General features: G+C 67.0%; 55 protein-coding genes, 2 tRNA genes and 1 riboswitch (2 of these 58 cut by a window edge). Of the genes, 31 read left to right on the forward strand and 26 right to left on the reverse strand.

Annotation, left to right across the window (positions count from 1 at the left end; all coding sequences use genetic code 11):
* From ACN6PJ_RS06315 to ACN6PJ_RS06340, 6 genes are all read left to right on the forward strand, one after another.
* Positions 1-588, forward strand: partial view of an MFS transporter gene (locus ACN6PJ_RS06315; RefSeq protein ID WP_427995031.1) — the end only. It extends 744 nt beyond the left edge of the window; the window shows 588 of its 1,332 coding nt (coding positions 745-1,332); the start codon falls outside the window, past its left edge; the stop codon is at positions 586-588.
* Between the two features lie 174 nt (positions 589-762).
* On the forward strand, positions 763-1,365 hold the full coding sequence (locus tag ACN6PJ_RS06320; RefSeq protein WP_427995032.1) for a ProQ/FinO family protein: 603 nt from the start codon (positions 763-765) through the stop codon (positions 1,363-1,365).
* A gap of 175 nt (positions 1,366-1,540) precedes the next feature.
* Positions 1,541-1,616 (forward strand) — tRNA-Gly (locus ACN6PJ_RS06325).
* Positions 1,617-1,671: 55 nt separating this feature from the next.
* A tRNA-Cys gene (locus tag ACN6PJ_RS06330) sits at positions 1,672-1,745 on the forward strand.
* 57 nt (positions 1,746-1,802) lie between these two features.
* The gene (locus ACN6PJ_RS06335) at positions 1,803-2,159 is read left to right on the forward strand and encodes a hypothetical protein (protein WP_427995033.1); all 357 of its coding nucleotides are present in this window, start codon (positions 1,803-1,805) and stop codon (positions 2,157-2,159) included.
* A gap of 2 nt (positions 2,160-2,161) precedes the next feature.
* Positions 2,162-2,752: a DUF2946 family protein gene (locus tag ACN6PJ_RS06340; protein ID WP_427995034.1), complete on the forward strand. Its 591-nt coding sequence runs from the start codon at positions 2,162-2,164 to the stop codon at positions 2,750-2,752.
* A 30-nt stretch (positions 2,753-2,782) separates the two neighbouring features.
* Here the strand turns inward: ACN6PJ_RS06340 and ACN6PJ_RS06345 are convergent, their stop codons facing one another.
* Positions 2,783-3,247, reverse strand: coding sequence for a nuclear transport factor 2 family protein (locus tag ACN6PJ_RS06345; protein ID WP_427995035.1), 465 nt, complete (start codon positions 3,245-3,247; stop codon positions 2,783-2,785).
* Positions 3,248-3,536: 289 nt separating this feature from the next.
* On the opposite strand from ACN6PJ_RS06345, the gene ACN6PJ_RS06350 reads away from it, so the two are divergent.
* From ACN6PJ_RS06350 to ACN6PJ_RS06370, 5 genes are all read left to right on the forward strand, one after another.
* Entirely contained in the window at positions 3,537-4,469 is a 933-nt protein-coding gene (locus ACN6PJ_RS06350; protein ID WP_427995036.1) for a LysR family transcriptional regulator, read from the forward strand.
* Positions 4,470-4,479: 10 nt separating this feature from the next.
* Positions 4,480-5,061, forward strand: a complete 582-nt coding sequence (locus ACN6PJ_RS06355; RefSeq protein WP_427995037.1) for an NUDIX hydrolase — start codon at positions 4,480-4,482, stop codon at positions 5,059-5,061.
* Positions 5,058-5,831 (forward strand): leucyl/phenylalanyl-tRNA--protein transferase, encoded by a 774-nt coding sequence (gene aat / locus ACN6PJ_RS06360; protein WP_427995038.1) that lies wholly within the window; start codon positions 5,058-5,060, stop codon positions 5,829-5,831. Before ACN6PJ_RS06355 ends, aat begins: the two co-directional genes overlap by 4 nt.
* A gap of 41 nt (positions 5,832-5,872) precedes the next feature.
* Positions 5,873-6,616 carry an arginyltransferase gene (locus ACN6PJ_RS06365; protein WP_427995039.1) on the forward strand — a complete coding sequence of 248 codons (744 nt, stop codon included), beginning with the start codon at positions 5,873-5,875 and terminating at the stop codon, positions 6,614-6,616.
* Positions 6,617-6,677: 61 nt separating this feature from the next.
* Positions 6,678-7,718 carry a quinone-dependent dihydroorotate dehydrogenase gene (locus ACN6PJ_RS06370; RefSeq protein WP_427995040.1) on the forward strand — a complete coding sequence of 347 codons (1,041 nt, stop codon included), beginning with the start codon at positions 6,678-6,680 and terminating at the stop codon, positions 7,716-7,718.
* A gap of 151 nt (positions 7,719-7,869) precedes the next feature.
* Here the strand turns inward: ACN6PJ_RS06370 and ACN6PJ_RS06375 are convergent, their stop codons facing one another.
* Entirely contained in the window at positions 7,870-8,448 is a 579-nt protein-coding gene (locus ACN6PJ_RS06375; RefSeq protein ID WP_427995041.1) for a phasin family protein, read from the reverse strand.
* A gap of 384 nt (positions 8,449-8,832) precedes the next feature.
* On the opposite strand from ACN6PJ_RS06375, the gene ACN6PJ_RS06380 reads away from it, so the two are divergent.
* Positions 8,833-9,810 carry a tripartite tricarboxylate transporter substrate binding protein BugD gene (locus tag ACN6PJ_RS06380; RefSeq protein WP_043543773.1) on the forward strand — a complete coding sequence of 326 codons (978 nt, stop codon included), beginning with the start codon at positions 8,833-8,835 and terminating at the stop codon, positions 9,808-9,810.
* A gap of 69 nt (positions 9,811-9,879) precedes the next feature.
* Here the strand turns inward: ACN6PJ_RS06380 and ACN6PJ_RS06385 are convergent, their stop codons facing one another.
* The 3 genes from ACN6PJ_RS06385 to ACN6PJ_RS06395 form a co-directional block, all read right to left on the reverse strand.
* Positions 9,880-10,743 carry an IclR family transcriptional regulator gene (locus ACN6PJ_RS06385; RefSeq protein ID WP_427995042.1) on the reverse strand — a complete coding sequence of 288 codons (864 nt, stop codon included), beginning with the start codon at positions 10,741-10,743 and terminating at the stop codon, positions 9,880-9,882.
* 171 nt (positions 10,744-10,914) lie between these two features.
* A complete protein-coding gene (locus tag ACN6PJ_RS06390) occupies positions 10,915-11,727 on the reverse strand; it encodes a competence/damage-inducible protein A (RefSeq protein ID WP_427995043.1) in 813 nt (270 codons plus the stop codon).
* A gap of 35 nt (positions 11,728-11,762) precedes the next feature.
* Positions 11,763-12,572, reverse strand: a complete 810-nt coding sequence (locus ACN6PJ_RS06395; RefSeq protein WP_427995254.1) for an EI24 domain-containing protein — start codon at positions 12,570-12,572, stop codon at positions 11,763-11,765.
* Positions 12,573-12,636: 64 nt separating this feature from the next.
* On the opposite strand from ACN6PJ_RS06395, the gene ACN6PJ_RS06400 reads away from it, so the two are divergent.
* Complete coding sequence (locus ACN6PJ_RS06400) at positions 12,637-13,020, forward strand: thioredoxin family protein (protein WP_427995044.1); 384 nt, start codon at positions 12,637-12,639, stop codon at positions 13,018-13,020.
* Positions 13,021-13,099: 79 nt separating this feature from the next.
* On the opposite strand, the gene ACN6PJ_RS06405 is transcribed toward ACN6PJ_RS06400, so the two are convergent.
* From ACN6PJ_RS06405 to ACN6PJ_RS06415, 3 genes are all read right to left on the reverse strand, one after another.
* Positions 13,100-14,560: a DEAD/DEAH box helicase gene (locus tag ACN6PJ_RS06405; RefSeq protein WP_427995045.1), complete on the reverse strand. Its 1,461-nt coding sequence runs from the start codon at positions 14,558-14,560 to the stop codon at positions 13,100-13,102.
* A gap of 319 nt (positions 14,561-14,879) precedes the next feature.
* A complete protein-coding gene (locus ACN6PJ_RS06410) occupies positions 14,880-15,215 on the reverse strand; it encodes an AzlD domain-containing protein (protein WP_427995046.1) in 336 nt (111 codons plus the stop codon).
* Positions 15,212-15,961, reverse strand: a complete 750-nt coding sequence (locus ACN6PJ_RS06415) for an AzlC family ABC transporter permease (RefSeq protein ID WP_427995047.1) — start codon at positions 15,959-15,961, stop codon at positions 15,212-15,214. The genes ACN6PJ_RS06410 and ACN6PJ_RS06415 overlap by 4 nt, the downstream gene beginning before the upstream one ends.
* 244 nt (positions 15,962-16,205) lie before the next feature.
* Between ACN6PJ_RS06415 and ACN6PJ_RS06420 the strand changes: the two genes are divergently transcribed.
* The 4 genes from ACN6PJ_RS06420 (at position 16,206) to ACN6PJ_RS06435 (ending at position 19,000) form a co-directional block, all read left to right on the forward strand.
* Positions 16,206-17,126, forward strand: coding sequence for a branched-chain amino acid transaminase (locus ACN6PJ_RS06420; RefSeq protein ID WP_427995048.1), 921 nt, complete (start codon positions 16,206-16,208; stop codon positions 17,124-17,126).
* A 77-nt stretch (positions 17,127-17,203) separates the two neighbouring features.
* Positions 17,204-17,425 carry a zinc-finger domain-containing protein gene (locus tag ACN6PJ_RS06425; RefSeq protein WP_043543783.1) on the forward strand — a complete coding sequence of 74 codons (222 nt, stop codon included), beginning with the start codon at positions 17,204-17,206 and terminating at the stop codon, positions 17,423-17,425.
* 34 nt (positions 17,426-17,459) lie between these two features.
* Positions 17,460-17,882, forward strand: a complete 423-nt coding sequence (locus tag ACN6PJ_RS06430) for a YybH family protein (protein ID WP_043543784.1) — start codon at positions 17,460-17,462, stop codon at positions 17,880-17,882.
* 17 nt (positions 17,883-17,899) lie between these two features.
* Positions 17,900-19,000 carry a YheT family hydrolase gene (locus ACN6PJ_RS06435; protein WP_427995049.1) on the forward strand — a complete coding sequence of 367 codons (1,101 nt, stop codon included), beginning with the start codon at positions 17,900-17,902 and terminating at the stop codon, positions 18,998-19,000.
* Between the two features lie 24 nt (positions 19,001-19,024).
* Here ACN6PJ_RS06435 and ACN6PJ_RS06440 read toward each other — a convergent pair whose 3' ends face one another.
* Complete coding sequence (locus ACN6PJ_RS06440) at positions 19,025-20,548, reverse strand: M48 family metalloprotease (RefSeq protein ID WP_427995051.1); 1,524 nt, start codon at positions 20,546-20,548, stop codon at positions 19,025-19,027.
* Between the two features lie 58 nt (positions 20,549-20,606).
* Between ACN6PJ_RS06440 and galU the strand changes: the two genes are divergently transcribed.
* Positions 20,607-21,458: a UTP--glucose-1-phosphate uridylyltransferase GalU gene (galU, locus tag ACN6PJ_RS06445; protein ID WP_427995052.1), complete on the forward strand. Its 852-nt coding sequence runs from the start codon at positions 20,607-20,609 to the stop codon at positions 21,456-21,458.
* A gap of 19 nt (positions 21,459-21,477) precedes the next feature.
* On the opposite strand, the gene ACN6PJ_RS06450 is transcribed toward galU, so the two are convergent.
* The 5 genes from ACN6PJ_RS06450 to ACN6PJ_RS06470 all read right to left on the reverse strand — a co-directional run bounded on the left by ACN6PJ_RS06450 (position 21,478) and on the right by ACN6PJ_RS06470 (position 28,592).
* The gene (locus ACN6PJ_RS06450; protein WP_427995053.1) at positions 21,478-22,338 is read right to left on the reverse strand and encodes a cytochrome c oxidase assembly protein; all 861 of its coding nucleotides are present in this window, start codon (positions 22,336-22,338) and stop codon (positions 21,478-21,480) included.
* A gap of 96 nt (positions 22,339-22,434) precedes the next feature.
* Positions 22,435-23,538: a porin gene (locus ACN6PJ_RS06455; RefSeq protein WP_427995054.1), complete on the reverse strand. Its 1,104-nt coding sequence runs from the start codon at positions 23,536-23,538 to the stop codon at positions 22,435-22,437.
* A gap of 57 nt (positions 23,539-23,595) precedes the next feature.
* Positions 23,596-26,394: a magnesium-translocating P-type ATPase gene (gene mgtA, locus ACN6PJ_RS06460; RefSeq protein WP_427995055.1), complete on the reverse strand. Its 2,799-nt coding sequence runs from the start codon at positions 26,392-26,394 to the stop codon at positions 23,596-23,598.
* A 422-nt stretch (positions 26,395-26,816) separates the two neighbouring features.
* A complete protein-coding gene (locus ACN6PJ_RS06465) occupies positions 26,817-27,152 on the reverse strand; it encodes a hypothetical protein (protein ID WP_427995056.1) in 336 nt (111 codons plus the stop codon).
* 435 nt (positions 27,153-27,587) lie between these two features.
* Entirely contained in the window at positions 27,588-28,592 is a 1,005-nt protein-coding gene (locus ACN6PJ_RS06470) for a sodium:calcium antiporter (protein WP_427995057.1), read from the reverse strand.
* 78 nt (positions 28,593-28,670) lie between these two features.
* A riboswitch (yybP-ykoY riboswitch) is annotated at positions 28,671-28,836 on the reverse strand.
* Between the two features lie 122 nt (positions 28,837-28,958).
* On the opposite strand from ACN6PJ_RS06470, the gene ACN6PJ_RS06475 reads away from it, so the two are divergent.
* Positions 28,959-30,302, forward strand: coding sequence for an aminopeptidase P N-terminal domain-containing protein (locus ACN6PJ_RS06475; RefSeq protein ID WP_427995255.1), 1,344 nt, complete (start codon positions 28,959-28,961; stop codon positions 30,300-30,302).
* A gap of 20 nt (positions 30,303-30,322) precedes the next feature.
* Here ACN6PJ_RS06475 and ACN6PJ_RS06480 read toward each other — a convergent pair whose 3' ends face one another.
* Entirely contained in the window at positions 30,323-30,793 is a 471-nt protein-coding gene (locus ACN6PJ_RS06480) for an NINE protein (protein ID WP_427995058.1), read from the reverse strand.
* An 80-nt stretch (positions 30,794-30,873) separates the two neighbouring features.
* On the opposite strand from ACN6PJ_RS06480, the gene ACN6PJ_RS06485 reads away from it, so the two are divergent.
* From ACN6PJ_RS06485 to ruvA, 6 genes are all read left to right on the forward strand, one after another.
* Positions 30,874-32,043, forward strand: a complete 1,170-nt coding sequence (locus ACN6PJ_RS06485) for a UbiH/UbiF/VisC/COQ6 family ubiquinone biosynthesis hydroxylase (protein WP_427995059.1) — start codon at positions 30,874-30,876, stop codon at positions 32,041-32,043.
* A gap of 117 nt (positions 32,044-32,160) precedes the next feature.
* A complete protein-coding gene (dusB, locus tag ACN6PJ_RS06490) occupies positions 32,161-33,186 on the forward strand; it encodes a tRNA dihydrouridine synthase DusB (RefSeq protein ID WP_427995256.1) in 1,026 nt (341 codons plus the stop codon).
* A 36-nt stretch (positions 33,187-33,222) separates the two neighbouring features.
* Positions 33,223-33,462 (forward strand): helix-turn-helix domain-containing protein, encoded by a 240-nt coding sequence (locus ACN6PJ_RS06495; protein WP_006217670.1) that lies wholly within the window; start codon positions 33,223-33,225, stop codon positions 33,460-33,462.
* A 103-nt stretch (positions 33,463-33,565) separates the two neighbouring features.
* Positions 33,566-35,155 carry a bifunctional phosphoribosylaminoimidazolecarboxamide formyltransferase/IMP cyclohydrolase gene (gene purH / locus ACN6PJ_RS06500; RefSeq protein ID WP_427995060.1) on the forward strand — a complete coding sequence of 530 codons (1,590 nt, stop codon included), beginning with the start codon at positions 33,566-33,568 and terminating at the stop codon, positions 35,153-35,155.
* The gene (gene ruvC / locus ACN6PJ_RS06505; protein WP_427995061.1) at positions 35,155-35,703 is read left to right on the forward strand and encodes a crossover junction endodeoxyribonuclease RuvC; all 549 of its coding nucleotides are present in this window, start codon (positions 35,155-35,157) and stop codon (positions 35,701-35,703) included. Before purH ends, ruvC begins: the two co-directional genes overlap by 1 nt.
* A 102-nt stretch (positions 35,704-35,805) precedes the next feature.
* Positions 35,806-36,378, forward strand: coding sequence for a Holliday junction branch migration protein RuvA (gene ruvA, locus ACN6PJ_RS06510; RefSeq protein ID WP_043543799.1), 573 nt, complete (start codon positions 35,806-35,808; stop codon positions 36,376-36,378).
* Here ruvA and ACN6PJ_RS06515 read toward each other — a convergent pair whose 3' ends face one another.
* The 5 genes from ACN6PJ_RS06515 to ACN6PJ_RS06535 form a co-directional block, all read right to left on the reverse strand.
* On the reverse strand, positions 36,379-37,287 hold the full coding sequence (locus ACN6PJ_RS06515; RefSeq protein ID WP_427995062.1) for a complex I NDUFA9 subunit family protein: 909 nt from the start codon (positions 37,285-37,287) through the stop codon (positions 36,379-36,381).
* A gap of 103 nt (positions 37,288-37,390) precedes the next feature.
* A complete protein-coding gene (locus ACN6PJ_RS06520) occupies positions 37,391-38,356 on the reverse strand; it encodes a threo-3-hydroxy-L-aspartate ammonia-lyase (protein WP_427995063.1) in 966 nt (321 codons plus the stop codon).
* A gap of 84 nt (positions 38,357-38,440) precedes the next feature.
* Positions 38,441-39,514 (reverse strand): Holliday junction branch migration DNA helicase RuvB, encoded by a 1,074-nt coding sequence (gene ruvB / locus ACN6PJ_RS06525; RefSeq protein WP_427995064.1) that lies wholly within the window; start codon positions 39,512-39,514, stop codon positions 38,441-38,443.
* An 86-nt stretch (positions 39,515-39,600) separates the two neighbouring features.
* Positions 39,601-41,148: a sensor histidine kinase gene (locus ACN6PJ_RS06530; RefSeq protein ID WP_427995065.1), complete on the reverse strand. Its 1,548-nt coding sequence runs from the start codon at positions 41,146-41,148 to the stop codon at positions 39,601-39,603.
* Positions 41,148-41,849: a response regulator gene (locus ACN6PJ_RS06535; RefSeq protein WP_043543889.1), complete on the reverse strand. Its 702-nt coding sequence runs from the start codon at positions 41,847-41,849 to the stop codon at positions 41,148-41,150. Before ACN6PJ_RS06535 ends, ACN6PJ_RS06530 begins: the two co-directional genes overlap by 1 nt.
* Positions 41,850-42,050: 201 nt before the next feature.
* Here ACN6PJ_RS06535 and ACN6PJ_RS06540 point away from each other — a divergent pair, with 201 nt between their 5' ends.
* Together ACN6PJ_RS06540 and recQ are read left to right on the forward strand one after the other, a co-directional pair.
* Complete coding sequence (locus ACN6PJ_RS06540) at positions 42,051-43,367, forward strand: fimbrial protein (protein WP_427995066.1); 1,317 nt, start codon at positions 42,051-42,053, stop codon at positions 43,365-43,367.
* Between the two features lie 93 nt (positions 43,368-43,460).
* Positions 43,461-45,290: a DNA helicase RecQ gene (recQ, locus tag ACN6PJ_RS06545; RefSeq protein WP_427995067.1), complete on the forward strand. Its 1,830-nt coding sequence runs from the start codon at positions 43,461-43,463 to the stop codon at positions 45,288-45,290.
* Positions 45,291-45,296: 6 nt separating this feature from the next.
* On the opposite strand, the gene ACN6PJ_RS06550 is transcribed toward recQ, so the two are convergent.
* Positions 45,297-46,349, reverse strand: a complete 1,053-nt coding sequence (locus ACN6PJ_RS06550; protein WP_427995068.1) for a cytochrome d ubiquinol oxidase subunit II — start codon at positions 46,347-46,349, stop codon at positions 45,297-45,299.
* A complete protein-coding gene (locus ACN6PJ_RS06555) occupies positions 46,346-47,689 on the reverse strand; it encodes a cytochrome ubiquinol oxidase subunit I (RefSeq protein WP_427995069.1) in 1,344 nt (447 codons plus the stop codon). Before ACN6PJ_RS06555 ends, ACN6PJ_RS06550 begins: the two co-directional genes overlap by 4 nt.
* A gap of 149 nt (positions 47,690-47,838) precedes the next feature.
* On the opposite strand from ACN6PJ_RS06555, the gene ACN6PJ_RS06560 reads away from it, so the two are divergent.
* From ACN6PJ_RS06560 to minE, 4 genes are all read left to right on the forward strand, one after another.
* On the forward strand, positions 47,839-49,605 hold the full coding sequence (locus ACN6PJ_RS06560; RefSeq protein ID WP_427995070.1) for a glutamine--tRNA ligase/YqeY domain fusion protein: 1,767 nt from the start codon (positions 47,839-47,841) through the stop codon (positions 49,603-49,605).
* A gap of 231 nt (positions 49,606-49,836) precedes the next feature.
* Positions 49,837-50,706 (forward strand): septum site-determining protein MinC, encoded by an 870-nt coding sequence (gene minC / locus ACN6PJ_RS06565; protein WP_427995071.1) that lies wholly within the window; start codon positions 49,837-49,839, stop codon positions 50,704-50,706.
* A gap of 190 nt (positions 50,707-50,896) precedes the next feature.
* The gene (gene minD, locus ACN6PJ_RS06570) at positions 50,897-51,712 is read left to right on the forward strand and encodes a septum site-determining protein MinD (protein WP_427995072.1); all 816 of its coding nucleotides are present in this window, start codon (positions 50,897-50,899) and stop codon (positions 51,710-51,712) included.
* Positions 51,713-51,715: 3 nt separating this feature from the next.
* Entirely contained in the window at positions 51,716-51,973 is a 258-nt protein-coding gene (minE, locus tag ACN6PJ_RS06575) for a cell division topological specificity factor MinE (RefSeq protein WP_043543816.1), read from the forward strand.
* 97 nt (positions 51,974-52,070) lie between these two features.
* Here minE and ACN6PJ_RS06580 read toward each other — a convergent pair whose 3' ends face one another.
* The 4 genes from ACN6PJ_RS06580 to ACN6PJ_RS06595 all read right to left on the reverse strand — a co-directional run.
* Positions 52,071-52,295: a glycine zipper 2TM domain-containing protein gene (locus ACN6PJ_RS06580; RefSeq protein WP_129526583.1), complete on the reverse strand. Its 225-nt coding sequence runs from the start codon at positions 52,293-52,295 to the stop codon at positions 52,071-52,073.
* Positions 52,296-52,482: 187 nt separating this feature from the next.
* Positions 52,483-53,016 carry an isochorismatase family protein gene (locus ACN6PJ_RS06585; protein ID WP_427995073.1) on the reverse strand — a complete coding sequence of 178 codons (534 nt, stop codon included), beginning with the start codon at positions 53,014-53,016 and terminating at the stop codon, positions 52,483-52,485.
* 182 nt (positions 53,017-53,198) lie between these two features.
* Positions 53,199-54,872 carry an energy-dependent translational throttle protein EttA gene (gene ettA, locus ACN6PJ_RS06590; RefSeq protein ID WP_427995074.1) on the reverse strand — a complete coding sequence of 558 codons (1,674 nt, stop codon included), beginning with the start codon at positions 54,870-54,872 and terminating at the stop codon, positions 53,199-53,201.
* A 106-nt stretch (positions 54,873-54,978) separates the two neighbouring features.
* Positions 54,979-55,042, reverse strand: the 3' portion of a protein-coding gene (locus tag ACN6PJ_RS06595; RefSeq protein ID WP_427995075.1) for a DMT family transporter. 857 nt of this gene lie beyond the right edge of the window; the window shows 64 of its 921 coding nt (coding positions 858-921); its start codon lies off the right edge, out of view; the stop codon is at positions 54,979-54,981.

Here is a 55,042-nt window from a genome sequence, read left to right on the forward strand (position 1 = left end):
GGCCGGCACAAGCTGACATTGCTCAAAAGCGTGCTGCTGATGCTGGGCGCCATGGTGTCAACGCAGATCATTGCCTTCTACATGCCGTCCTATGCGGCCCGGGTGCTGGGATTGCCCACCACGTCCAGCCTGCTGGCCAGTGTCGTGGTGGGGGTCGTCTGCTTCCTGTTGTCGCCGCTGGTGGGGTGGCTAGCCGATCGCCATGGACGCAAGCGAGTGATCTTTTATTCACGCCTGCTGACCCTGGCCGTGATCGTGCCCAGTTTCCAATGGCTGAATGCGGCCCCGACCCTGACAAACCTGCTGCTGCTCATCGGCTTATTGTCGATGCTGCTGACGCTGCAGACGGTTCCCGGCATCACCATGCTGCCGGAGATGTTCCCCAAATCGATACGTACCAGCGGGATGGCCGCCGCGTATGGCATCGGCGTTTCCATTTTCGGCGGCTTCGCCCAGTTCTTTGTCACCTGGCTATTGCAGGTGACGGGGCAGCCCTTGGCGCCCGCGTGGTACATGATGGCGACAGTCGCCTTGTCCACGCTGGTGCTGCTGTGGATACGCGACAGAACCGGCGAAAATATCGACTAGCCGTCGCGTTGAGCCCGGCAGGATATTCCGCGACGACGGAGTGGGTAAGCTGGAGGCCGGATTGGCCAGGCTTTCCCCGTCGCCCGCGGCTTGCTTGCAACAACGGATCAACGCTTCCTTCACGTACATGGGTTAACCTTCCGGTTGCACAAATCAGAGGTGTTGGAACGAACAATGGGTTTTGAAAAACTTGCCGACCTGCGAGACCAGCTTCGGGCGCAAGCTCAGCAAGCGGCGCCAGCCCAACCGAAAGCTGCAGGCCAGACAAAGAAACGGGACTCCGGAAAGCAACGGGACTCCGGCAAACAACGGGAATCCGCAAGAAGGCAGGAATCCGCCAAGAAGCGCGAGCCCGTCGATCCCACGGTCGAAGCGATCTGGCGCCTGCAGAAGCAGTTTCCGCTGGCTTTCCCCAAGAATCCCGCGCCCAAGGTGCCTCTCAAGGAAGGCATCCTCGCGGATGCCGCCCAGCATCTCGAAGCGCTGGCCATGACGGAAGAACAGCTGAAGCAGGCGATCGCCGAATGGTGCAAGGGCAGCCGCTACTGGGCCTGCCTGACGGAAGATGCGCCCCGCATCGACCTGCAGGGGCAGCCCGTCGGCAAGGTGACCGCGCAGCAAGCGGCGTACGCGCGCCGCCAGGCCAGCCGCCGTCCGGGCGCCAAGGCCCGCCCCGCGAAAAAAGCCGCGGCCCCGCAGGCCGAGGCCGCCCCGGCCGCGGGCCCGCAATCCGCCGAACCGGAACCCGCCGCGGCGCAAGCCACCGAAACGCCCTGATCCCGGGCCTCAAGGAACCACGGCGCCCGCCCAGACTGCGCGGGCGCTTTTTTTCTTCCGCGGCCCCGCCTGTGCCACACAAGTCAGAAATTCTGTGTATAATCGCTGTCTTTGGTGGACACGGCCTTCTGAAAGAGATTTCGGAAATCGCACCAAAAGTGCATGCAATGCATACGCGGGAGTAGCTCAGTTGGTAGAGCGCAACCTTGCCAAGGTTGAGGTCGCGAGTTCGAGACTCGTCTCCCGCTCCAAATACAAAGAGGAAGCAACGGCCAACACCGCGCTTCCTTTTTTCTTGCAAGTGCTGGCGCAATGGCAGAGTGGTTATGCAGCGGATTGCAAATCCGTGTACGTCGGTTCGATTCCGGCTTGCGCCTCCAGCAACTCCCCCTGCATCTCGTTACCCTTCCCTACGCTCCGTCAATCGAATGATTGCTATGGTGACGCCGTTTTCAATTGACGACGATCCTATGCGCACCCTTTCGAGTTCCCGCCTTCGCACCTCTTCTCCGTTGCTGGCCCTGTCCGCCGCGGCGCTGTTTGCATTGGCGCCGTTTGCCGCGCAGGCCGATTCGGACAAGCATCGTCATCGGCACGGCCGCGAGTACAAAGAGCAATACTGGGACGGCGCCTGTAAAGTCGAGCGCAAATGGAAGCGCAACGGCGACTACCAGGAGAAGCGCAAATGCCGGGACGACTACCGCTACGGCTATGCGCCGCAGCCGGTCGTGGTCCCCGCGATGCCGGCGCCCGCCATCGTCATCAACCCGCCCCCCATCATCATTCGGCCCTGAACATGGACCAGTCGGTGAAAGACGCCCTGGCCCGCTGGCCCGACGTGCCCGCGGTCTACGGCTGGCTGTCGCTGGACGCCAGGGGCCGCTGGCGCCTGCACCCGCAGGGCCAGTCCGCGCAGGGCGGACCGGGCGAGTCGATCACCAACAGCCAGATCCTGGAATTCATCAACCGCAACTATGAACACGACGAGACGGGCCGCTGGTATTTCCAGAACGGCCCCCAGCGCGTGTTCCTGCGCCTGGACGCCGCGCCATACACACTGCGCCTGAGCGACGACAATCGCGGCCTGCTGACCCACACGAACGCCGCGGTCGACACCATCGACGCCTGGAAGCTGGACGACGCCGGCCGCCTGTACGCGGCGACGCCGATGGGAGCCGGCATCGTGCTGGACCGCGACCTGCCCCAGCTCCTCGAAAGGCTGGTCACGGATGGCGGCGAGCCGCTGCTGGATGCGCTGGCGGACCTTGCGCCCGGCCATGCGATCCGGGTGACGTTTCCGGGCGTGTATCCGCCAGCGCCCCTGTCCTTGATCGCGCAGGAGAATGTCGCGAGGGAACTGGGCTTCGATCCTGCCCCTGCGCCGTAAGCGGCGCGGGCCGCCGCATTCGCCCAAGACTTAAAACATACCGTTGGCATTGGCGGACTGCTCGGGAATGGGCTGCACCGCATCCCAATGCTCGACGATCTTGCCCTGCTCCAGGCGAAAGATATCGATGATGGCGCTGCCGCGCGTGCCGGGCTCGCGCACCGCGTGCACGTGCAGGATCACGTAATCGCCATCAGTGAAGACGCGCTTGATCTCGCTGCGCGAGTTGGGAAACTTGTCGCGCAGGAAGGCGATGAATTTGCGGAAGCCCTCCGGTCCGTCCGCCGCGCTCGGATTGTGCTGCACGTAGCGGTCGCCCACGTATTTCAGGGCGGCGTCCGCATCCTTCTGGTTCAGCCCCTTCTCGTAGAAGGCCAGCACGGCCGCCTTGTTGGCGGCCTCCTGCTCGGCGGACGCATGGGCGGCGGGCGACAAGGCAACGGCCAGCAGCGCCGCGCCCGCGGCACGCTTGAAGAACAACGCAGGCAAGAACATAGGGACTCCGGAAAAGGATTTAGGGGGGCCGCGCCATTCTATGGCCCGGCCGCCCCGCCAACCATGCCCGTTTCGGTAGACAGTCTGATGCGCGCAGCGTCTTGGCGTAGAACAGGGCGGCGCCGGGCAGCGTGCAGATCGGCGCCTTGCTCAGGCCATGAGCTGAAAACCTGGCGCGGCGGGGGAATCCCAGGACGGGAAGATTTTCCAGGAGCGCTAATCTTGCGATTCCAAGAACAACTATAAACATGCAGAATTGCAAATTATTGTTCCCCGATAGGAAACAATCTTGGACACGCATACTGCGATGCAGACCTTTGCCAAGGTGGTGGAGCTGGGCTCGTTCGCGGCGGCCGCCGACAAGATGGGCCAGGCCCGCTCCGTGGTCACGCGCCAGATCGCCTACCTGGAGCAGAAGTACGGCGTGCGCCTGCTGAACCGCACCACGCGCAAGCTGAGCATGACCGACGCCGGCCGCGCCTTCTACGAACGCGTGCGGCCCATTCTCGCCGAGGTGGCCGACCTGGAACTATCGCTGCAGGCCGAAGGCCAGCGGCCCAGCGGCCGACTGCGGGTAAGCGCGCCGGTGTCGTTCGGCATCCTGCACCTGGGCCCCGCCATCGCCGAATACCTGCAGCGCTACCCCGACGTGATCATCGACCTCGACCTCAATGATCGGGTGGTGGACCTGGTGGAAGACGGATTCGACGTGGCGGTGCGCATCGGCCCGCTGCTCGACTCGTCGCTGGTCGCCCGGCCGCTGGCGCCGCAGCAATTGCTGGTTTGCGCGGCTCCGTCCTATCTGGCGCGCCACGGCACGCCCCGCAAGCCGGAAGAACTCAAGCAGCATCGCTGCCTGCATTACGCCTATGCCAGCACCGGCAATGAATGGCATTTCGAGAAAGACGGGGTCACCCACCTCGTGCGCGTGAACGCGGCGCTGCGCGCCAATAACGGCGATGTCCTGCGCACGGCCGCCCTGGCGGGGCACGGCATCATCCTGCAGCCCGAATTCCTGGTGGGCGACGATGTCCGCGCCGGACGGCTGGTCACGCTGCTGGCCGACTATGCGCACACTCCGATTTCCATGTACGCGGTCTATCCGCACCGCCGCTTCCTGTCGCCCAAGGTGCGCTCCTTCGTCGAACACCTGGAAGATCGTTTCGGCGTTCCGTCCCCGCCCGCGACGGGCCGGCGCGCCAGTCCTCGCCGCAGCCGTTAGAATCGTACCCATGACCGCAAAATCGCCCATCGAATATTTCCCCGCGCCGCGCCGTTCGCACTTCTGCAGCCAATGCGGCTCGCCCGTCAATCGGCGGGTCCCCGAGGGCGACAACCGCGAACGCGACATCTGCGATCACTGCGGCGCCATCCATTACCAGAACCCGCGGTTGGTGGTCGGCACGGTGCCGGTCTGGGAGAACCGCGTGCTGCTTTGCCGGCGCGCGATCGAACCGCGCTACAACACCTGGACGCTGCCCGCGGGCTTCATGGAACTGGGCGAAAGCACTGCGCAAGGCGCGGCCCGCGAAACGCTCGAGGAAGCCGGCGCGCGCATCCAGCTCGGCGATCTCTACACCATCATCGATCTGCCCCAGATCGACCAGGTGCATGTCTTCTACCTGGCGCAATCGGTATCTCCCGACCTGGACCCGGGCCCGGAAAGCCTGGAGGCCCGCTATTACGAGGAATCCGAGATTCCCTGGGACGACCTGGCGTTCCGCACCGTGGCCACGACGCTGCGCCACTACTTCGACGACCGCAAGCTTGGCGTGTTCGGCCCCCATCACTACACCCTAGAATCCCACCGTTGAAGCTGCCCTGGCTTGCCGTCGACACGCCGTTCCCGCCAGCCGAGTTCGCGCTGACGGATCCCGACGGCCTGCTGGCGGCCGGCGCGGACCTCTCCATCCCCCGGCTCATCCAGGCCTACTCCAGCGGCATCTTCCCGTGGTATTCGGAAGGCGAGCCCATTCTGTGGTGGAGCCCCGATCCCCGCATGGTGCTGGCCATCAAGGATTTCTCGCCTTCGCACTCCCTGCGCAAGCTGCTGCGGCAGACCGCCAGCCAGGAGTCCGCGGAGAACCCGCGCGTCCAGGTGCGCGTGGATACGGCCTTCGCGCGGGTGATGGCCGAATGCGCCGCGCCCCGCGACGGGCAGCCCGGCACGTGGATCACCGGCGCCATGCAGCAGGCCTACTGCGCCTGGCACGAGGCCGGCTATGTGCACAGCATCGAAACCTGGATCGACGGCGAACTGGCCGGCGGCCTCTACGGCATCAGCCTGGGCCGGATGTTCTTCGGCGAATCCATGTTCACGCGCGCGCCCAATGCCTCCAAGATCGCGCTGGCCTATCTGGTGCGCTACCTGGCGGCGCAGGGCGTGGAACGCATCGACTGCCAGCAGCAGACGCGCCACCTGGCGAGCCTGGGAGCCCGCCCCATTCCGCGCGCCGCCTTCCTCCAGCACGTCCGCGGCGCCACGGCGCTGCCCGCCGTTCCATGGGCGCGCGGCACGCTGGACAGCGCGGGGCGCCTGCATCCCCAGCCCGCGTCCGGCTCCGGGTTAAGCGTTAATATGTAGCCATCCCGTCACGGATCTGCCGCCGTCTTCCGGGATTGCCCATGAGCCAGCTCAAAGAACTCCCCTTCTCCACCCTACAGTTCTACGCAACCGCTCCCTACCCTTGCAGCTACCTGCCGGGTCGCCAGGCCCGGTCGCAGGTGGCCGCGCCCGGCCACCTGATCAACGCGGGCACGTATTCCCAGTTGGTGGAGCAAGGCTTCCGCCGCAGCGGGCTCTTCACCTACCGCCCCCATTGCGACAACTGCCGCGCCTGTATCCCGGTGCGCGTGGACACCGCGGGCTTCGCTCCCAACCGCAGCCAACGGCGCGCCTGGCGCACGCACCAGAACCTGCAATCCTTCGTGGCGGAGCTGGCCTGGTCCCCCGAACACTACCGGCTCTACACGCGCTATCAGCAAGGCCGCCATCCGGGCGGCGGCATGGACGAAGACAGCCGCACCCAGTACGCGCAATTCCTGCTCACCAGCCGGGTCAACACCAGGCTCGTGGAATTCCGCGACCCCGAAGGCGCCCTGGTCATGGTGTCCATCATCGACGTGCTGGACGACGGCCTGTCCTCCGTCTACACGTTCTATGACCCCGATCTTCCCGGCAGCCTGGGCACCTACAGCATCCTGTGGCAGGTCGAGCAATGCCGCACCCTGAACCTGCCCTGGCTGTATCTGGGCTACTGGATCGCGGACAGCCGCAAGATGTCCTACAAGTCGAGCTTCCATCCCGCCCAGTTCCTGGTCGACGGCGCCTGGCGCGACCAGCCGGAGCCGGCGCCGGCCTGCGCCTGATCCCGGCGCGCGGAGCGCGCGCGTCGCAAGGCGGTTGAAATTCGCTCTACAATTCCGCCCCATGTCTATCCTCTTCCACGCCTATCCCCTGGCCCGCCCGGCGCTCTTCGCCATGGACGCGGAAACCGCCCATGAAGTCACCTTGTCGGGCCTGCAGCGCGCCTATGAATGCGGCGCCACGCGCAAGCTGCTGCACGCGCAGCCCAAAGCGCCCTGCACGCTGATGGGGATGCAGTTGGCCAACCCGATCGGGCTGGCCGCCGGCCTGGACAAGAACGGCGCCTATATCGACGCGCTGGGAAACCTGGGCTTCGGCTTTATCGAGGTGGGCACGGTCACGCCGCGCGCGCAGCCCGGCAATCCGAAACCGCGCATGTTCCGGCTGCCGCGCGCCAACGCGCTCATCAACCGCCTGGGATTCAATAATCAAGGGCTGGACGCCTTCCTGGCCAATGTGCAGCGCAGCACATGGCGCACCCAGGGCGGCATCCTCGGGCTGAACATCGGCAAGAACGCGGACACCCCGATCGAACGGGCCGCGGACGATTACCTGATCGGCCTGGAAGGCGTGTACCCGCACGCGGATTACGTGACCGTGAACATTTCGTCGCCCAACACCAAGAACCTGCGCGCGCTGCAGGGCGACGACGAGTTGTCGGCGCTGCTCGCGCAGCTTGCGGACAAGCGCAAGGCGCTGGAAGACCGGCACCAGCGCCGCGTGCCGATGGCGGTGAAGATCGCGCCGGACCTCACGCAGGAGCAAATCGATTCAATCGCCGACACGCTTCCGCGCCATGGCATCGACGGCGTCATCGCCACCAATACCACGCTCTCGCGCGATGCCGTCGCGGGCCAGGCGCACGCCGAAGAGGCGGGTGGCCTGTCCGGCGCGCCGGTGCATGAATTGTCCTTGACCGTTATCCGGCGGTTGAAGCAGCAGCTGGGCAACAGCCTCGCTATCATCGGCGTGGGCGGCGTGCTCTCGGGCCGCCAGGCCCGCGAGAAAATGGAAGCCGGCGCGGACGCGGTCCAACTCTACACCGGCCTGATCTACCGCGGCCCGGCGCTGGTGGGCGAATGCGTGCGGGCGACGGCCCGCTGACGGACAGGTCCGTCCCTCTTTCTCTCTGTCCGCTTCGCGAAAAAGCGGGCAAAAAAAGGGGCCACCCGGCGGGTGGCCCTAATTCCAGCTCTGCTCTGTCACTCAACAGTACTACATTACTGCGGTTTGCGCACCATGGCGCGCCAAAAACTTAGGCGCTGCGACGGCTGCGGCTGGCGACCTTGGTCGCGGCGTCGGCGGCGTCCGTGGCGGCCTTGAAGGTCGCGTTGGCGGCGGCGTTCAGGTTCGACTCGGCGACTTCGGCGGCCTGCTTGGCGGCCTTGGTCATCGAATCGTAGGCGCTGGTCGCGGTGGCCAGCGAGGACTTGATCAGGGCGACGGCGCTTTCGGAACCGGTCGGGGCGTTCTTGGAGAACTGGTCGACCACGTCGCTCAGCTGCTGCTGGCTTTCGGCGATCTGTTCTTCGGTCAGCTTGACCAGGCTGCCCTGCACGCCGGCGACGATGTCGTACACGTGCTTGGTGTAGGCCATGGCCTTTTCGGCGCCCGGCTGCAGCAGACCGGAGGCGAACGCGGCGGCTTCCTGCGGGTCCTTCAGTTCGGTGGCTTGCTGCGACTTCTGGGCGACTTCGTCCAGGGTGGCGCGCACGACCTTCAGATTCAACTCGACCAGCTTTTCGAAGCCGGCGAACACAGCCGACTGGGCGGCCACGAGGGTATTGATGCTGGCTTTCTGACGGTCCAGGACTTGTTGGGGGATGGCGCTCATAGAATGCTCCTTCGTGGGTAGCCGGGGGGCGACCCGGCAAATCAAGGATGGTTGTCTGCGACGAAATAAGTAAACGTGCGCGGAAACTGGTACTACAAGCTACCGCCGGCCCGTTTGATGCACTGCACAATTGACATTCTAGGCTGGGAAAAATACTTGTCAAGGATTTTTTGTGCGGCGCAATAAATGATTGCACTTTGCCTGTGCGCATCCGCGCCGGCCTTTGATCCGGCACAAATGTTTCATGGTTGGGGAAATACCGGACGTGACGGCGTATCAATTCTTTTCTAAACTGCTTTCATGCTGATGACAGATAAAGACAACCGATAAGTCGTCCGGCAATAACTAAATCGCAGCAAGCAAAACCCTGCAATTGGAGACTCCATGACCCTCTTCCCCCGCACGCTTACGGCCCTGCTCGCGGCAAGCGCCATGCTCGCCGCCGGCGCCGCCCAGGCGGAATACCCGGACCGCCCCATCAATATGGTGGTGCCGTTCGCCGCAGGCGGACCGACGGACAACGTCGCGCGCTCGCTCGCGGAAGCCATGCGGCCGAGTCTGGGCCAGACCGTCGTGGTCGAAAACAAGGGCGGCGCCGGCGGCACGATCGGCACCACCCAGGTGGCGCGCGCCCAGCCCGACGGCTATTCCGTCCTGCTGATGCACGCCGGCTTCTCGACCGCGCCGTCGCTGTACAAGAACCCGGGGTACGACCCCTACAAGAGCTTCGAGCCCATCGGCCTGGTGGTCGACGTGCCGATGACCATCATCGCGCGCTCGGACTTCCCGCCCAACAACATCCAGGAACTGGCCGACTACGTCAAAAAGAACAAGGACAAGGTCTCCCTGGCCAACGCGGGCATTGGCGCCGCCAGCCATCTCTGCGGCACCATGCTGGTGGAAGCGCTGGGCGTGCAGCTGCTGACCATCCCGTACAAGGGCACCGCGCCCGCCATGAACGACCTGCTGGGCAAGCAGGTGGACCTGCTCTGCGACCAGACCACCAACACCACGCAGCAGATCGACAGCGGCAAGGTGAAGGCCTACGCCGTCACCAGCCTGAAGCGCGTTCCCACGCTGCCCAAGCTGCCGACCATGGATGAATCCGGCTACAAGGGTTTCGAAGTGGGTATCTGGCATGGCATGTGGGTGCCGAAGGGCACGCCCAAGCCGGTCGTGGACAAGCTGGTCAAGAGCCTGCAGGCCGGCCTGGCCGATCCCAAGTTCCAGGAACGCATGAAGCAGCTCGGCGCGACCGTGCTTACCGCCGAAGCCAACCCGCAAGCCCTCGAAGCCAAGGTCAAGCAGCAGGTCCCGCAGTGGGCCGAGCTGTTCAAGAAGGCCGGCGTCGAACAGCAGTAAAAGCCGCGCGCCCCGAACGGGCGCGCCCAAAAGAAAAGCCCCTGGCGGGGCTTTTCTTTTGGGCGGCGTTCATGGCCGCAGGGCCTCGGCCGCCATGCCCAGGCCATTGAAACCCGTGGACACGGAGGGCTCGTAGCCCAGCGCTTCCGAGATGCTGGCCGCGGTGTCGACCAGCGCCTTGATCCATTCGTCCTGCAGGCGTTCCGCGGGGGCCGAGATGGACAGGCCCGCGACCAGCTTGCCGGTATCGTCGAAAATGCCCGCAGCGATGCAACGCACGCCGAGTTCGAGCTCCTCGTTGTCCCGCGCGTAACCATGCCGGCGCACCAGCGCCAGCTCGCGTTCCAGGCGATCCAGGTCGGTCAGGCTGTTGCGCGTGTGCCCCGCCAGGCCGGTGCGCAGGGCATAGGCCCTGACCTGCCGGGCGTCGCCGGTGGACAGGAAGAGCTTGCCGGTGGACGTCAGGTGCAGGGGCGCGCGGCCGCCGATGGCGCGCACCACCTGCATGCCGGAACGCTCGCTCCAGGCCCGGTCGATATAAACGATCTCGTCGCCCTGCTGCACCGACAGGTTGATGGTCTGCCCGGTCAGCTTGTGCAGCGAACGCATGGCGGAAATGGCCGCCTCGCGCACGTTCAGCCGCCCTTTCACCAGCGAACCGAGTTCCAGCAGGCGCATGCCCAGCTGGTACAGGCCATTGTCGACGCGCTCGACGTAGCGGCCCACGACCAGGTCGTTCAGGATGCGGTGCGCCGTGGACGCATGCAGGCCCGTGGTGGCGGACAGTTCCTTGAGCGTCACGGGATCCGGCTGCGCGGCCAGGGCGTCGAGCAGCCGCATGGCGCGTTCGATCACCTGGATGGCGATGGGATGGGCTGAAGCGCCTTCGGTTTCGGCGTCCAGGGGATTGCGGGAGGTCGGGAGGCGGGCCATGGGAAGTGATGAGCTAGGGTCTGCTGACACGAGCGCCGTTCCACCGAAAAAAACCGGCCTTGCGGCGACGCAGCAAACAGTTCTTTCCCGTATTGTGAAATTTACGAGACCGTTTGGCAACCGGTTTTTTGCGAATAAAAAGGGGTCGCCCCCTATTTATTCAGCTCGGTATCAGGTTCCGGACGGCGCCGCGAGCTTCCCTCCCAGGCGCAGAACCTCCGCTCGCAGGAACTCCAGGGCGGCGGCCGCTCCCTCGGGTTCGCCCTTTACGCCCAGCTCGATATGGGGCGTGCCGCCCTCCTCGCCGACGCTGGGCAGACTGAAGGCGCGCACGCCGGGCCAGCGGGTTTCCACGCTGACCATGGCGGGTGTGATCCGCGATTCAGGCATGCTGAAAACCAGGAATGAATGCTCCGCGTGGACCTGCACATGCTGCAGCGCACGATAGCGAGTGTCCAGCGTCCACTCCAGCATCGGCCACGCCATGACCGGAAATCCGGGCACGAAAGTGTGGTCGCGGATGAAGAAGCCGGGAATCCGGTTGTAGGGGTTCGGCACGATCTCGCACCCTTCCGGGAACACGCCCATCTGCAGGCGCTGCTGGTTCTCGGGCGTGCTCATGTCGGCCGTGCCCTGCCCCTTGGCCGCCATCTCGGCTGCGCGTTGCGCGATCGCCTGTTCGGCCTCGGGATGCAGCGCCAGCGGCAGGTCCAGGGCTGCCGCGGCCGCCTGCCGCGTGTGGTCGTCCGGCGTGCCGCCGATGCCCCCGCAGGAGAACACCACGTCGCCCGAGGCGAAACTGCGCTTGTAGGCGGCCACCAGCGTGTCGCGGTCGTCGGGCAGGATTTCGGCCCAGCCGAGTTGCATGCCGCGCGCGCCCAGGAGCTCGACCACTTTGGAAAAATGCTTGTCCTGACGGCGGCCCGACAGGATTTCATCCCCGACGATGATGAGGCCGATGCGGCGGGCGGATTCTGCAGCCATGTCCGATTCCATAAGGTGAGAGGGGAAACGTCCGGTCAGACGTCGATGACGCGCTCGTCGCGCAGGCGCTTGAGCGCTTCCAGCCCGTAGTGCGCGTAGACCAGCGCAGAGAATACAGGCAGGATGACCCATGCGGGCGGCAACAGGTTCAATAGCGAACAGATCAGGCCGATGGTCCAGAAACCGCCATTGTTCCGCTCCAGGATGAGCTTGCGCTCGGCAGGGCTGGCGTGCTCCACGATGGCGTCCACCCGCATCATGCGCGAGAACGCGAACGCCCACCAGAAGATCGACAGCACCACGGCCATGGGCGGCACGAGCCATAGCGGCAGCGTCAGCACCCACCCCGCCGCGAACGCCAGGGACACCCAGACGGCGTTCCAGACGCTGACCGCGGTCGAGTACTTGCCCTGCCGGGTCACGGTGGCGTATTCGCGCTGGCCCACGTGGCGCAGCACCAGCGGCATGACGAAGACGGCGGCGATCGCCAGCCCCAGGATGCCGGACACCGGCAGCAGGATGGCCGCCGCGATGATGGGGATCAGGTAGACCTTGAGCGAAAACAGGCCCACCGCGAGCATCCAGTCCTCGGCCCGATTGACGAAATCCCAGCGCGCGGCTTCGGCCGCCAGCCATTCGTTCAGCGGCGTCCAGAACAGGTACAGGAGCAGCAGGCAGCCCACCAGCGCGATCAGGAAAGGCAGCAGCACCGCGAACAGCATCGTCGGATGGCATTGCGATACCAGCGCGCGCTTGAACGCCTGCCCCACGTTGGCCGCGCCGGCGCCGGCTCGGGAGATTCGGTCCTGCTCGGGCGTGGCGGAATCGGTGCGCAAAACGGTCATGACGGCGGAAATGAGGGGGTGGACATCCCGGGTATGATAGTCAAACACGCCCTGATCTGCCCACATGTCTCTACTCGTACCCGATACCGACCAAGCCGCGCTGCGCGCGCGCCTGGGCTCATCGCCCGACACCTGGCTGGTCGCATGCTTCTGCGCGGCCTGGTGCGATACCTGCGAACAATACAAGCCCAAGCTGCAGGCGCTGGCCGAGGCCATGCCGCAGCATGTCTTCGCATGGATCGACATCGAAGACCATGCCGAATTGCTGGGCGAAGAAGACGTCGAGAACTTCCCCACCCTGTTGGTGCAGATCGGCCCGCGCGTGGTGTTCTACGGGCCGATGCTGCCGCACATCGGCCACCTCGAGCGCTTGCTGGAAAGCCTGGACGAACATAGCGCCGCCGTCGCCACGGCATTGCCGGACCTGCCCCGGCTGCTGGCCTCCTGACCAGCCCCTTCGCCCTCCCCAAGAAAAAACCCGCAGGGCCTGAAAGTCTTGCGGGTTTTTATTTGCCGGGCGCCGGGCCTCAGGGCTTGCGGCTGCCGCCCAGCAGCACGGCGATCTGCCGCTTCGGCGCGGAGGATCCGCCGTTGGTCTTGGGCGCGGGCGTTTCGGCCTGCGTGGACGGGGCCGAGGGCTCGTAGGGCTTCAGGAAGAAGTCGTCCACGGGCTGACGCGGCGCGCTGGAGGAATAGCCGGACCGGCGGTCGGCCGAACGGCCGCGATCGCCCCGGCCCTCGCGCGGCGACGACGAACCGCCGCGGCGGTCGTCGCTGCGGCGATGGCTGCGCGCGACCAGGTCGGCCGGAACATCCAGGGTGCCCCGCGGCACTTCGCGCTTGATGAGTTTTTCGATATCGAGCAGGAAGCGCTCTTCGTCGGGCGTGAACAGGGCGATGGCCTCGCCGGACGCGCCCGCGCGGCCCGTGCGGCCGATGCGGTGCACGTAGTCCTCGGCGTTGTACGGCAGGTCGTAATTGATGACGCAGGGCACGCCGGCCACATCCAGGCCGCGGGCGGCCACGTCGGTGGCCACCAGCACTTCGAGTTCGCCCGCCTTGAAGGCTTCCAGCGCCTTCATGCGGTCGGCCTGGGTCTTGTCGCCGTGGATCGATTCGGCCTTGACGCCGTCGCGCTCCAGCTCACGGGCCAGGCGCGCCGTGCCGATCTTCGTGTTGGAGAACACGATGACCTGGTTCAGGCCGCGCGACTTCACCAGATGCACGACGGCGGCGCGCTTGGCGTCGCTCGGCATCTTGTACGCGATCTGCGTGATCGTCGCGGCGGTGGCGTTGCGCGCGGCGACTTCGATTTCGACGGGGTGATTCAGGTACGAACGGCCGAGCTTGCGGATTTCGTTGCTGAACGTGGCGGAGAACAGCAGGCCCTGGCGCTGCGCGGGCAGCAGGCGGATGATGCGCTCCAGGTCGGGCAGGAAGCCCATGTCCAACATGCGGTCCGCTTCGTCGAGCACCAGGATGCCTACCTGGCTCAGACTCACCGTCTTCTGCTCGACGTGGTCGAGCAGGCGGCCCGGCGTGGCCACCAACACTTCGCAACCGCGGCGCAGCGCGTCCTTTTGCGGGCCGATATCCACGCCGCCGAACACCACCGCGGAACGCAGCGGCGTCTGCTTGCTGTAGCGCTTGACGCTTTCGTACACCTGGTCCGCGAGTTCGCGCGTGGGCGTGAGGATCAGCGCGCGCACCGGATGGCGAGCGGGCGATGCGCTGGTGTTGGCCAGCGGCATCAGGCGGTGCAGGATGGGCAGCGTGAAGGCCGCCGTCTTGCCGGTGCCGGTTTGCGCGGCGCCCATGACGTCGCGGCCTTCCACCACGACGGGGATGGCCTGGGCCTGGATGGGCGTGGGAGTGGTGTAGCCGGTTTCGGCGATGGACTGCAACAGCAGGGGGTGCAGCCCGAAATCGGCGAACGTCGGCGCGGGCGCTTCAGCGGCGGGTGCTACGGGTTGGGTGGATTCAGTCATCAGGGTTAGGCAGATACCGGGACCAATGAAAAAGAACAAAACGAGAGTGCTGCATGCACCGCACTACATATGCATCGGGACAATCGGAACACGCGCAACTGCGTCCTGCCGTGCAGGCCAGATCGCGCATTCTGGATTCGATACTTATGAGGGCAGTACCAGGCCCGGATTGCTGTGGATAACCTGATTTTAGCGCAGCCTCATTGCCACACGGTCAAACCGGCCGTCGAAAGGCGTTACGAGGCCCCCTGGCGGCACGCCATAAGCGCCCGTCAGGCATACCGAAAGCGTCCACTCCATGGACATTCCAGATGGGCCCTCAGCCCGCCAGCCAGCGCAGCCCCCACAAGGCCAGCATGCCCACGACGATCACCAGGACCGCGCTGCGGGTGCGCAGGAATACCAGGACGGCCAGCACGCCGGCCACCAGCTTGTAGTCGAACACGGGGCCCAGCCCGGCCTTCCAGGGCAGCAGGTCGGGCACCAGGATGGCGGTCAGGGCGGCGGCGGGCGCGTAGCGTAGCGCCCGCCGCACCCCGTCCGGCAAGGGAATGTAGTCGCCGAACAGCATGAAGCCGGCGCGCGTCAGCACGCTGCACAGCGCCAGCAGCAGGATGGCGGAATAAACGTAGATTTCGGAGGGCCAGAGGCTCATGCGCGGCCCTTGAAGTAGCGTTCTGCCACGATGCCCGCGACGACGCCGGCCACGACGGCGGCCGCCAGGCCCAGGCGCAGGGGCAGGACCTGCCCGGTCCAGGCCACCACACCGGCGGCCAGCATGGAAATCAGCATGGGCTTGGAGTTGGCCAGCGGCACCGTGATCGCCAGGAGCGCCAGCACCGCGGCGAAATCCAGGGACCAGTCCGTAGGCACCATCGCCCCCAGGTAGATGCCGACGATGGAGGACGTTTGCCAGACGAACCAGCCCGGCGCGATCGTCCCCAGGAAGAACCACAGCTGTTCGCGCGTGCCGCGCTCGGCCGCATCGCCGTAGCGCGGCATGAACAGCACGAAGCCCATATCGGTAGTGAAATAACCCAGCCCGAGCCGCTTGGGCCAGGACATGTGGCGGAAATAAGGCTGCAGCGCCGCGCCGAAGATCAGGAACCGCAGATTCACGACGCAGCCCGCCGCGAAGATCAGCCATAGCGGCGCCCCCGCGGCGATGAGCGGCAGGGACGTCAGTTGGGCGGAACCCGCGTACAGGAGCAGGGTCATCGCCAGCGCCATGGATTCGGTCAGGCCCGACTTGACCATGGCCACCCCGGTGACGAGGCCCCAGGTCGCCGTGGCGATCAGGGCGGGCACGATGGCGTGGACGCCGGCGCGGAAAGCGGTGGCACGCTCCCGTCGGACCACGGCCGGATCTTGGGTATCGGGAAGCGCGGATTCAGAGGACAACGGCTGGCCCCTGGCGATTCGGACAGGACGACATGGAAACTCTAAGGAAAGGAACGCACGACAACCCGTTCGCCCGCCGGAAGCACAATGCGCGGCCCGGACGGCCGCGCCGGGGCGCGAATAGGCGCGTATTGTAACCTCGCTGCTTGATACAATATGCGCCTCTGGATTCTTGAGCCTTGCGGGCCGGGCATGCGGCGATTGCCGCGCCGCGGGCAGCGCAAGCTCCATATGGGAGAACACCATGTCGATGGCTGATCGCGACGGTTTCATCTGGTATGACGGCAAGCTCGTCCCGTGGCGAGACGCGACCACGCACGTCCTGACACACTCCCTGCATTACGGCCTGTCGGTATTCGAGGGCGTGCGCGCCTACCGCTCCGAGATCGGCACCGCCATCTTCCGCCTCGAAGACCACACCAAGCGCCTGTTCAACTCGGCGCACATCTACCAGATTCCCATGCCGTTCGATCGCGAGACGATCAACGAGGCCCAGAAGGCCGTCGTGCGCGAGAACCAGCTGGAATCGGGCTACCTGCGCCCGCTGGTGTTCTACGGCCCCGAAAAAATGGGCGTGTCGCCCAAGGGCGCCCGGGTGCACGTCGCCATCGCCGCCTGGCCCTGGGGCGCCTACCTGGGCGAAGAGGCCCTGTCCCAGGGCATCCGGGTCAAGGTATCGTCCTTCGCGCGCCAGCACGTGAACGTCACCATGCCGCGCGCCAAGGTGGCCACCACCTACGCCAACTCCATCCTGGCCAATACGGAGGCCCTGCAGGACGGCTACGACGAAGCCCTGTTGCTGGACACCGAGGGTTTCGTGGCGGAGGGTTCGGGCGAGAACCTCTTCATCGTGAAGGACGGCGTGCTCTGCGAACCCGAGATCGCCTCCGCCCTGACCGGCATCACCCGCAGCACCATCCACGCGTTGGCCGCCGACCTCGGCCTGCGCGTGCTGACCAAGCGCCTGACCCGCGACGACGTCTACATTGCCGACGAGGCTTTTTTCACCGGCACCGCCGCCGAAGTAACGCCCATCCGCGAAGTGGACAACCGCCAGATCGGCTCCGGCCGGCGCGGCCCGATCACCGAGCAATTGCAGAAAGCGTTTTTTGACGTGGTGAATGGCCGCAACCCGAAGTACCATCACTGGCTGAGCAAAGTCTGATCCGAGCGGCCCGGTCCGCAACCAGGCCGCGCCATTGCCCCAACCTGCCGATTACCGGTTTTTTTTCAGGAATATCCATGACCGCTGCTGCCCCGGCCGCCGTCCCCCACTCCCACGAAGTCATCGAAGTCGGCGCGGAAGACCTTCCCGTCTTCTGTCCCGGCCCCAAGGCTCCGCTCTGGAGCATGCACCCCCGCGTCTTCCTGGACGTGGCGCGCACCGGCTCCGCCAGCTGCGCCTACTGCGGCGCCGAATACCGCCTCAAGGCCGGCACGGTGCTGCACGGCCACGGGCACTGAGCACCGCCCCATAACGCACACCCGTTCCGCACCTATGTTCGCCACGCCCGAAGAAGCAGAACACGCGTTCTACGAAGCCCTTGAGCAGGCGGACAGCATCCGCCTGATGCAAGTCTGGGCCGACGACGAGGAAGTCGTCTGCATCCATCCGGGCGGCCTGCGCATCGTCGGCCACTCGGCGGTGCAGGAATCCTGGCAGCAGGTGCTGGCCAACGGCCCCCTGCACATCCGCCCGTTGCGCCCGCTGGTCATGCTGAGCATGATGTGCGCGGTGCACGTGCTGGTCGAACAGGTGGCGGTGCGCACGCGGGAAGGCACGCAATTCGCCAATTGCTACGCCACGAACATCTACCACAAGGGCCCTACCGGCTGGCGCATGGTCATGCACCATGCCTCGCCGGCGCCCACGGAAGCCGGGGTGCTCGACTTGCACGACGTGCCCGACATGTTGCACTGAACCGGGTGGATTCCTCGTTGGCTGCTGCTCGTCTTGACACAACGCCCTGCCCCGTTCCCTCCTGGTTGCCCGGAGGCGACAGCCAGACGGTTTACGCCGCTCTGTTCGCGCAGTATCACCGCATCGCGTTCGTGCGCGAACGGGTGGACACGCCCGACACCGACTTCGTCGACTTCGACTGGACCGGACCGGGGCTGTTTCCGCACAAGGCGGCCGATGGCGCGCCCGTCAGCGGGCAGCGCCCCGTCGCCAATGGCAAGACCGCCGCGGCGCGGTGGATGACGGAGGCGGACTGGAAATCCCTGCCGCACAATCCCGACACGCCCGCGCTCATCCTGTTCCACGGCCTGGAAGGCGGCAGCAACAGCCGCTATGCACAGTCCATCGCGCACCATTTCCGGGCGCGCGGCTGGATCGTGGTGATCGCGCATTTCCGCGGCTGCTCGGGCGTGCCCAACCGCCTGGCCCGGGCCTATTACTCCGGCGACTCGGCCGAGGTCGGCTTCATGCTGGAAACCGTCCGCCAGCGCATCCCGCACGCGCGCTGGCACGCGGTGGGCGTATCGCTGGGCGGCAACGCGCTGCTGAAATACCTGGGAGAACACCAGGAAGACACGCGCTGGCTGACCGCCTGCGCGGGCGTCTCCGCGCCGCTGGACCTGGTGGCTTGCGGCAAGACCCTGTCCACCGGCCTCTTCAACCGCCGGGTGTATACCGCCCACTTCCTGAAGACGCTCAAGCACAAAGTGCTGGAAAAGGCGCACCGCTTCCCGGGCGCCGTCGACGTCATGCGCATCGCGCACGCGCATGACCTGCGCGAATTCGACGATACCTATACGGCGCCCATGCATGGTTTCCGGAATGCCCTGGACTACTGGACGCGCGCTTCCAGCAAGCCATGGCTCTCCAGGATTTCCGTGCCCACGCTGGTGCTCAACGCGCGCAACGATCCCTTCATTCCGGCGGCCTCGCTGCCCGGCACCGAGGATTGTTCGCCGTCCATCCTGCTGCATCAGCCGACGGACGGAGGGCACGCGGGCTTTCCCACCGGCAGCTTCCCCGCCCACCTGAACTGGCTGCCGCAGCGCCTGGGACGCTTCTTCGAGACGGGGCTATAGGGCTGGCCGGGCGCCCCGCCCGCCTCAACCCGACTTGAAGCGCTCCAGCAGCTGGCGCTCTTCGGCCAGCTTGTCCTTCACTTCCTTGATCTGCACGTCGATCTGCGACTGCTCGTAGAAATCGGTGGACATGCCGCGCGCCTGCTGCAACTGCGATTCGGCTGCCGCGAAGGCCCCGGTCATCACATAGAAGCGCGCCAGGTCCCGGCGCGCGGCCACGGGCTTGCCGTTGCGCTCCTCGCTTTGCGCCAGCATCTGGTACAGGCTGGGTTCGTCGTTGCCCCACTGCTTGATCTTGGCCCGCAGATACTCCTGCGCGTCCGTATGGCGGCCGACGCTCTGCAGCGCCTGGGCGTAGGCAATGCCCAGGGCCCGCTGGTCGGGCCAGCGCTTGATGGCGGCCTGGGACAGCTCCAGCGCCTTCGGATATTCCTTGCGCGCCAGCGCGATGTCCACGCCGAGTTTCGCCAGCTGCGATGAATTGCGGCCATCCGCGGAGGCCAGGGCAAGGTTGCGCTCGGCCTCGGCCAGGTTGTTGCGCTGGAAGGCCTGCAGCGCCAGGCCGTAATATGCGGCGGACCGGCGCACGCCGGACAGCGCCTGCACCTCGTCCTGCAATTGCTGCCCCGCCGAGCGCAGGCTGACGGCGTCGCGCCCCTGCACCACGCGCATCTTGGCGCGCAAGTACCAGAAATCATCGCTGTCCACGTGGCGGGACGCCGGCAGGCCGCGCACGCGGTTCTGCACATCGGACATGCGCTCGATGGACAGCGGGTGAGTGCTGGCCCAGGAACCCCCGCCCGCGCCTTCGTTCAGGCGCGATGCGTTCATCAGGCGCGCGAACATCTGCGACATGCCCTGGGCGTCGTAGCCTGCCTTGGTAAGCATCTGGAAACCGGCGCGGTCGGCCTCGCGTTCGGCGTCGCGCGAAAAACCCAGCTGGCGGTTGATGGCCGCGGCCTGGCCGAAGGCCGCCACCCCCACCGCCAGGTTGCCGCCGCCGCCGGCCAGGGCCGCCAGCAGCGCGCCGGCCAGGCTGGCCAGCATCAGCATGCCGTTCTGGTTCTGCTGCGTCATGCCGCGCGCGATGTGGCGCTGCACGACGTGGCCGATTTCGTGCGCCAGCACCGCCGCCAGCTCCGACTCGCTGGAGGAGGATACGATCAGGCCGGTATTGACGCCGATGTACCCGCCGGGCATGGCGAAAGCGTTGATCTCGGGATCGCGCACGCCGAACATCTCGACGTCGGGCACGCCCCCGGGGGCGTAGGACGCCAGCTTGCGGCCCATCGCGGTGAGGTACTGGCTGAGCTCGGGATCGTCGATATAGGTGGGATCGCGCCGGCCCTGCGCCATGATGGCCTGCCCCAGGCTGCGCTCCAGCATGGGGGACAGTTCGGTCGCGGAGGCGGCGCCCATGGAGGGCAGACCGACCGGCTGCGCCCAGGCGGCGACCGGAAGGCCGGGCACGGCCAGCGCGACGGACAGACCGACGATTGCGCCCCGTTTCGCAATCGAGCAAATGGATGGCATTTTCCTGCGGTTCATAAGCCTATGATAGCGATGAGCTTAAAATGTTTCATCGATACCCCCCAACGAGGTCTCAATGCGTCCCGTCCGTAAAGCCGTTTTCCCTGTCGCCGGCATGGGCACGCGCTTCCTTCCCGCCACCAAGGCGATGCCCAAGGAAATGCTGCCAGTGGTCGACAAACCGCTGATCCAATATGCCGTCGAAGAAGCCGTCGCCGCCGGCATCACCGACCTCATTTTCGTGACAGGGCGCAACAAACGCGCCATCGAAGATCATTTCGACTCCGCTCCCGAGCTGGAATCCGACCTGGAAAGCAAGGGCAAGCACGAGCTCCTGGCAATGGTGCGGGGCATTCTACCCGCGCACGTCAACTGCCTCTATATCCGCCAATCGGCCCCCCTGGGGCTGGGCCATGCCGTGCTGTCGGCCGCGCCGGCTGTGGGCGACGAGCCCTTCGCGGTGCTGCTCGCCGACGACCTGATCGACTCCGACACGCCCGCATTGAAGCAACTGGTGGACGTGGCCGTCGAACAGAACGCCAGCGTGCTGGGCGTGCAGGACGTGCCCCGGGCCGATACCCGCAAGTACGGGATCGTGGCCACGCGCGAAGGAGAAGCCCGCTCGGACCGGCGCACCGAACGCGTCACCCATATCGTTGAAAAGCCCGATCCCGAAGCCGCGCCCTCGACGCTCGCGGTGGTGGGCCGGTACGTGCTGGAGGCCGCCATCTTCGACCACCTGCGTTCGACCAAGATGGGAGCCGGCAACGAGATCCAGCTGACGGACGGCATCGCCTCGATGATGCGGGAGCGCGCGGTGTTCGCGCACCGCTACGAAGGCGTGCGCTACGACTGCGGCAGCAAGGCCGGCATGTTCCAGGCCACCGTGGCGCTGGGCAAGAAGTACCACGGCCTGGAGCCGGAATGAGCGCGGGCGCGGAGCGCGCCTAGGCCGACACCGCGCGGGCCTTGGCGCGGGCCTGCGCGTCGCGGTCCTCCTTGCGCAGGCGCCCCCTGGCCGACAGCCGCATCAGGGTCCCCAGGGCCACCATCAAGCCGATCACCTCCACCAGCGCCGCCGGAATCCACATGGTCAGCCCGCCGATGGTCTGGTCGGTCTGGGCCGACATCGCAATGGCGCGGCCGCACAGTTCGAACAAGGGGTAGATATCGCTTTCGGTGAAGGCGATGACCGCCCCCACCACCATTTGCGGCAGCATCGTCAGCACGGGCGAAATGACCCGGCCACCGGGCGTCATGGCCGCGGGCGGCGCGGGCCGGCGGTCCAGGATCAGGTTCCAGTACATGAAGCCGCTGATCACCACCGACCAGTTCATCAGGCGGTAGAGGCGCCAGTCGAGCATGGAATAGAACTGCACCGAGGGAATCAGCCAGACCAGCACCAGGAAGACGAACAGCGACGGCACGAAGATCTTGTTGGTCAGCACCGCCACCGTGGCGCGGCCCGTGCCGGTGCGCAGGAAATCGCGCAGCCTGATGCGCCACGCCATGGGCAGACCGGCCCGCATGACCTGCCCCGGGAAGGCCGCCATCACCAGCAGGGGCCCCAGGTGATGCAGGACCAGGTGCTGGATGCGGTGGATGAAGAACATGCGTTCGGCGTAGTAGTCCAGCCGGGTATGCATCGACAGGTACAGCAGCACCATGCCGGCCCAGAACAGCGCTTTGCGGGCAGCGGTGACGCGATGCGCCCGCTGGCCGCGCACGAACAGCACGATGGCCACCAGGAAGGAGGCCACCAGCATGGGAGAAAACTCCCAGGGTACGAGCCATTCGAGACTATCCATGCAAACCGTCCGGAGAACTTCGGGGGAAGACGAGGACCGGAGCCCGGCTCCACGTCCCGTCGATTGTAGTAGACCCCGGCCGGACCGTCCCGGCGTTCAGAAACGGTGCGAAATGCCCGTGCCGAACCGGGTGGTATGGGAATGGCCCGGGTCGAACTGGTTGTCCAGCGTGTAGTTCGAGGCGTAGCCGGCAAAGGCGTAGAGCGTCGTGCGCGGGGACAGACCGTAGGTGTAGCCCAGCGTCATCACTTGCGCATTGCGCGCCGCCGCGCCGTTGTCCCACTGCCAGTCCGGATGCGCCAGCGACCATTGCAGCAGCACGGCGCCGGGCCCCACGGGCACGCTGGCGCCGACCAGCCAGGCATCGACCGTGCCGCCGCGCGCGAACGCGGCGGGCCCCAGGTTCAGGCCCAGGCCGTCCGGATCGCCGCCGTCCAGCCCGGCATAGCCGTTGCGCTGGCGCGACCAGGCGAGCGACAGCTTCAGCACCTCGAAATCGTAGGACACCCCGAGCTGGACGGCCTGCGGCCGCCCGCGAGTGCCCGCCGGCGCGTCCGCCAGCCGCAGCTGGTCCCAGGTGGCGACCGCCAGCAAGGGCCCGTCCTCGTACTTCAGGCCCGCGCTGAACGCGCGGTTGTTGGCCGCGGTGCGGAAGCGGTCCTGGCCGTCGGCATCGAAGGAATAGCCGACGCCCGCCTGGAATCCCCGCCAGACCGGGGAGTAGTAGTTCACGAGATTGTCGAACTGGTAGTTGTCGGACGCCTTGAACGTGGCGCCCATGCCCATCTCCTTCCAGGACGCGATCTCCAGCGCATTGCCGTAGACCTGGCCCACCGTGTGCTGCCGGCCCAGCCGCAGTTCTCCGTAGCCGTCATGGCCCAGCCCCACCCAGGCGGCATAGTTGAACAGGCTGTCGTCGTCCGCCGCCTTGCCCGAGGACGGATCGAAGCCGCTTTCCAGCTGGAAGCGGGTGCGCCAGCCGCCTCCCATGTCTTCGGCTCCCGCCAGGCCCCACAAGGAATCCGTGAGCCCGCCATTGAGCAGGCCGGCGTGACTGCCGCGCCCCGAGGTATTCGTGACGGCCAATCCGGCATCCACCACGCCGTACAACTGCACGCCCGGCCCGCCCTCGGCGGCCAGCGCCCCCAGGGGAAGGAGCAGCCCTGCCGCCGCCAGCGCGCCCAAAAAGTAGGTTTTCATGCATATCTCCCGATTCGGCGGCGGGCAGGCCGCCCGCCGCCGGGCGCCACGGCCTGTTTATTGCCAGCCGTAGCGGCGCACCCAGATCCCCTTCAACAGCTGCGTCAGCACGCAATAGCCGAACAGAATGCCCGCCAGCCACGGGAAGTAGCTCCACGGCAGCGCCTGCAGCTGGAAATACTCGGCCAGCGGCGAGAACGGCAGCAACAGGCCCAGCGTCACGACCATCAGCGTCATCCCCATCAGCGGCCACGCGGCGCGGCTTTGCAGGAAGGGAATCTTGCGCGTGCGGATCATGTGCACGATAAGCGTCTGCGACAGCAGGCCCTCGACGAACCATCCCGACTGGAACAGCGTCTGATGCTCCGGGGCATTCGCCTGGAAGACATACCACATGAGCGCGTAGGTCGCGATATCGAAAATGGAGCTGATGGGCCCGAAGAACACCATGAAGCGTCCCAGGCCGGCCGGGTCCCATTGCTGGGGCTGCTTCAGCAGTTCTTCGTCCACATTGTCGAATGGAATCGCTGTCTGGGAGATGTCGTACATCAGATTCTGCAGCAGCAGATGAATGGGCAGCATGGGCAGGAAAGGCAGGAATGCGCTGGCCACCAGCACCGAGAAAACGTTGCCGAAGTTCGAGCTGGCCGTCATTTTCAGGTACTTGAGCATGTTGCAGAAGGTCTTGCGGCCTTCGATGACCCCGTCCTCCAGCACCATCAGGCTCTTTTCGAGCAGGATGATGTCGGCGGCCTCCTTCGAGATGTCGACCGCCGAGTCCACGGAAATTCCCACGTCCGCCGCCCGCAGCGCCGGCGCGTCGTTGATGCCGTCGCCCATGAATCCGACGGTGCAGCCCTGCGCCCTCAGGCTGCGCACGATTCTTTCCTTGTGGGCGGGAGTCAGGCGCGCGAATACATTGGCCTCGCGCACGGCGGCGGCCAGCCGCCGATCGTCCATTTCCTCGATCTCGGCGCCCAGGTAGACCTTGCGGATTTCGAAGCCCACCTCGCGGCAGACTTTCTGCGTGACCAGCTCCACGTCGCCCGTCAGCACCTTCACTTCGATGCCCGAATTCTTGAGCGCCGCGAGAGCCGGGCCCGTGGATTCCTTGGGAGGATCCAGGAACGCGATGTATCCCATCAGCACCAGGTCGGACTCGTCCGCCACGCCATAGGCTTCCTGCGTGGGCGGCATTTCCTTCACGCCGACGGCGATGACGCGCAGGCCGTCGCGGTTCAACTCGGCCGTCACGCGGCGGATGTCCGCCCTGCGCGCCTCGGTCAGCGGATGCGCTTCGTTACCTACCCGCAGCCGGGTGCACACGGACAGCATTTCCTCGAGCGCGCCCTTGCAGATCAACTCGTGGTGGTCGCGGCCGTTCTCGGTTTCGTTCACCACGACCGACATGCGGCGGCGCGAGAAGTCGAACGGAATCTCGTCGATCTTGCGGTACTTCGCGGCCAGGTTCAGTTTGCGCTCCACGTCGGCATGTTCCAACACCGCCACGTCCAGCAGGTTCTTCAGGCCCGTCTGATAGTGGCTGTTGAGATAGGCGTAGGCCAGCACCTCATCGCAGCTCGTGCCGTAGACGTCGGTGTGCCGCTCCAGCACGATGCGGTCCTGGGTCAGCGTGCCGGTCTTGTCCGTGCACAGCACGTTCATCGCGCCCAGGTTCTGGATGGCGTCCAGGCGCTTGACCACCACCTTGCGCTGCGACATGCGCAAAGCGCCCTTGGCCAGCGTGGCCGTGACGATCATCGGCAGCATCTCAGGCGTCAATCCGACGGCGATGGCCAGCGCGAACAGCAGCGCCTCCAGCCAGTCTCCCTTGGTGAAGCCGTTGATCAGCATGACGATGGGCGCCATGATCAGCATGAAGCGGATCAGCACCCAGCTGACGCGGTTGATGCCCTGCTGAAACTGGGTGGGCGCGCGGCTGGCCTGGGTGACGCGGCCGGCCAGTTGGCCGAAGTAGGTACGCGATCCCGTCGCCACCACCAGGGCCGTGCCCGCGCCGCTGACCACGTTGGTTCCCATGAACGCAATGTTCTCCAGCTCGAGCGCGCTGGCGGTGGAGACGCGCTGCCTGGCGTGCTTTTCGACGGGCAGCGATTCGCCGGTCAGGGCCGCCTGCGCCACGAACAGGTCCTTGGCGGCCAGGATGCGGCAATCGGCGGGAATCATGTCGCCCGCGGACAGCAGGACCACATCGCCGGGCGCCAGTTCGGCCAGGGGGAGCTCGACCTGCCTCGAACCGCTGGCATGCAACGTGTCGCCATAGTAGCGGTGGGCGCCATTGCCGTCCGAGCCGGCGGCATCGCTGCGCAGGACGGTCGCCGTGTTCTGCACCATGGCCTTCAGGGCTTCGGCCGAGCGGTTGGAGCGGCGCTCCTGCACGAACCGCAGCACGGTGGAGATGAGCACCATCGATCCGATGATGAGCGCCGCCGTCCAGGACTGCTCTTGCGGCTCGGCCATGCGGACGTCGGTGATCCATGACAGCACCGCAAGCACGGTCAGCAGGAGGTTGAACGGATTGCGGTAGGACAGCCAGAGGTGGGCGTGCCAGGACAAGGGCTTTTCGTGGTCGACCTCGTTGGCGCCGTAGCGCTCGCGCGCGGCCTCGGCCTGGGCTTCGGACAGCCCGCCCCGGCCGCTGCCGAACAGGGAGAACAAGGCGCCTTCGTCCAGGCGCGACAGATCCAGCATCTGCCGGTTGGCGTGGCGGCCGGCTTCCGAAGAAGCGGTTACGGCCGCGCCCCCCTGCAACGGCATCGGCGAGCGGCGGTAGTGGCGTCCGCTGCGCCGCAAGCCGGCCGCGGACGAAAAGAATGACTTCAGGAAGCTGAACATTGGAGTGCTCCGGTTTTTCGTGTTGTTGTTGGAGACACGGACGACCCCGCCCGCAGCGCCCGCGCGCGGCCGGCAGCGGCCCGCGGCTTTACGCGAGAAAAGCCGCGGGTCCGCCGCAAGCGGACGTGCGCAGGCACCGGGGCGATGTTGCCGGTGTCCGGATCGCGTCGAAAATGCGCCGGGTGCGGAAAACGGAAGGGGAGCTAGCGGAAGAATCCGGCCGGCAGCAACGGCACACGCGGTGTGGGCCAGGCCGGGGATCCTGGGCTGCGGACTCCGTACGGACCGGAATGGCTATCCGATCGTCGGCTCGCAGCGAGAAGACGGGTCAGACAGGCATGCAGGTGCCGCGCACTGGGCGCAATCGAGGTTCGGGGTCTAAGGCACTAGGCATGATTTCTCCTGTGTAACGGCTGGCGGCTTCAGGCAGCCAGCGCGGCTTGCGCGCCGAAATGCACGCGGCGCACGGCGGGGTTGGCGCTCAGGCGGCGCGCCTGCGACATCAGTTCGGCCCGCAGCTCCGGGGGGCAATTGACGGTGATGCAGGCGGACGCCATATCCGGGTCCTGGCCCTGGTCGATCTGGACCTGCGAAACGGCCAGGCCGGCAGCGCTGAAATCGAGGTAGATCTGTTTGCGCAAGGCGCCCAGCTCGTCGCGCGGACAAATGACCGTCAGGCGCGAAGTGCCGCGGCGGCGGCTCAGGGCGGCGGCGCGGTCCACGCCGGCGCGGCGCAGGAACAAGTCGAAGAAACGCATAACGACCTCCATTGCGAGAATGGGGAGCGTGATCGCGAGTACGCGCGCACGCCTGCGCGGCGCATGGCGGACGGGCACGGCAAACAAACGTGCGCGAACGCGGTCGCTGCGGCTGGCGGCGGTTCTGGCGGTTTATGTTGGGGAGGTTCCCGGCAAGCCGCTGGCTTGCGCGGCTGCCCTGGCCGGAGCCTGGGGCTTGGGATACGACCGCAACCTGCTCAACAGGTTGCGGCAGACGGAGTTCTGCGTGGACCTGTCAAACAGCGGCGTCGATGCAAGATCGACAACTTTCGCCGGAATCGGTATTCACGAAGACTGCTCCTGGGATGGATAACGGGCAAGAGTTTACGCGGGTTTTTACTGATGGACAAGGCTTTGCCACCAGAAAAGTCCTAAAAAGCGCCGGCGCGGGATGAACCCGCGCCGCGAGCCCGCTCAGACGTAGAAATGCCAGCCCAGATAGGCGGCAAACAGCGCGTACAACCCGCCCACCGCGGACAGGGCCGGCACGCTCATGGCCGAACGATGGAAGCGCAGCCATAGCAGGCTGATGGACAGCATGGTGAACAGGCCGGCCATCAACAGCGGGGCGTCCAGCATCCACGGCGTCATGAATATCCCCAGCGCGCTGGGGATGGTCGCCTGGATCATCATGGCGCCGGAGATATTGGCCAGCGCCAGCCGCTCCTTGCCCTGCCGCACCCAGATCAGGGCGTTCATGATTTCCGGCAGCTCGGTGGCGACGGGGGCGAGCAGCAGGGCGGCGACGTGGGGCGAAGCGCCCATGGCCACGCCCAGCAGCTCGATCTGGTTCACGAACACGTGGGAGGCCCCGGCGATCACCACCAGCGCCAGCACCGTCTGCGTGATCGCCCAGAACAGCGTCGGGTCTTCATCGCGGGGACGCAGCTTGAGCGGTTCCAGGTCCTCGCAATCCATGCATTCTTCGTCGTTGCTGAGCTCGCGCTTGACGTAGAGGCCGTAGGTCGCCAGGAACAGGATGCCCAGCCAGGGCTTCCACGCAAAGGCCAGCAGCCCCAGCCCCACCTTGAAGACGAAGATGCCCAGGAACCAGGCCTGGTCGCGGGCCAGCCGTCGCTGGTCCGCGTTGATACAGGCAGCCTGGTTGGGCCGGCCGCGGCGCGCGCGCCAGAGGGCCAGGCCGACGACCGCGTAGGCGAGCGTGGCCAGCACCAGCGGCCCGCCCATGGCGGCGCCGACACCGATGTCTTTCTGCTCGGGGGTATCGCCGAAGACCACGGCCATGAAGGTCACCGCGCTTTCCGGCAAGGCGGTGCCGAAGGCGGCAAGCACGGTGCCGGTGGCGGTGGCGCCCAGCTGAAAGCGATGGCCGACCCATTCGACGCCGTTCACGAAGAACTCGCAGGCGAAATAGATCACTGCCGCAGACAGGAAAAACAGGAACAGGGTGAGCAACATATAGACGCAGCCGGACGAGCAGAAACCATTGGCGCGACATCGCGGCTCGCCCGGCTAGGGTGAACGCAATGCGGCCAAAGGTCTCGCCTGGCTGATCCATGCGGCGGGCGTGCCGCCGAGCATGGAAACCGCTAGCGCCATGGAGTTCTAGCGGCTGCTCCGCAGCGCTGAACCACCAAGTCTGTTGACGCTAGCTCCTTTGGGGGCAAAGGATGGCTACTCCCCAATGACAGAGCCGCGATTGTAGCAGCTTGACCGCGTTCGTCCAGCAATTCCCGAGGCGGCGGCGCGGGGTGTCGTGTTTGGGGGATGGCAGGTAAAGTAAACGGCATCCTCACCTTTGCCGGGGTTCGCGCCCTGTCCGCCATGAGCCTGCCTCCCGACGACATTTCCCCTTTCGCCGCCCGGCGCCAGCGCCTGATGGACCAGATGCGCGCGGAGGGCGGCGGCATCGCCATCCTGGCGACCGCGCCGGAAGCCATCCGCAACCGCGACGCGGAGTACCCGTACCGGCACGACAGCGATTTTTTCTACCTGACCGGCTTCACCGAGCCGGACGCCTGGCTGGTGCTGATCGCCGGCGCCGCCGACCGGTCCCTGCTCTTTTGCCGGCCGCGCAACGTCGAGCACGAAATCTGGGAGGGCAAGCGCTTCGGTCCCGAGGCCGCGGCGGCGCATTTCGGCTTCGACGATGCCCATCCGGTGGACGCGCTGGACGAACTGATGCCCACGCTGCTGCAGGACCACGCCACCCTGTACGCCCCCCTCGCCAACGGCAAGCGCGCAGACGGCAGGCTGCACCGCTGGCTCGCGGCGGCGCGCGAAGCCAGCCGCGGCGGCCACGCCCCGCCCGCCAGGCAACAGGATCTCCGCACCCTGCTGGCGGACATGCGGCTGGTCAAGGACGCCTCGGAAATCGCGGCAATGCGCCGCGCCGCCAAGATCTCCGCCGGCGCGCACGTCCGCGCCATGCGTGTCTGCCGCGCGGGCATGCGCGAATACGAGCTCGAAGCCGAACTGCTCTATGAATTCCGGCGGCACGGCGCGCAGTCGGTGGCCTACAACAGCATCGTGGCCGCCGGCGCGAACGCCTGCGTGTTGCACTACCCGGCCGGCGAGGCCGTCCTGCGCGACGGGGACCTGGTCCTGATCGACGCCGGCTGCGAAGTGGACAGCTACGCCAGCGACATCACCCGCACCTTCCCGGTCAACGGCCGCTACAGCGGCCCGCAGCGCGCGCTGTACGACCTGACGGTGGCGGCCCAGGAAGCGGCAGCCCAGGCCACGGCGCCCGGCCGCAGCTTCAATGAAGGCCACCAGGCCGCGCTGCGCGTGCTGGCGCAAGGCATGCTCGATCTGAAGCTGCTGAAGGGGTCGCTGGACGGCGTGCTGGAATCCGGCGACTACAGCCGGTTCTACATGCATCGCACCGGGCACTGGCTGGGCCTGGACGTCCACGACGTGGGCGACTACCGCCAGCCCGGCCCGGCCCAGGGAGCCGAACGCCCGTGGCGCAGGCTGGAGGCCGGAATGATGCTGACCATAGAACCCGGCATCTACGTGCGGCCGGCCAACGACGTGCCCGAGGCCTACTGGAACATCGGCATCCGCACGGAGGACGACGCGCTGGTCACCGACGAGGGCTGCGAGCTCATCACGCGCGGCGTGCCGGTGCAGGCGGGCGAGATCGAGGCGCTGATGCGCGAATAGGCGCCGGCCGCGGGCCGGCGCTAGAAGACGTAGCCGTCCAGCCAGCCCATGGCGACCCAGGTATAGACCACCACCATGGCGATGGCGAACATCGAGACGATGGAGCCGACCAGGCAGGCCATGATGGCGACCAGCACCGGCCCCCATCCTGTCTTCGTGGGCTGGCCCAGGCCGGCGTTGTAGAGCCGGTCGAACTTTTCATCCGGCATCAGCGAGAACACCGCGCTTTCGATGAACCCGTCGATCATGGGAATGAACAGCAGGAAGAAGGCGGGATTGTCGTACCAGACCGGATAGAAGCTGTAGGCGCAGAAACCGCAGACCGCGGCCAGCGCGGTGACCAGCCAGGCATGGCGCCGGCCCAGGTACCACCAGTGAGCGCCCAGCCAGCCGAACAGACAGGCCAGCAGCCCCACGGCGACCTTGCCGCGCGGGCGACGGGCGGATGCGGCGGACAACGGGGAAGTAGCCTGAACCTGGGCCTGCGTCATGTCGATCAACCGGAAAATGGAACCATGGCGCTAAGACGCGCCGGCTGCCAGCGATTGTAGTGGACGGTTAAAATCCGCGGATGACCTCATCCGCCTTCGACGTTGCGATCCTCGGCGCCGGCCCCGTGGGCCGCGTGCTGGCCCTGATGTTGGCGCGCGTGGCGCCGGACCCGGCCCGCATCGCCCTGCTCGCGGGCAGCGCGCCCGTCCCGGCCGCGCCCTCGGCCGCCGTGCCCGCCGCCGATCCCCGGGTGCTGGCCATGAACCACGGCAGCCGCGTGTTGCTGGAATCGCTGCATGCCTGGCCCGACCGCTCGGCCGACATCCGCAATATTCACGTGTCGCAACGCGGCCGGCTGGGCCGCACCCTGATCCAGAACACCGATTTCGGCGTGCCCCAGCTGGGCAGCGTGGTCGCGTATTGCGGCTTGCACGCCAAGCTGGACGAATGCGTGGCCGCCTGCGGCGTCACCGTGCTGCCGGGGCCGCCCGCCCAGATCGGCCGCCAGGACGCCGACGGGGTGCGCATCCAGCAGGGCGAGGCTGCGCTGCTATGCCAGGTCGCCGTGCAGTCCGATGGCGCGGGAGCGGCCGACGTTCGCCGCGATTACGGCCAGCACGCGGTGCTGACCACCGCGCACGCCTCCCTGCCCCGCCGCGGCTGGGCCTGGGAGCGCTTCACGACCGAAGGCCCGCTGGCGCTGCTGCCGCATCCGCAGACGCCGGACGCCTATTCGGTGGTGTGGTGCAGCGCCCCGGAACGCGCCGCGGCGCTGGCCGCGCTGGATAACGCCGCCTTCTCGCAAGCGTTGTCCGCCGCCTTTGGCGACCGCCTGGGCCGCCTGTCCAGCCAGGCGCCCCGCCATGTCTTTCCGCTGGCGCTCAGCGCCCGCCGCGCCCAGGTGCACGGACGCGTGGCGGCGATCGGCAACGCCGCCCAGACCCTGCATCCCGTCGCCGGCCAGGGGCTGAACCTGGGCTTGCGCGATGCGGCCCGGCTGGCCCAGACGCTCGGCGGCTGGCTTGCCCATCCCGATGCCAACCCGGCCCCGGCGCTGGCCGAGTTCGCCAGCGCCCGCCACGTCGACCGCGTGATCACCGCCGGGCTGACCGACCTGATGCCCAGGGTCTTCTCCACCGGCCTGGCGCCCGTGGAGCATGCCTGCGGCCTGGCCCTGTTGGCGCTGGATCTGGCGTCGCCGCTGCGCGCCCCGCTCGCGCAGCATCTGTTGCAGGGTTTCCGGGCCTGATTTCGCCATCGATCCGGCCCCGGAAAGGGGCGGGATCTGTCCGTTTTCGCCTTCCTCCGTTACCGGGCGTTCGCTGCGCGAAAATGGGGGTTCGATCGAGCCGGTTAAAATGTGAGCATGCGCATAGGCCAGTGGTCCCTTCCGAACAACGTTCTTGTCGCGCCCATGGCGGGCGTGACGGACCGTCCTTTCCGCCAGCTTTGCAAGAAGCTGGGGGCGGGCTATGCCGTGTCGGAAATGGCCGCCAGCAATCCGAAGCTGTGGGATAGCGTCAAGACCTCCCGCCGCCTGAACCACGACGGGGAGATCGCCCCGATCTCGGTGCAGATCGCCGGCGCCGACCCGGCGATGATGGCCGAGGCCGCGGTCTTCAACGCCAATAAAGGGGCCCGGATCATCGATATCAATATGGGTTGTCCGGTCAAGAAGGTCTGCAACGTCGCCTCCGGGTCGGCGCTGCTGCGCCACGAAGACCTGATCGCCCGCATTCTCGATGCCGTGGTGTCCGCCTGCGCGCCCCTGGGCGTGCCGGTCACCCTCAAGACCCGGACCGGCTGGGACCGCGAAAGCCGCAATGCCGTGCGCGTGGCGAAAATGGCGGAGAACGCCGGCATTTCCGCCCTGACGCTGCACGGCCGCACCCGCGCTGACCTCTATACGGGGGAAGCGGAATATGACACCATCCGTGCCGTCAAGGCCGAGCTGGGCATTCCCGTGATCGCCAACGGGGATATCGATTCTCCTGAAAAGGCCAGGCACGTCCTGGATTACACTGGCGCGGATGCGGTCATGATCGGCCGGGCGGCCCAAGGCCGTCCCTGGATTTTCCGCGAAATCGACCACTACCTGCGCACGGGCGAAACACTGGCCCCTCCCTCTTACGGGGAAATGCGCGAGCTGCTGCTCGAACATCTCGACGACCATTACCGGTTCTACGGCGAGCACACCGGCGTACGCACGGCGCGCAAGCACATCGGCTGGTATCTGGACGGCCTGCCGGGCGCGGATTCGTTCTGCGCCCGCATGAATCTGATCGACAATACCCGAGACCAGTGGCGGGCCGTGTCGGACTGGTTCGACATCATCTCGCGCGACGGCGAGCCTCATCCGGCGCCGGTCGCAGAAGCCCTGCTGGCGGCATGACCGCCTCAACACCAACATAAAAATATCTGTACTCAAATGAGCAAGAAAGATGTCCTGGAAGAATGCGTGCGCGCCAGCCTGGAGCGCTATTTCGAAGACTTGGGCGAATCCGAGCCCCACGACATGTGGGACATGGTGATGCGTTGCGTGGAACGCCCGGTGCTCGAAGTGGCGCTGGAGCGGTCCGGCGGCAACCAGTCGCGCGCATCCGAAATGCTGGGCATCACCCGAAACACGCTGCGCAAGAAACTGCTGGCGCACAATATCCAGGTATAGCTTTCCCGCGCGGACGGGCGCCGCGACGCGCCGTCCGCTCCTCCAGATTTCCCATCCTGACCAGAACGAGAAAGGCGCACCCGCCCCACTCCCGTCCCTCACCATGAAAATCGAAACCGCCCTGCTTTCGGTGTCCGACAAGACCGGCATCGTTGAATTTGCCCGCGCCCTGGCCGCGCGCGGCGTGCGCCTGCTGTCGACCGGCGGCACCGCCAAGTTGCTGGCCGACTCCGGCCTGACCGTCACCGAAGTGGCCGCCCACACCGGTTCGCCCGAAATCCTCGACGGCCGCGTCAAGACGCTGCACCCGAAGATCCACGGCGGCCTCCTGGCCCGCCGCGACAGCGCCGAGCACATGGCCACCATCAAGGAAGCGGGCATCGACCGCATCGACATGCTGGTGGTCAATCTGTATCCGTTCCGCGAAACCGTGGCCAAGCCGGACTGCACCTTCGCGGACGCGGTCGAGAACATCGACATCGGCGGCCCGGCCATGCTGCGCGCGGCGGCGAAGAACCACGGCACCGAAGGCGGCGGCGTGACGGTGGTGATCGACCCCGTCGACTACTCGCGCGTGCTGTCGGAAATGGACAAGGGCGGCACCACGTCCTACGGCCTGCGCCTGGCGCTGGCCGCCAAGGTCTATGCCCACACGGCCGCCTACGACGGCGCCATCGCCGCCTACCTGACCAGCCTCTCCGAAGCCGAGCCCAAGCAGGACGCCGTGCCGGCCCGCAATGAATGGCCCGGCACGCTGACCCTGCAGGTCAAGCAGGAACAGGCGCTGCGCTATGGCGAAAACCCCCACCAGACCGCCGCCTTCTACGTCGACGCGCAGCGTCCGGCCGGCCTGCTGGGCAATTACCGCCAGCTGCAGGGCAAGGAACTGTCCTACAACAACATCGCGGACGCCGACGCCGCCTGGGAATGCGCGCGCAGCTTCGAGGCGCCCGCCTGCGTCATCGTCAAGCACGCCAATCCCTGCGGCGTGGCGGTTGCGGCCGACACGCTGGGCGCCTACCAGCAGGCCTTCAAGACCGATCCGACCTCGGCCTTCGGCGGCATCATCGCCTTCAACCGCCCCGTGGACGCCGCGACGGCCGAAGCCGTCAGCTCGCAGTTCCTGGAAGTGCTGCTGGCGCCGGCCTATGACGGCGCGGCGCTGGCCGTGCTGGCCGCCAAGAAGAACGTGCGTGTGCTCGAAGTGCCGATGGGCACGGGCCAGAACGCGTTCGACATCAAGCGCGTGGGCGGCGGCTGGCTGGTGCAGAGCCCGGACGCCTACAACGTCCCGCGCGATGCTCTGAAGGTGGTCACGAAGCGCCAGCCCACCGAACAGGAAATGAACGACCTGGCCTTCGCCTGGAAGGTCGCCAAGTACGTCAAGTCCAACGCCATCGTGTTCGTGGGCGGCGGCATGACCCTGGGCGTGGGCGCCGGCCAGATGAGCCGCATCGACTCGGCCCGCATCGCGTCCATCAAGGCGGAGAACGCCGGCCTGACCCTGAAGGGCTCGGCCGTGGCCTCCGACGCCTTCTTCCCGTTCCGCGACGGCCTGGACGTGGTGGTGGCGGCGGGCGCGACCTGCGTGATCCAGCCCGGCGGCAGCGTGCGCGACGATGAAGTCATCGCGGCGGCCGACGAGCACGGCATCGCCATGGTGCTGACCGGCACCCGCCACTTCCGCCACTGATGCGCGTCCTCGGCATCGATCCCGGCTTGCGCCGCACCGGCTTCGGTGTGATCGATGCCGACGGCCCGCGGCTGCGCTATGTCGCCAGCGGGACCATCGTGGTCCCGCCGGCGCTGACTCTCTCCGAACGCCTCAAGGTCATCCTGGACAACCTGCGCCAGGTGGCGCGCGACACGCAACCCGACGTGGCCGCGCTCGAAATCATCTTCCTGAACACCAACCCGGCCTCCACGCTGCTGCTGGGCCAGGCGCGCGGCGCCGCCCTGTGCGCGCTGGCCGACAGCTCCCTGGCCGTGCACGAGTACACCGCGCTGCAGATCAAGAAGGCCGTGGTGGGCACCGGCCGCGCCGCCAAGGAGCAGGTGCAGATGATGGTCCAGCATCTGCTGGCGCTGGACGGGTCGCCCTCGCCCGACTCGGCCGACGCGCTGGCCTGCGCGATCTGCCACGCCCATGCCGGGCCCGTGCAGGAAAAACTCGAGCGCCTGGGCACCAGCCTGCGCATGAGCGGCAAGACCCGCATCCGCAACGGCCGCCTGGTCGGCTGAACGCCTCTCCTTAGCTTTCGCGCGTCCTCGCGCATAGGCGTATAGAATCCCCGGATTCGCCGCGCATCCAGCGGCCCCACCATCGCCAGGCCTTCAATCACCATGATCGGACGCATTACCGGAACCCTGATCGAAAAACTCCCGCCCACGATCTGCGTGGACGTGGGCGGTCTGGGCTACGACATCGACGTGCCCATGAGCACGCTGTACTCCCTGCCGGATACCGGCGCGCGCGTCACGCTGTACACGCACCTGACGGTGCGCGAGGACGCCCACATCCTCTATGGCTTCGCCACGGCCGGGGAACGCAGCGCCTTCCGTGAACTCATCAAGGTCAGCGGCATCGGCGCGCGCACGGCGCTGTCGGTGCTGTCCGGGCTGTCGGTGGCGGACCTGGCCCAGGCCATTACCTTGCAGGAATCGGGCCGCCTGACCCGCGTGCCCGGCATCGGCAAGAAGACGGCGGAACGCCTGCTGCTCGAAATGCGCGGCAAGCTGGGCGCGGACATCGGCGCCACCGCGCACGCCGCGCCGGACAACCAGTCCGATATCCTGAACGCCCTGCTGGCGCTGGGCTACTCCGAAAAGGAATCGCTGTCGGCCCTGAAGACGCTGCCGGAAGGAGTGGGCGTGTCGGACGGCATCAAGCAGGCGCTGAAGGCGCTGGTGCGCTGATTACAAGTAGCGCGGCGCCACGGCCTCCAGGCCAGTCGGCACCACGTGGAGTTCGGGGGCCATCGGCCCCGCGCAGACATTGTCGCGGCGCAGGGAATCCAGGTTGTCGCGCGACATCAGCGGCCTGCCCGGCAGGCACTCGAACAACGCTGCCTGCATGCGGCCCACGCCCATCGGCATGCTGACCACCGGCCGGGGATGGCCGCTCCAGGCGGCGCACAGGCGCGCGATCTCGCCCAGCGTATAGACCTGGGGGCCGCCCAATTCGTAAGTCTTGCCGGAGGTCTGCGCATTGCCCAGCGCCGACGCCAGGGCGGTCACCACGTCGCCCACATATACCGGCTGCATGCGCGCGTGGGCGCCTGCCAGCGGCAGCACGGGCAGCCAGCGCGCGAGCCGGGCGAACATATTGGTGAACTGGTCGTCGGCGCCGAAGACCACGGAAGGACGGAATATCGTCCATCCGCCCTGCTGCCCGTCCGCGAATTCCTTCTTGATGGCCGCTTCGCCGTCGCCCTTGGAGCGCTGGTACATGCTGCCGCCGTTCGAGTCCGCGCCCAGCGCGCTGATGTGCAGCATGCGGGGCACGCCCTGGCGGCGGCAGGCCTGCGCGATGCGCTGGGGCAGAAGCACGTGCGCCCTCGCAAAGTCCGAACCGTAGGGGCGGCCGGCGTTGCCGTGCAGGATGCCCACCAGGTTCACGACCGCATCGCAGCCCTGCGCCAGGCGGTCCAGCGTGGCGTCGTCATGGACGTCGCATTCGAGCAGGGTGATGGAGGGAAGAATCTGCAGATCGCGCCCGCGGCTGTAACGGCGGGTGGGCACGATGATCTGATGCTGATCGGCGGAAAGCCGCGCTACCAGGTGACGACCGATGAAACCGGTGCCGCCGATGACAAGGATACGCATGTCGCAGCCCCTGTTCGTCAGGATTCAGCCCCGATTCTGCCCTGCAAGGGCGGCAACCGCAAGCGCATATCGGCGGCCCTGCCCAAGGGCCGCCGCAGCCGCGTCAGGCCGCCAGCAGCTTGGCGTAGGCCGGAAGATCGACGTTGCCGCCGCTGATGATGACGCCGACCCGGGCGCCGCGCACCGGCACCACGTTCTGCATGACGGCGGACGCCCCCAGGCAGCCGGTGGGCTCCACCACCATCTTCATGCGCTCGGCGAAGAATTTCATGGTGGCGATCAGCTGTTCGTCCGTCACGGTGACGATGTCGCGGACGTGCTTCTGGATGAGCGGGAAGGTCAGGTTGCCCAGGTGCGTCGTGGCGGCGCCGTCGGCCAGCGTCTTGGGCGCCGGAATTCGGACGATTTCACCTTTGCGCAAGGATTGCTGGCCATCGTTGCCGGCCTCGGGCTCGACCCCGTAGACCAGGCAGCGCGGGCTGAGCGCGTAGGCCGACAGGGCCGACCCGGCCAGCAGGCCGCCGCCGCCCAGGCAGACGAACAGGTAATCCAGTTCGCCGACTTCCTCGAACAGCTCCTTGGCCGCGGTGCCCTGGCCGGCGATCACGTCCTCGTGGTCGTAGGGCGGAATCAGCGTGGCGCCCGTCTCGGCATGGATGCGGCGAGCGATGGCCTCGCGGTCTTCGGTGTAGCGGTCGTAGGTGACGATCTTGCCGCCATAGCCTTCGGTGGCGGCGCGCTTGGCCGCGGGCGCGTCCAGCGGCATGATGATGGTGGCCTGCACGCCTTGCAGCCTGGACGCCAGGGCGATGGCCTGCGCATGGTTGCCCGACGAGAAGGTCACCACGCCGGCGGCCCGCTGTTCGGGCGTCAGGCGCGCGATGGCGTTGTACCCGCCGCGGAACTTGAAGGCGCCCATGCGCTGGAAGTTCTCGCATTTGAAGAACACCGAGGCGCCGGTGATCGCGTCGGCGGTGGCCGAGGTCAAGACAGGCGTGCGGTGCGCGTTGCCGGCCAGGCGCTCGCTGGCGCGCGCGACGTCATCGAAAGTGGGCAATTCGGGCTGCATGGGAATTCGGTCCTTTGGTCGCGAAAGGGAAACGGAACCCCAGGATGATAAACCCGCCGCGCCCCCGCGGGCGGCGGCGCGCCCCTATTTTCCGAAGAGGTCGCCGGACCCGCTGGCCGTGCCGGCGGGCGGCGTCAGCCCCAGGTGGCGCCAGGTCGTCAGGGTGGCGGTGCGGCCGCGCGGCGTGCGCTGCAAGTAGCCGTGCTGGATCAGATAGGGTTCGATGACGTCTTCGATCGTATCGCGCTCTTCGCCGATGGCCGCCGCCAGGCTGTCCACGCCGACGGGCCCGCCGTCGAACTTGTGGACGATGGCCTCGAGCAGCTTGCGGTCCATCAGGTCCAGGCCTTGCGGGTCCACTTCGAGCATGGCCAGCGCGCGGCCGGCGACGTCCGCGTCGATGGTGCCGCCCGCCTTGACCTCGGCATAGTCGCGCACGCGGCGCAGCAGCCGGTTGGCGATGCGCGGCGTGCCGCGGGCGCGGCGCGCCACCTCGGCGGCGCCGTCCGGCGTGATGCCAGCGTTCAGCAGGCCCGCGCTGCGCGTCACGATACGGCCGAGATCAGCGGCGTTGTAGAACTCCAGCCGCGACACGATGCCGAATCGGTCGCGCAGCGGGTTGGTCAGCATGCCGGCGCGGGTGGTGGCGCCCACCAGGGTGAAGGGCTGCAGGTCCAGCTTCACGCTGCGCGCGGCGGGCCCCTCGCCGATCAGGATGTCGATCTGGAAATCTTCCAGCGCCGGATAGAGGATTTCCTCGACCACCGGCGACAGGCGATGGATTTCGTCGATGAACAGGACGTCGTTCTTTTCGAGGTTGGTCAGCAGCGCCGCCAGATCGCCGGGCCGCTCCAGGACCGGGCCGGACGTCTGGCGCAGCTGCACGCCCATTTCATGCGCGATGATGTGGGCCAGCGTGGTCTTGCCCAGGCCCGGCGGGCCGAACAGCAGCACGTGGTCCAGCGCCTCCCCGCGCTTGCGGGCGGCGGCGATGAAGATTTCGAGCTGTTCGCGGGCGCGCTGCTGGCCCACGTATTCCTCCAGCGCCTTGGGCCGCAGGGCGCGTTCGATCGACTCCTCGTTGGGAGACACCGGCTGCGGCGCCACGATACGGGGGGCGTCGGGGCGGGAGGAAAGCGAATCGGACTGGATGGCCATGGTGCGGAAACGGCAAAGGACGAAGCAGGATGCATCGTACCGTAAGGACGGGCCGCCCTGGGGGCGGCCCGGTCCCTGCCCGGGCGTCAGGCGGCTTCGGACAAGGGCAGCTTGACCCGCACGCACAGGCCGCCGGACTCCGCCTCGCGCAGCTCCAGCGACCCGCCATGCGCGCGCGCGATGGCCTCGGCCAGGGCCAGGCCCAGCCCCACGCTGCCGGTGCGCGTGCGCGCGTCGTCGAGCCGGCTGAACGGGCGCAGGGCCTCCTGGCGTCGTTCCGGCACGATGCCGGCGCCATGGTCGGCCACGTCCAGCACCGCGAAGCGTCCCTCGCGGCGCAGCGTGACGTCGACCGGCGGCGCGCCGTGGTTCAGGGCGTTGCCGATCAGGTTGTCCAGCAGGCGCCCCAACGCCACGGCGTCCGCCTGCACCACCAGCGCCGCGTCCTCGTCCGTGGCGCTGCGCAAGTGGATGTCGGTGCCTGCGCCCTGCCAGGCCCCCACGCGTTCGGTCAGCCAGTCTCCCAGGACCATGGACGCGTAGCGGTAGGCGGCGGGGTCGGTCCCCCGCACGAAGCCGATGAATTGGTCGACCATGTGCTGCATGTCCTGCAGATCGGCGCGCAGCCCCTCCTTGAGTTTGGAGTCGTCGGCCAGCTCGATGCGCAGCCACATCCGGGACAGCGGCCCCTTCAGATCGTGCGGCAGGCCGGACAGCAAGGTCCGGCGCACCGAGTCGGATTCGGACAGCGCGTCCAGCATGGCGTTGAAGCGCTCGCCCAGCACTCGGGTTTCATGCGGGCCGGAAGGTTCGACGCGCTGCGGCTGCCCCGCGGCCAGCTGGTCGGCGGCGTCGGCAAGCCGGGTGATCGGACGCGTGATGTGCCAGGAAAAACCCACGGCCAGCAACAGCAGCAGGCCCAGGCCGCCCAGCCAGGCGGCGATGAAGGGCGTGGCCACCGGCGGATCCAGCCGGTCCAGCGGGATCACCAGCCATTCGCGCAGGCGCGGCACGTCTTCGCTGGCCGAGTTCGGCGCCAGCGAAATGAAGATCTCCGGCGTGGGCCCCCGCGACAGCGCGACGCGAGTGCCGTCATTCAAGCGCTCGTTGAGCTGCTGCACCAGCCCCCGGAGGTCGCGGCGGATGTCGTCCGGCTCGGGCTTGTAGCGCCGCATGTGCTCTTCGTGCTCGCGCGCGCGCTGCTCGGCGGAGCGCTCCTCGTCGCGCACTTCGGGAGGCGGCGGCGCGGGCGGCCCGTGCAATTGCGCGTCGGCCGACGGAGGTTGCGGAGGAGGACGGGGGGCGGGCTTGGGCGGCGGAGGCTGACGGCGCCCATTGAAGCGCTGCAGCTTGGCTTCGGCCGGCAGGACCCGCGACCACAGGCGCCACTGGTTCTGCGAAGCCGTGCGCACGAAATCGGCGCGCTCCTCCGCCGGCACCTGCGACACGGCGGCGCGCAGCGTGCGGATGGTGGTGGTGATGTAGCCGATGGCCACGTCTTCCATGAACTTGTGGCGGAAGTAGGACACCGTCACCAGCGTGGCGGCCTGCGTCAGCAGGACCGACCCCAGGATCAGCAGGATCAGTCTCGCCCGCAGCGACCGCGGCACCAGAAAACCAGGAGAGAAGCGCATCAGGGCGAAAACCGGTAGCCGATTCCCCAGACGGTCTGGATCCAGCGCGGCTGCTTGGGATCGTCCTCGATCACGCGTCGCAGGCGCAGGATGGCGATGTCGATGGCCCGGTCGTTGCGCTCGCCGGCGTCGTCGTCGCGCGCCAGGGCCAGCAGGCGTTCGCGCGACAGCGGCTTGCCGGCGTTGCGCACCAGCGCCTCCAGCAGGTTGATCTCGCCCCCGGTAAGCTTGACCACGGTGCCCTCGCGCGACAGCTGGCGCGTGGACGGGTCGAAGACGAAGGGGCCGAACGAGACCGGCGCGTCCTTGGTCAAGGCGGACGGGCCGCGCTTGCGGCGCAGCACGGCTTCGATGCGGGCCAGCAGTTCGCGCGGATCGAAAGGCTTGCCGACGTAATCGTCGGCCCCCGCTTCCAGGCCGATGATGCGGTCCACGGCCTCGTCGCGGGCGGTCAGCAGAATGACGGGAATGTCCTCGCCCTGCTCGCGCAGGCGGCGACAGGCGTCCGCGCCATCGCCCCCGGGCAGCATGCGGTCGAGCACCAGCAGGTCGGGGGCGTAGCGGGTGATGCGGGCAGACAGGTCGGTGGCGTCCGGCGCCAGCAGCGTGTCGTAGCCGTGCCGGTTCAGGTAGTCGGCAAGCAGCTGCCGCAGGGCCGGGTCGTCGTCGACGACCAGCAACTTGGTGTGGGGATTGTCCATGGATGCCATAGTGCGGTGCGCCGCGCCCCGCCGCAAGAGGCAGGAAATCAACTGAAATATACCTGTTGCACGATGTTGGAAGCCGTTTCGGGCGCATTTATCCCAAGGCGGTCCGGGCGATAAAATAAATGCCGGTCCGCCGCCACCGCCCGCTAAAGAACGTTTACAGCATACGTGGCGCCCCCTCTCTACACTGTTCCTATGATCGCCCCTGCAATCATCCGGCGAAAATGGCTGTTGCGCGCCGCGCTGGCGGCCGGCGCCGCCTTGCCGCTGGCCCCGGCGCTCGGCGGATCGCCGGACGCCCTCCTGCCGCCGTCCGGCTCGCCCGCCGGCTGGGCGCGGGGCATCGGCGCCCTGGCGCCGGTCCAGCCCATTCCCGTCCGCCCCGCTCCGTCCCTGGAATCGCGCGCGGTGCCCCTGGATCCGTCCCCCTGCGAGCTGCAGACGATGGAGCCCGCGGTGGACACCTCGGTCCGCGGCTCGGGCGATATCGAGGGCCTGGACCTGGGAGTTCCGGGCACCGGCGCCGCGCTGTCGGGCGGCGTCCGGCCGCAGCCGGCGGACTGCCCGGTGCTCACCACTCCCGAAGAGGCCGCGCCCGATTACTCCTTCGCGCTGGAAGACGGAGACTTCCCCCGCGTGCCCGTCGTCGTCATTTCCGGCGTGTCGCGCCCGCCGCGGCCCTGGTTCTCCTCGGTCGGCAGCCAGGAGGGCCTGCGCTACGGCGGCAGCCGCAACTGGGTCTACCGCAGCGCGTCGGGCCCCTCCCTCTCCGTGGGCAACATCACGGCCAACTCGCCGGCCTGGGGCAGCGGCGCCCCGGTGGGCGGCCTGCAGATCTCGAACTGGGCCGGCTCGGGCTCCACCGTCCCCGAGGGCAGCTTCGGCTATTCCTCATCGCTGGGGCTTCTCAACAACATGGATCCCGCGGCCCGTTCGGGCGCCGTCGATTACGGCGCCTCGGTGGGCAGCGGCAGCGTGCGCTACGGTCTCACGCCCGTGCTGACCCTGGAAGGGCAGATGCAGAGCGCGCCTTCCCTCACCACGCGCGGCATGGGCACCACCTACACTGCCGGCGAATACGGCACCTTCCAGGCCGGAGCCACGCAAAGCTCCTTCGATGCGGTCAACGCCTGGCGCTACCGCTTCGGCTACAGCGTGGACGTGGCCGATACCGTCAACCTGGGCTACACGGCCGAGCAGACCGGCGCGGGCTTCGGCGACCTGTCCACGTACTCCGGCGGCGTGGCCTCCACCGCGCAGACCCGCAACACGCTGTCGGCGGGCGTACCCATTACCGGCTGGGGCACGCTCAGCGGCACCTACTCCGGGCTGCGGGAGGGCTCCGTCCTGGCGGAACAGCGCGTGGGACTGTCCCACAGCATGTTCGTCGCTCCCAAGGTGAAGCTGGCGGTGGGCGCCGACCGCGACATCGTATCGGGCGACTACGAATGGCGCGCCAACCTGAGCATGCCGGTCGACACCTTCATGCGCGGCACCTGGCTGAGCTGGTAGGAAGAACGCCCCGGGGACGGAAATCCCCCTTCGGAAGGAGGCCGCCGGAATTGGGGCTTAAAATCCCTGCCATGATGCTCCCGGCCTACCCCCATGTCTGACGCGCGCGCCCTCAGCGTATTGCAGCGCGTTTTCGGTTACGAATCCTTCCGCGGCGACCAGCAAGCCATTGTCGAACAGGTGATCGGCGGCGGCGACGCGCTGGTCCTCATGCCCACCGGCGGCGGCAAGTCGCTCTGCTACCAGGTGCCCTCGCTGGTGCGCGAAGGCACCGGCATCGTCGTCTCCCCGCTGATCGCGCTGATGCAGGACCAGGTCGACGCCCTGACCGAACTCGGCGTGCGCGCGGCCTTCCTGAACTCCACGCAGGAATGGCGGGTGGCCCGCGACGTCGAACAGGCTTTCCTGGCCGGCGAGCTGGACCTGCTCTACGTGGCGCCCGAACGCCTGCTGACCGACCGCTGCCTGCAACTGCTGGAACGCGGCCGCATCGCGCTGTTCGCGATCGACGAAGCCCACTGCGTGTCCCAATGGGGCCACGATTTCCGGCCGGAATACCTGGGCCTGTCGATGCTGCACGAGCGCTGGCCCGACGTGCCCCGGATCGCGCTCACCGCGACCGCCACCGAGGACACCCGCCGCGAAATCGCCCAGCGCCTGTCGCTGGACGATGCGCGCCACTTCGTCGCCAGCTTCGACCGCCCCAACATCCGCTACCGCATCATCGAAAAGAACGAAGTGCGCAAGCAGCTGCTGGAAATGATCCGCGCCGAACACGAGGGCGAATCGGGCGTGGTGTATTGCCTGTCGCGGGCCCGCGTGGAAGAAACCGCGGAGTTCCTGTGCAATCAGGGCATCGACGCCATGCCCTACCACGCCGGGCTCAGCCCGCAGGTGCGCGCCGCCAACCAGGCCCGCTTCCTGCGCGAGGACGGGGTGGTCATGGTGGCGACCATCGCGTTCGGCATGGGCATCGACAAGCCCGACGTGCGCTTCGTGGCCCACATCGACCTGCCCAAGTCCGTGGAAGGCTATTACCAGGAAACCGGGCGCGCCGGCCGCGACGGCCTGCCCGCCACGGCCTGGCTGGCCTACGGCCTGCAGGACGTGGTGCAGCAGCGTCGCATGATCGACGAATCGCCCGGCGAAGAAGCCTACCGACGGCGTCTCGGCCAGCAGCTCGACGCCATGCTCGGGCTGTGCGAAACCGTGGAATGCCGGCGCGTGCGCCTGCTGGCCTATTTCGGCCAGCAGATCACGGCCTGCGGCAACTGCGACGTCTGCCTGGATCCGCCCCAGGCCTGGGACGGCACGGTCGCGGCGCAGAAGGTGCTGTCCGCCGTCTACCGCCTGTGGAAGGAACGCGGCCAGCGCTATGGCGCGGGGCACATCATCGACATCCTGCGCGGCAAGGTCACCGAGCGCACCAAGCAGCACGGCCACGAAACGCTGAGCGTGTTCGGCGTGGGCGCCGACCTCAGCGACACCGCCTGGCGCGGTGTGCTGCGCCAGTTGCTGGCCCAGGGCCTGCTGACCGTGGATCACGAAGGCTTCGGCACCCTGGCCCTGACGGAAGGCAGCCGCGCCGTGCTGAAGGGCGAACGGCAGCTGATGCTGCGCCGGGAATCGGAGAAAAAGACGCGCTCGGGCAAGACCGGCGGCGGACGCGCCAAGGCGGCGGCCATCGACCTGCCGGCCGAGCTGCAGCCCGTCTTCGAGGCGCTGCGCGCCTGGCGCGGCGAGGTGGCCAAGAGCCACGGCGTGCCCGCCTACGTCATTTTCCATGACGCCACGCTGCGCGAGATCGCGCTGGCCCAGCCCGACTCGATGGACGCCCTTAGCCACATCAGCGGCGTTGGCGCCCGCAAGCTGGAGGCCTACGGCGAGGAAATCCTGCAGCGAGTCGCCAGGCCGGTCCTGTAGGCGCGCTCAGCCCGGTGGCGGCAGGAGCGGCACCGGAGCGCGCTCCTTGCCGAACACCGAGCGGTAGGCCAGGATGTTGAATACCAGCACCACGGGGATCCCCACGACCGCGCCCGCCATGACGAGGCGCATCGAGCCCAGCGCGCCCGCGCCGTCCCATAGCGTCATGTCGTCCAGGATCAGGTAGGGGAACAGGCTGTAGGCCAGGCCGCTGAGCATCAGGAGGAACAGGGCCACGCACAGCACGAAGGGCAGCCAGCTGAAGCGGTCCGCCCTGCCCGGCATCCGCGCCAGCAGCATTTCCGCCGCCACGAAGCCGGCCAGCATCAGCAGCCAGACCGTTGCGGCCAGGCTCAGGTGGGCGATGTTGCTCCATTTATAGAAGATGCCGGCGTTGGCCAGCCCCAGCGTTACCGCGATCGCCACCATGCCGACCGCCGTCCAGCGGATGGCGTGGCGCGCCCAGTTGGCGGCGCGGCGCTGCAGGTCGCCCTCCACCCGCATGACCAGCCAGGAAGCGCCGAGCAGGACGTAAGCCGCCACCGCGCACAGGCCGACGAACATGGAGAACCAGCCGTAGCCGGCATCCGACTGGTAGCCGGTCGCGATCCGGCCAAGCATCATGCCCTGGCCGAACGCGGTGATCAGCGAGCCCGCCCAGAACGCGAAGATCCACCGCGGCTTCATTTCGTTGCGCGCGCGGATGCGGAATTCGAACGCGACGCTGCGCAGCACCACGCCCAGCACCATGCAGGTGAGCGGCCCGTAGAGCTTGCCCAGCACCGCGCCCCAGGCGAAGGGAAACGCCGCGGCGAACAACCCCATGCCCAGCAACAGCCAGAATTCATTGGCATCCCGCCACGGGCTCAACAGGCTCATCATGCGGCCGCGCTCGTGCTCCGGCGCCAGTTGCAACAGAATGCCCACGCCCAGGTCGAAGCCGTCCAGCACCATGCCCGCGGCGATCACCACGAACAGCAACCCCATGAAGGCCAGCGGCATCCAGAACGAAGGATCGTCGGCGTTCAGCCCTTGCGAAGCGGCCAGCATGGCGATCATGGCGCGCCTCCACCCAGTTTGCGCACGGGCACGACGCCATAGCGCGCCGCGTGGAACAACATGCCGGCGAACGCGGCCAGCAGCAGCGCGTACAGCACGCCGTAGCCGACCAGGCCGTAGAGGACGGTGCTGGAAGACACCGAACCCAGCACCTCGGACTGCGTGATGGTGCCGTTCACCGCGAACGGCTGCAGGCCGATGACGGACACCCACCATCCGGCCACGACGGCGATGCCGCCGGAGAACATCATGCCGCACACGACGCGCTGCCACCAGCGCGGCAACGTGGAAGGATCCAGCCCCCGCCGGAACGTCCACAGGAAGGTCACCCAGGCCACGGCCAGCATCAGAAGGCCCAGCCCGGCCGCCACGCGCAGCGACCAGAAGGTCAGCGCGACGGGCGGCAGCATGCCGGAATACTTGTCCAGGCCCTGGTAGGTGCCGTCCGGATTGCGGTGCAGCCACATGCCGCCCGCGTTGCGCAGGGTGATGTCGGCCAGGTTCGTATGATTGCGGGCGTCCGGCCAGCCGAACAGCACCAGTTTCGGCTCGGCGCCGCTTTCCCAGAAGCCGGCGGCCGCGGCCGCCTTGGCGGGCTGCAGCTTGGCGACCAGTTGCCCGGCGCCCGTGGCCACCGGCAGCTGCATGACGGAAGCCAGCGCCGCGACGACCAGCGCGGTCTTGAATGCGCTGCGCTCGCCGTCGCCCAGCGGGCGCCGCAACGCCTGCAGCGCGGTCACGCCCATCATCAGAAAGGAGGCGGCCAGCGCCGCGCCCACCGCCACCACGGCCATGCGCCAGCCCACCGAGGGGTTCAGCACCACCGCCGCCCAGTCGTAGACCTGGTAGCGGCCATCCACCAGCAGGGCGCCGTCCGGCGTCTGCATCCAGGATTGCAGGGCCAGCACCCAGAACACGGCCACCAGCTGCCCCACCGCCACCATCAGCACCGCCAGCGTATGGGCGCCGTCGGAAACGCGCCGCTGGCCGAACAGCATGACGCCCAGGAAACAGGACTTCAGGATGAAGGCCGACAGGATGCCGTAGCCCAGCAAGGGGCCCGCCACATTGCCGATCTTGTCCATCAGCCCCGCCCACAGGCTGCCGATCTGGATCAGCACCGGCACGCTGGCCGCCAGCGTCAGCACGAAGGCCAGCGCGAATATGCGCACCCAGAAACGGTAGGCGGCCGTCCAGCCGCCGTGGCCGGACCAGCGGGCCCGTATCTTGAAGAACAGCAACACCCAGGCGAGCGCCAGGGAGACGGCCAGGAACAGTGCCAGGAAACTCAGGCTGGCCACGAACTGCGCACGGGCCAGGGATAAGGTGGATATGTCCATGATGGCCCGTAGTGTAGAGCCAGTTACAAGACTGTGGGGCCAGTTTGAAACCGGTTGCACGCGCCGGTTGCACGCGCCCGGAAAAGAGGCCGCCTGCGGAACGTGGCAAAATTGACTCTTTGTCGCTGCTTTTTCCTATTCTTTCAAGAATGACCTCCGCCACGACGCCGACCCCTGCCGCATCGAATTTCCTGCTGAACATCGTCCAAGACGACCTCGAAGCCAATCGCTTCGCTGGCAAGCGCTGGGCGGGCAAGCCCGGCCCGGCGGCGTTTCAGCAGCAAGGCGACCCGGATCCGGCCCGCATCCGCACGCGCTTTCCGCCGGAGCCCAACGGCTACCTGCACATCGGCCACGCCAAGAGCATTTGCGTGAACTTCGGCCTGGCCCGCGATTTCGGCGGCGTCTGCCACCTGCGCTTCGACGACACCAACCCTGAAAAGGAAGACCAGGAATACGTCGACGCCATCATCGAGGCCGTGCACTGGCTGGGCTTCGACTGGAAGGCCGACGGCAACGACAACCTGTACTTCGCCAGCGACTATTTCGGCTATATGTATGAATTCGCCGAAGCGCTGATCGAGGCCGGCCACGCCTACGTGGACGAGCAAAGCGCCGACGAAATCCGCGCCAACCGCGGCACGCTGACCGAACCGGGCGTCAATTCGCCCTGGCGCGACCGCCCCGCCGCGGAATCGCTCGCGCTGCTGCGCGAAATGCGCGACGGCAAGCATCCCGACGGCAGCCTGGTGCTGCGCGCGAAGATCAACATGGCTTCGCCCAACATCAACATGCGCGATCCGGTGATGTACCGCGTGCGCCACGCGACCCACCACCGCACGGGCGACCAATGGTGCATCTATCCGATGTACAGCTGGGCCCATCCGGTCGAAGACGCGCTGGAAGGCATCACGCACAGCGTCTGCACGCTGGAGTTCGAAGACCAGCGTCCGTTCTACGACTGGATCCTCGCGCGCCTCGCGGAACTGGGCAAGCTCGCCCAGCCGCTGCCGCACCAGTACGAGTTCGCCCGCCTGAACCTCAGCTACGTGGTCACCAGCAAGCGCAAGCTGCTGCAACTGGTGCGCGAAGGCTACGTGGACGGCTGGGACGATCCCCGCATGCCCACGCTTTTCGGGCTGCGCCGCCGCGGCTACACGCCGGCGTCGATCCGCCTGTTCTGCGAACGCACGGCCGTGTCCAAGTCCGACTCCCGCATCGATTACAGCCTGCTCGAGCAGGCCGTGCGCGACGACCTGGATCCGATCGCCGCCCGTTCCGTGGCCGTGCTGGACCCGATCAAGCTGATCATCACCAACTACCCGGAAGGCCAGACCGAGATCTGCACCGCACCGCGCAACCCGCATGATCCGGAAGCCGGGGTGCGCGAATTCCCGCTGTCGCGCGAGCTCTGGATCGAACGCGACGACTTCCGCGAAGAAGCCCCCAAGAAGTACTTCCGGCTGTTCCCGGGCAACACCGTGCGCCTGAAGTACGGCTACGTGGTGCGCTGCACCGGCTTCACCAAGAACGAGGCCGGCGAAGTCGTCGAAGTCCACGCCGAATACCTGCCGGACACCAAGAGCGGCACGCCGGGCGCCGATAGCGTCAAGGTCAAGGGCAACATCACCTGGGTCAGCGCCGCCCACGCGGTGCCCGCCCAGATCCATCTCTACGACCGCCTGTTCGCCGACGCCCGCCCCGATGCCGGCGACAAGGACTTCCTGACCTGCCTGAACCCCAACTCCAAGCAGACCGTCACGGCATGGCTGGAGCCGGGCACCGTGGCCTCCCCCGGCGCCACCTGGCAGTTCGAGCGCCTGGGCTATTTCGTGGCCGACCAGAAGGACTCCACGCCCGAGGCGCCGGTGCTGAACCGCATCGTGACGCTGCGCGATTCCTGGGCCCAGGGCTGAGCATGCGCGTCCGCGCTGCGATGAAAAAGGCGCCGAAAGGCGCCTTTTTCATCGTATGGCCGCCCCAAGATGAAAACGCCCCCCTCGGGGGGGCAGCTAGCCCGCGCAGCGGGCGCGGCGTGGGGGGCTCATTTCATGTCCGACCGCGCACCGGCGGGTTATCATGCCCGACATCCCGCAGCCGGTTGAGCGCCCCTGTTTCAGGCGCCCGGACCGCCAGCCAAAACCAAGATGAACACTGAACCCCTAGCCCTGGATTTCAAAAGCGCCACTCTGTATGCCATCAGGGTGGTCCTGCATAGCGCCGACCCCGAACGCCTGGAAGCCGCGCTCGCCAAGCGCATGACCGACGCCGGCAGCTTCTTCGAAAATGAGCCCGTGGTCATCGACGCCAGCCGCGTCGACGAAACCGTCGACTGGGCCGCTCTGGTGGCGGCGCTGCGGGGCCATAACCTGCCCCCGATCGGCGTCGTGGCCGAAGGCGCCAACCTGGAAGCCGCCCTCGCGGCCGGCCTGACGCCGGTGGAGCTGTCCACGCCCGTCGCCCGCCCCGCCCCGGTGGTCGATACCGCGCCGCCCAACGACGTCGCCACTCCCGTGCCGTCGGTGCCGGCCGCCGCGGTAGAAACCGCGCCCGCCCCCACCGAAGCCGCTGCCGAAGCGGAACCGCCCGCCGCAGGCAAGACGGACGACGAGCCCCTGCCCGCGCGCGAAGCCAGCGGCGCCACCTCGGCCCCCACCCCCACGCCCGCCGCCCCGCACTCGTCTTCGGCGCTGGTCATCACCAAGCCCCTGCGGTCCGGCCAGCGGGTCTACGCCCGCCACACGGACCTGGTGGTGATCGGCATGGTGAGCCAGGGCGCCGAAGTCATCGCCGACGGCAACGTCCACATCTACGGCCCTCTGCGCGGCAAGGCCATGGCCGGCGCGCGCGGCGACACCTCGGCCCGCATCTTCACGACGCACCTGGATGCCGAACTGCTGGCCGTGGCCGGCGTCTACCGCGTCGTCGAGGACAAGCTGGACCGCACGCTGCAGAACCAGCCCGCGCTGGTCCGGCTGGACGGCGACACGCTTCGGATCGAAGCGCTCAAGGCTTGACTCGGAAAATGGCGGGGCCCCACGCTGCGCGGGCTTGCCGCCTCCCGGGGACGCCCGCCAGCCCTGGAACGGCCCTCAGGCCGAGCCCGGTAAGAATCGGTGCAAACTTCAACACATCCTGTAAGAAGCCTTACATAGGCTTTTTGCTTTACGATAACGCGATTTATTCGAACATAAGGGTTTGATCGTCATGACACGCATTGTTGTGGTGACTTCCGGCAAAGGCGGCGTGGGCAAGACCACGACCAGCGCCAGTTTTTCTGCGGGACTCGCGATGCGGGGCCACAAAACCGCGGTCATCGACTTCGACGTCGGCCTGCGCAACCTCGACCTGATCATGGGTTGCGAGCGGCGCGTCGTGTACGACTTCGTCAATGTGATCCAGGGCGAAGCCACGCTCAACCAGGCCCTCATCAAGGACAAGCAGCTCGAAAACCTGTTCATCCTGCCCGCGTCGCAAACACGCGACAAGGACGCGCTGACGCAGGAAGGCGTTGCCAAGGTCATCGAGGACCTGAAGGGCATGGGTTTCGAGTACATCGTGTGCGACTCGCCCGCCGGCATCGAAACCGGCGCGCTGATGGCCGCGTACTTCGCCGATGACGCCATCGTGGTGACCAACCCCGAGGTCTCGTCGGTGCGCGATTCCGACCGCATCCTGGGCATCCTGGCGGCGAAGTCCAAGCGCGCCGTGGAAGGCGACGAGCCGGTCAAGGAATTCCTGCTGCTCACGCGCTACAACCCCAAACGCGTCGTCGATGGCGAAATGCTGTCGCTGACCGACATCGAAGACATCCTGCGCATCAAGCTGATCGGCGTCATCCCCGAGTCCGAAGCCGTGCTGCAGGCGTCGAACCAAGGCCTGCCGGCCATCCACCTGAAAGACACCGACGTTTCCGAAGCCTACAAGGACGTCGTGGCTCGTTACCTTGGCGAAGACAAGGCCCTGCGCTTTACCGATTACGAAAAGCCCGGTTTCCTGAAACGCCTGTTCGGAGGCAAGTAAGCAATGTCCTTCCTGTCGTTTCTGCTCGGTCAAAAGAAGACTTCCGCCTCCGTCGCGAAGGAACGGTTGCAGATCATCCTGGCCCACGAGCGGGGCCGCGGCGACTCTCCCGATTACCTGCCGCAGCTGCAGCAAGAGCTGATCGCCGTCATTTCGAAATACGTGAAGATCAACCCCAATGACATCAAGGTGCACCTGGAACGCCAGGATACGCTGGAAGTGCTTGAGGTAAAGATCGAGATGCCGCAAAGCGAGAATTGACGCGGCTTGCGCGCCCGCGCCCCGGGCGCGCCCCGAATGAAAAAACGCCCGGCGAAGCCGGGCGTTTTGCATTGGAGCGGACGCTGCGGGCCAGCGCTTAGTGCTTACCGACCTGATCGCCGATAACGCCGCCGATCGCCGCTCCACCCACCGTACCGAGGATGCCGCCGTTGGTGATCACGGCGCCTGCGACGCCGCCCAACGCAGCGCCGCCGACGGCGCTCTTCTGACGATGGCTCATGCCGTCCCAGGAAGAGCAGCCGGCCATGGCGGCGGTCATCGCCAATGCGACACAGATTTTGGAGAGAGATGCGATTTTCATAGTGCGATTCCTATTCTTACCCGGGGCCGCGCCGATGATGCGAACGCGAGCACGCGGACCCTTGCGGGTTTGGAATCTTCAGGATCGCAAAATATCCCTCTCCTGGCTGTTAGGTTTGCCCATGAATTGTGTCAAAGGGCGAGAGAATCCGAACGCCTCCCTGGAACAGTGTTGCAGTCCGCACGCGCTATTTGACCAGACGTAACACCTCGCGGAAGCGCGGATGCTCGCAAGTCTGCATCCACTCGAAAATCGCCATTTCCGACGTGACGATCTCGGCGCCGTGGGCGCGCGCGCGGCGCAACGCGGCGTGATGGTCGGAAGGCTTGCGCGAGCCCGCGGCATCGGCCACGAGCACCGCGTGGTAGCCCAGGTCGATCAGGCCGATCACCGTCTGCAGCACGCAGATATGGGCTTCGCACCCGGCCACCAGGATGGTCTTGCGGGCGGCCGGCAGCCACGCCTCGAAACCCGGTTCGAGGGCCGATGAAAAGTGCATTTTCTGGAAGGTGGTCTGCACCTGCGCGCGCAACGGCTCCACGGTGGCGCCCAGCATCTTGCCATGATGTTCCGTGGCGGCCACCGGCACGTCGAGCAGGCGCGCGGCCTGCGCGAGCTTGTGGGCGGCATTGAGCACGGCCTCGCCCTCATGGATTACCGGCATCAGCCGGCCCTGCATATCGACGATCAGCAAGGTGGAATCGGAAGCGGAAAGCAGCATGTCGAGACTCCTGGAATGACGCTTTAGGATAACTCGGTTCCCCGCGGGCGCTGCGCGCCCCGGCACGGCGCCGCCGTGGAAAGATGCCCCCCGCGCAGGCTGCGCCTGCTGGCCGCCCCCAAGGAAAAAACCCGGCCTGCTGGCCGGGTTCTTGGAAGACGCCAGACGCGAAGGTCTGGTCTTTACTTCAGCGCCTTGTAGCGCAGGCGCTTGGGCTTGGCGCCCTCTTCGCCCAGGCGGCGTTTCTTGTCGGCCTCGTATTCCTGGTAGTTGCCATCGAAGAACACGACTTGCGAATCGCCTTCGAAGGCCAGGATGTGCGTGGCGATGCGGTCCAGGAACCAGCGGTCGTGGCTGATGACCATGACGCTGCCGGGGAACTCCAGCAGCGCGTCTTCCAGGGCGCGCAGCGTTTCCACGTCGAGGTCGTTGGACGGTTCGTCCAGCAGCAGCACGTTGCCGCCGGCGATCAGCGTCTTGGCCATGTGCAGGCGGCCGCGTTCGCCGCCGGACAACTGGCCCACGACCTTGTTCTGGTCGCCGCCCTTGAAGTTGAAGCGGCCCAGGTAGGCGCGCGACGACATCTCGAACTTGCCCACCGTGAGGAGATCGGCGCCGTCGGCCACGGCGTCGAACACGGTCTTCTTGTCTTCCAGCGCGTCGCGCGACTGGTCCACGTAGGCCAGCTTCACGGTCTGGCCGATCTTGACCTCGCCCGAATCCGGCTGCTCGCGGCCCGCGATCATGCGGAACAGCGTGGATTTACCGGCGCCGTTCGCGCCGATGATGCCCACGATGGCGCCCGGCGGCACCTTGAAGCTGAGGTTGTCGATCAGCAGGCGATCGCCATAGGCCTTGCTGACGTTGTTGAATTCGATGACTTCGTTGCCCAGACGCTCGCCCACGGGGATGAAGATTTCCTGGGTTTCATTGCGCTTCTGGTATTCGTAGGACGACAGCTCCTCGAAGCGGGCCAGGCGCGCCTTCGCCTTGGCCTGGCGGCCCTTCGGGTTCTGGCGCACCCACTCCAGCTCCTTCTTGATGGTCTTCTGGCGCGCGGATTCCGAGGCCTCTTCCTGCTTGAGGCGGTCTTCCTTCTGCTCCAGCCACGAGCTGTAGTTGCCCTTCCAGGGGATGCCGTAGCCGCGGTCCAGTTCGAGGATCCATTCGGCCGCGTTGTCCAGGAAGTAGCGATCGTGGGTCACACCCACGACGGTGCCGGGGAACTTGTGCAGGAACTGCTCCAGCCACTCCACGCTTTCGGCGTCCAGGTGGTTGGTGGGTTCGTCCAGCAACAGCATGTCGGGCTTGGACAGCAGCAGGCGGCACAGCGCCACGCGGCGCTTTTCACCGCCGGACAGCTTGCCGACGATGGCATCCCAGGGCGGCAGGCGCAGCGCGTCGGCGGCGATTTCCATCTGGTGCTCGATATCGTCGGCGCCGCTGGAGGCGGCGGCGGCGATGATGGCCTCGAGTTCGGCCTGCTCGGCGGCCAACGCGTCGAAATCGGCGTCCGGCTCGGCGTAGGCGGCATAGACCTCATCCAGCCGCTTCTTGGCGGTGACGACGGCTCCCAGGCCCTCTTCCACCGCCTGGCGCACCGTGTGCTCGGGATTCAGTTGCGGTTCCTGCGGCAGGTAGCCGATATTCAGGCCCGGCATGGGGATGGCTTCGCCTTCGATCTCTTTATCGACGCCGGCCATGATTTTCAGCAGCGTCGACTTGCCCGAGCCGTTCAGGCCCAGCACGCCGATCTTGGCGCCAGGAAAAAACGAAAGCGAGATGTCGCGCAGGATCTGCCGCTTGGGCGGCACGATCTTGCCGACGCGGTTCATGGTGTAGACGTATTGGGCCATGGGCTCGTATCGGAGATATAGCTGATAAACCGTTGATTGTAGGCCGGAACCCTGACCGGCGTGCGTCCGCCGCCAAATGCCCCGCGCGGCCCGCGCGGACGCGCCTTCAGGCCGCCTTGGGCTGCCTCGCCGGACGCCCCGGGCGCATCTGCGCCAGCATGACGCCGGCC

Source organism: Achromobacter sp., from assembly GCF_050285585.1.
In the GTDB taxonomy this organism is placed as follows: domain Bacteria; phylum Pseudomonadota; class Gammaproteobacteria; order Burkholderiales; family Burkholderiaceae_B; genus Achromobacter.

Coding starts and splice junctions, on each gene's coding strand:
- ACN6PJ_RS06320 (WP_427995032.1), top strand. CDS start 763: ATGGGTTTTGAAAAACTTGCCGACCTGCGAGACCAGCTTCGGGCGCAA.
- ACN6PJ_RS06335 (WP_427995033.1), top strand. CDS start 1,803: ATGGTGACGCCGTTTTCAATTGACGACGATCCTATGCGCACCCTTTCG.
- ACN6PJ_RS06340 (WP_427995034.1), top strand. CDS start 2,162: ATGGACCAGTCGGTGAAAGACGCCCTGGCCCGCTGGCCCGACGTGCCC.
- ACN6PJ_RS06345 (WP_427995035.1), bottom strand. CDS start 3,247: ATGTTCTTGCCTGCGTTGTTCTTCAAGCGTGCCGCGGGCGCGGCGCTG.
- ACN6PJ_RS06355 (WP_427995037.1), top strand. CDS start 4,480: ATGACCGCAAAATCGCCCATCGAATATTTCCCCGCGCCGCGCCGTTCG.
- ACN6PJ_RS06365 (WP_427995039.1), top strand. CDS start 5,873: ATGAGCCAGCTCAAAGAACTCCCCTTCTCCACCCTACAGTTCTACGCA.
- ACN6PJ_RS06370 (WP_427995040.1), top strand. CDS start 6,678: ATGTCTATCCTCTTCCACGCCTATCCCCTGGCCCGCCCGGCGCTCTTC.
- ACN6PJ_RS06375 (WP_427995041.1), bottom strand. CDS start 8,448: ATGAGCGCCATCCCCCAACAAGTCCTGGACCGTCAGAAAGCCAGCATC.
- ACN6PJ_RS06380 (WP_043543773.1), top strand. CDS start 8,833: ATGACCCTCTTCCCCCGCACGCTTACGGCCCTGCTCGCGGCAAGCGCC.
- ACN6PJ_RS06385 (WP_427995042.1), bottom strand. CDS start 10,743: ATGGCCCGCCTCCCGACCTCCCGCAATCCCCTGGACGCCGAAACCGAA.
- ACN6PJ_RS06390 (WP_427995043.1), bottom strand. CDS start 11,727: ATGGCTGCAGAATCCGCCCGCCGCATCGGCCTCATCATCGTCGGGGAT.
- ACN6PJ_RS06395 (WP_427995254.1), bottom strand. CDS start 12,572: ATGACCGTTTTGCGCACCGATTCCGCCACGCCCGAGCAGGACCGAATC.
- ACN6PJ_RS06400 (WP_427995044.1), top strand. CDS start 12,637: ATGTCTCTACTCGTACCCGATACCGACCAAGCCGCGCTGCGCGCGCGC.
- ACN6PJ_RS06405 (WP_427995045.1), bottom strand. CDS start 14,560: ATGACTGAATCCACCCAACCCGTAGCACCCGCCGCTGAAGCGCCCGCG.
- ACN6PJ_RS06410 (WP_427995046.1), bottom strand. CDS start 15,215: ATGAGCCTCTGGCCCTCCGAAATCTACGTTTATTCCGCCATCCTGCTG.
- ACN6PJ_RS06420 (WP_427995048.1), top strand. CDS start 16,206: ATGTCGATGGCTGATCGCGACGGTTTCATCTGGTATGACGGCAAGCTC.
- ACN6PJ_RS06425 (WP_043543783.1), top strand. CDS start 17,204: ATGACCGCTGCTGCCCCGGCCGCCGTCCCCCACTCCCACGAAGTCATC.
- ACN6PJ_RS06430 (WP_043543784.1), top strand. CDS start 17,460: ATGTTCGCCACGCCCGAAGAAGCAGAACACGCGTTCTACGAAGCCCTT.
- ACN6PJ_RS06440 (WP_427995051.1), bottom strand. CDS start 20,548: ATGAACCGCAGGAAAATGCCATCCATTTGCTCGATTGCGAAACGGGGC.
- galU (WP_427995052.1), top strand. CDS start 20,607: ATGCGTCCCGTCCGTAAAGCCGTTTTCCCTGTCGCCGGCATGGGCACG.
- ACN6PJ_RS06450 (WP_427995053.1), bottom strand. CDS start 22,338: ATGGATAGTCTCGAATGGCTCGTACCCTGGGAGTTTTCTCCCATGCTG.
- ACN6PJ_RS06455 (WP_427995054.1), bottom strand. CDS start 23,538: ATGAAAACCTACTTTTTGGGCGCGCTGGCGGCGGCAGGGCTGCTCCTT.
- mgtA (WP_427995055.1), bottom strand. CDS start 26,394: ATGTTCAGCTTCCTGAAGTCATTCTTTTCGTCCGCGGCCGGCTTGCGG.
- ACN6PJ_RS06465 (WP_427995056.1), bottom strand. CDS start 27,152: ATGCGTTTCTTCGACTTGTTCCTGCGCCGCGCCGGCGTGGACCGCGCC.
- ACN6PJ_RS06470 (WP_427995057.1), bottom strand. CDS start 28,592: ATGTTGCTCACCCTGTTCCTGTTTTTCCTGTCTGCGGCAGTGATCTAT.
- ACN6PJ_RS06475 (WP_427995255.1), top strand. CDS start 28,959: ATGAGCCTGCCTCCCGACGACATTTCCCCTTTCGCCGCCCGGCGCCAG.
- ACN6PJ_RS06480 (WP_427995058.1), bottom strand. CDS start 30,793: ATGACGCAGGCCCAGGTTCAGGCTACTTCCCCGTTGTCCGCCGCATCC.
- ACN6PJ_RS06485 (WP_427995059.1), top strand. CDS start 30,874: ATGACCTCATCCGCCTTCGACGTTGCGATCCTCGGCGCCGGCCCCGTG.
- dusB (WP_427995256.1), top strand. CDS start 32,161: ATGCGCATAGGCCAGTGGTCCCTTCCGAACAACGTTCTTGTCGCGCCC.
- ACN6PJ_RS06495 (WP_006217670.1), top strand. CDS start 33,223: ATGAGCAAGAAAGATGTCCTGGAAGAATGCGTGCGCGCCAGCCTGGAG.
- purH (WP_427995060.1), top strand. CDS start 33,566: ATGAAAATCGAAACCGCCCTGCTTTCGGTGTCCGACAAGACCGGCATC.
- ruvC (WP_427995061.1), top strand. CDS start 35,155: ATGCGCGTCCTCGGCATCGATCCCGGCTTGCGCCGCACCGGCTTCGGT.
- ruvA (WP_043543799.1), top strand. CDS start 35,806: ATGATCGGACGCATTACCGGAACCCTGATCGAAAAACTCCCGCCCACG.
- ACN6PJ_RS06515 (WP_427995062.1), bottom strand. CDS start 37,287: ATGCGTATCCTTGTCATCGGCGGCACCGGTTTCATCGGTCGTCACCTG.
- ACN6PJ_RS06520 (WP_427995063.1), bottom strand. CDS start 38,356: ATGCAGCCCGAATTGCCCACTTTCGATGACGTCGCGCGCGCCAGCGAG.
- ruvB (WP_427995064.1), bottom strand. CDS start 39,514: ATGGCCATCCAGTCCGATTCGCTTTCCTCCCGCCCCGACGCCCCCCGT.
- ACN6PJ_RS06530 (WP_427995065.1), bottom strand. CDS start 41,148: ATGCGCTTCTCTCCTGGTTTTCTGGTGCCGCGGTCGCTGCGGGCGAGA.
- ACN6PJ_RS06535 (WP_043543889.1), bottom strand. CDS start 41,849: ATGGACAATCCCCACACCAAGTTGCTGGTCGTCGACGACGACCCGGCC.
- ACN6PJ_RS06540 (WP_427995066.1), top strand. CDS start 42,051: ATGATCGCCCCTGCAATCATCCGGCGAAAATGGCTGTTGCGCGCCGCG.
- recQ (WP_427995067.1), top strand. CDS start 43,461: ATGTCTGACGCGCGCGCCCTCAGCGTATTGCAGCGCGTTTTCGGTTAC.
- ACN6PJ_RS06550 (WP_427995068.1), bottom strand. CDS start 46,349: ATGATCGCCATGCTGGCCGCTTCGCAAGGGCTGAACGCCGACGATCCT.
- ACN6PJ_RS06555 (WP_427995069.1), bottom strand. CDS start 47,689: ATGGACATATCCACCTTATCCCTGGCCCGTGCGCAGTTCGTGGCCAGC.
- ACN6PJ_RS06560 (WP_427995070.1), top strand. CDS start 47,839: ATGACCTCCGCCACGACGCCGACCCCTGCCGCATCGAATTTCCTGCTG.
- minC (WP_427995071.1), top strand. CDS start 49,837: ATGAACACTGAACCCCTAGCCCTGGATTTCAAAAGCGCCACTCTGTAT.
- minD (WP_427995072.1), top strand. CDS start 50,897: ATGACACGCATTGTTGTGGTGACTTCCGGCAAAGGCGGCGTGGGCAAG.
- minE (WP_043543816.1), top strand. CDS start 51,716: ATGTCCTTCCTGTCGTTTCTGCTCGGTCAAAAGAAGACTTCCGCCTCC.
- ACN6PJ_RS06580 (WP_129526583.1), bottom strand. CDS start 52,295: ATGAAAATCGCATCTCTCTCCAAAATCTGTGTCGCATTGGCGATGACC.
- ACN6PJ_RS06585 (WP_427995073.1), bottom strand. CDS start 53,016: ATGCTGCTTTCCGCTTCCGATTCCACCTTGCTGATCGTCGATATGCAG.
- ettA (WP_427995074.1), bottom strand. CDS start 54,872: ATGGCCCAATACGTCTACACCATGAACCGCGTCGGCAAGATCGTGCCG.